Annotated in this window: 50 protein-coding genes, 1 tRNA gene and 1 pseudogene (2 of these 52 cut by a window edge); 27 read left to right on the top strand and 25 right to left on the bottom strand. The window is 64.3% G+C overall.

Going from position 1 to position 57,343, the window contains the following annotated elements; translation table 11 throughout:
• From GRI68_RS00570 to GRI68_RS00555, 4 genes are all read right to left on the bottom strand, one after another.
• Positions 1-738 carry the 5' portion of an alpha-E domain-containing protein gene (locus GRI68_RS00570; protein ID WP_160615209.1) on the bottom strand. It extends 207 nt beyond the left edge of the window, so the window shows 738 of its 945 coding nt (coding positions 1-738); the start codon lies at positions 736-738; the stop codon falls past the left edge of the window.
• 12 nt (positions 739-750) lie between these two features.
• Complete coding sequence (locus GRI68_RS00565) at positions 751-2,175, bottom strand: circularly permuted type 2 ATP-grasp protein (RefSeq protein ID WP_160615208.1); 1,425 nt, start codon at positions 2,173-2,175, stop codon at positions 751-753.
• On the bottom strand, positions 2,172-2,972 hold the full coding sequence (locus tag GRI68_RS00560) for an esterase/lipase family protein (RefSeq protein WP_160615207.1): 801 nt from the start codon (positions 2,970-2,972) through the stop codon (positions 2,172-2,174). The genes GRI68_RS00565 and GRI68_RS00560 overlap by 4 nt, the downstream gene beginning before the upstream one ends.
• Positions 2,973-3,074: 102 nt before the next feature.
• A complete protein-coding gene (locus tag GRI68_RS00555; protein ID WP_160615206.1) occupies positions 3,075-3,620 on the bottom strand; it encodes a DUF3617 domain-containing protein in 546 nt (181 codons plus the stop codon).
• A 98-nt stretch (positions 3,621-3,718) separates the two neighbouring features.
• Here GRI68_RS00555 and uvrB point away from each other — a divergent pair, with 98 nt between their 5' ends.
• From uvrB to GRI68_RS00530, 5 genes are read left to right on the top strand one after another with little or no spacing between them, the layout of a single operon-like run.
• Complete coding sequence (gene uvrB / locus GRI68_RS00550; protein WP_160615205.1) at positions 3,719-5,893, top strand: excinuclease ABC subunit UvrB; 2,175 nt, start codon at positions 3,719-3,721, stop codon at positions 5,891-5,893.
• Positions 5,890-6,420 (top strand): CIA30 family protein, encoded by a 531-nt coding sequence (locus tag GRI68_RS00545; protein WP_160615204.1) that lies wholly within the window; start codon positions 5,890-5,892, stop codon positions 6,418-6,420. Before uvrB ends, GRI68_RS00545 begins: the two co-directional genes overlap by 4 nt.
• Before the next feature lie 48 nt (positions 6,421-6,468).
• On the top strand, positions 6,469-7,983 hold the full coding sequence (locus GRI68_RS00540) for a S10 family peptidase (RefSeq protein ID WP_160615203.1): 1,515 nt from the start codon (positions 6,469-6,471) through the stop codon (positions 7,981-7,983).
• An 11-nt stretch (positions 7,984-7,994) separates the two neighbouring features.
• Positions 7,995-8,579, top strand: a complete 585-nt coding sequence (locus tag GRI68_RS00535) for a hypothetical protein (RefSeq protein ID WP_160615202.1) — start codon at positions 7,995-7,997, stop codon at positions 8,577-8,579.
• Positions 8,580-8,620: 41 nt separating this feature from the next.
• Positions 8,621-9,187, top strand: a complete 567-nt coding sequence (locus GRI68_RS00530) for a hypothetical protein (protein WP_160615201.1) — start codon at positions 8,621-8,623, stop codon at positions 9,185-9,187.
• A 41-nt stretch (positions 9,188-9,228) separates the two neighbouring features.
• Here the strand turns inward: GRI68_RS00530 and GRI68_RS00525 are convergent, their stop codons facing one another.
• The 6 genes from GRI68_RS00525 to tsaD all read right to left on the bottom strand — a co-directional run bounded on the left by GRI68_RS00525 (position 9,229) and on the right by tsaD (position 15,958).
• Positions 9,229-9,849, bottom strand: coding sequence for a hypothetical protein (locus GRI68_RS00525; protein WP_160615200.1), 621 nt, complete (start codon positions 9,847-9,849; stop codon positions 9,229-9,231).
• A gap of 93 nt (positions 9,850-9,942) precedes the next feature.
• A complete protein-coding gene (locus GRI68_RS00520) occupies positions 9,943-10,668 on the bottom strand; it encodes an OmpA family protein (RefSeq protein ID WP_160615199.1) in 726 nt (241 codons plus the stop codon).
• A gap of 53 nt (positions 10,669-10,721) precedes the next feature.
• Positions 10,722-12,338: a vWA domain-containing protein gene (locus tag GRI68_RS00515; RefSeq protein ID WP_160615198.1), complete on the bottom strand. Its 1,617-nt coding sequence runs from the start codon at positions 12,336-12,338 to the stop codon at positions 10,722-10,724.
• A gap of 88 nt (positions 12,339-12,426) precedes the next feature.
• Positions 12,427-13,944: a lipopolysaccharide biosynthesis protein gene (locus GRI68_RS00510; protein ID WP_234028671.1), complete on the bottom strand. Its 1,518-nt coding sequence runs from the start codon at positions 13,942-13,944 to the stop codon at positions 12,427-12,429.
• A complete protein-coding gene (locus GRI68_RS00505) occupies positions 13,941-14,927 on the bottom strand; it encodes an NAD(P)H-dependent glycerol-3-phosphate dehydrogenase (protein ID WP_160615197.1) in 987 nt (328 codons plus the stop codon). The genes GRI68_RS00510 and GRI68_RS00505 overlap by 4 nt, the downstream gene beginning before the upstream one ends.
• On the bottom strand, positions 14,924-15,958 hold the full coding sequence (gene tsaD / locus GRI68_RS00500; RefSeq protein WP_160615196.1) for a tRNA (adenosine(37)-N6)-threonylcarbamoyltransferase complex transferase subunit TsaD: 1,035 nt from the start codon (positions 15,956-15,958) through the stop codon (positions 14,924-14,926). Before tsaD ends, GRI68_RS00505 begins: the two co-directional genes overlap by 4 nt.
• 46 nt (positions 15,959-16,004) lie before the next feature.
• On the opposite strand from tsaD, the gene hemC reads away from it, so the two are divergent.
• The 3 genes from hemC to GRI68_RS00485 all read left to right on the top strand — a co-directional run bounded on the left by hemC (position 16,005) and on the right by GRI68_RS00485 (position 18,650).
• Complete coding sequence (gene hemC / locus GRI68_RS00495) at positions 16,005-16,943, top strand: hydroxymethylbilane synthase (RefSeq protein WP_160615195.1); 939 nt, start codon at positions 16,005-16,007, stop codon at positions 16,941-16,943.
• A complete protein-coding gene (locus GRI68_RS00490; RefSeq protein WP_160615194.1) occupies positions 16,940-17,623 on the top strand; it encodes a uroporphyrinogen-III synthase in 684 nt (227 codons plus the stop codon). Before hemC ends, GRI68_RS00490 begins: the two co-directional genes overlap by 4 nt.
• 76 nt (positions 17,624-17,699) lie before the next feature.
• Entirely contained in the window at positions 17,700-18,650 is a 951-nt protein-coding gene (locus tag GRI68_RS00485) for a hypothetical protein (RefSeq protein WP_160615193.1), read from the top strand.
• Positions 18,651-18,662: 12 nt separating this feature from the next.
• Here GRI68_RS00485 and GRI68_RS00480 read toward each other — a convergent pair whose 3' ends face one another.
• Positions 18,663-19,877 (bottom strand): UbiH/UbiF/VisC/COQ6 family ubiquinone biosynthesis hydroxylase, encoded by a 1,215-nt coding sequence (locus tag GRI68_RS00480; RefSeq protein WP_160615192.1) that lies wholly within the window; start codon positions 19,875-19,877, stop codon positions 18,663-18,665.
• Positions 19,874-21,583 carry an alkaline phosphatase family protein gene (locus GRI68_RS00475; protein ID WP_234028670.1) on the bottom strand — a complete coding sequence of 570 codons (1,710 nt, stop codon included), beginning with the start codon at positions 21,581-21,583 and terminating at the stop codon, positions 19,874-19,876. Before GRI68_RS00475 ends, GRI68_RS00480 begins: the two co-directional genes overlap by 4 nt.
• 122 nt (positions 21,584-21,705) lie before the next feature.
• Between GRI68_RS00475 and GRI68_RS00470 the strand changes: the two genes are divergently transcribed.
• Complete coding sequence (locus tag GRI68_RS00470) at positions 21,706-23,787, top strand: protein-disulfide reductase DsbD family protein (RefSeq protein WP_325063728.1); 2,082 nt, start codon at positions 21,706-21,708, stop codon at positions 23,785-23,787.
• A gap of 56 nt (positions 23,788-23,843) precedes the next feature.
• Entirely contained in the window at positions 23,844-24,215 is a 372-nt protein-coding gene (locus tag GRI68_RS00465) for a response regulator (protein WP_160615190.1), read from the top strand.
• Positions 24,216-24,222: 7 nt separating this feature from the next.
• Here GRI68_RS00465 and GRI68_RS00460 read toward each other — a convergent pair whose 3' ends face one another.
• Together GRI68_RS00460 and GRI68_RS00455 are read right to left on the bottom strand one after the other, a co-directional pair.
• Complete coding sequence (locus GRI68_RS00460) at positions 24,223-25,344, bottom strand: beta-ketoacyl-ACP synthase III (RefSeq protein ID WP_160615189.1); 1,122 nt, start codon at positions 25,342-25,344, stop codon at positions 24,223-24,225.
• 19 nt (positions 25,345-25,363) lie between these two features.
• Positions 25,364-26,536 (bottom strand): acyl-CoA dehydrogenase family protein, encoded by a 1,173-nt coding sequence (locus GRI68_RS00455; RefSeq protein WP_160615188.1) that lies wholly within the window; start codon positions 26,534-26,536, stop codon positions 25,364-25,366.
• A gap of 90 nt (positions 26,537-26,626) precedes the next feature.
• Here GRI68_RS00455 and GRI68_RS00450 point away from each other — a divergent pair, with 90 nt between their 5' ends.
• Together GRI68_RS00450 and GRI68_RS13930 are read left to right on the top strand one after the other, a co-directional pair.
• Positions 26,627-27,814 carry a sensor histidine kinase gene (locus GRI68_RS00450; protein WP_325063727.1) on the top strand — a complete coding sequence of 396 codons (1,188 nt, stop codon included), beginning with the start codon at positions 26,627-26,629 and terminating at the stop codon, positions 27,812-27,814.
• Between the two features lie 100 nt (positions 27,815-27,914).
• The gene (locus tag GRI68_RS13930; RefSeq protein ID WP_160615187.1) at positions 27,915-28,580 is read left to right on the top strand and encodes a winged helix-turn-helix transcriptional regulator; all 666 of its coding nucleotides are present in this window, start codon (positions 27,915-27,917) and stop codon (positions 28,578-28,580) included.
• Between the two features lie 60 nt (positions 28,581-28,640).
• Here the strand turns inward: GRI68_RS13930 and GRI68_RS00440 are convergent, their stop codons facing one another.
• Positions 28,641-31,454: a TonB-dependent receptor domain-containing protein gene (locus tag GRI68_RS00440; RefSeq protein WP_160615186.1), complete on the bottom strand. Its 2,814-nt coding sequence runs from the start codon at positions 31,452-31,454 to the stop codon at positions 28,641-28,643.
• A gap of 112 nt (positions 31,455-31,566) precedes the next feature.
• A complete protein-coding gene (locus GRI68_RS00435) occupies positions 31,567-33,117 on the bottom strand; it encodes a hypothetical protein (protein ID WP_160615185.1) in 1,551 nt (516 codons plus the stop codon).
• Positions 33,118-33,412: 295 nt separating this feature from the next.
• Between GRI68_RS00435 and GRI68_RS00430 the strand changes: the two genes are divergently transcribed.
• The 7 genes from GRI68_RS00430 (at position 33,413) to phoB (ending at position 40,853) form a co-directional block, all read left to right on the top strand.
• Positions 33,413-34,801, top strand: coding sequence for an OprO/OprP family phosphate-selective porin (locus GRI68_RS00430; protein ID WP_160615184.1), 1,389 nt, complete (start codon positions 33,413-33,415; stop codon positions 34,799-34,801).
• A 122-nt stretch (positions 34,802-34,923) separates the two neighbouring features.
• A complete protein-coding gene (locus GRI68_RS00425) occupies positions 34,924-35,964 on the top strand; it encodes a substrate-binding domain-containing protein (protein ID WP_160615183.1) in 1,041 nt (346 codons plus the stop codon).
• A gap of 17 nt (positions 35,965-35,981) precedes the next feature.
• A complete protein-coding gene (gene pstC / locus GRI68_RS00420; protein ID WP_160615182.1) occupies positions 35,982-37,367 on the top strand; it encodes a phosphate ABC transporter permease subunit PstC in 1,386 nt (461 codons plus the stop codon).
• The gene (gene pstA, locus GRI68_RS00415; protein WP_160615181.1) at positions 37,360-38,622 is read left to right on the top strand and encodes a phosphate ABC transporter permease PstA; all 1,263 of its coding nucleotides are present in this window, start codon (positions 37,360-37,362) and stop codon (positions 38,620-38,622) included. Before pstC ends, pstA begins: the two co-directional genes overlap by 8 nt.
• Entirely contained in the window at positions 38,616-39,428 is an 813-nt protein-coding gene (gene pstB / locus GRI68_RS00410; RefSeq protein ID WP_160615180.1) for a phosphate ABC transporter ATP-binding protein PstB, read from the top strand. The genes pstA and pstB overlap by 7 nt, the downstream gene beginning before the upstream one ends.
• A 1-nt stretch (position 39,429) precedes the next feature.
• Entirely contained in the window at positions 39,430-40,140 is a 711-nt protein-coding gene (phoU, locus tag GRI68_RS00405) for a phosphate signaling complex protein PhoU (RefSeq protein WP_160615179.1), read from the top strand.
• Positions 40,141-40,163: 23 nt separating this feature from the next.
• The gene (phoB, locus tag GRI68_RS00400; RefSeq protein WP_160615178.1) at positions 40,164-40,853 is read left to right on the top strand and encodes a phosphate regulon transcriptional regulator PhoB; all 690 of its coding nucleotides are present in this window, start codon (positions 40,164-40,166) and stop codon (positions 40,851-40,853) included.
• A 50-nt stretch (positions 40,854-40,903) separates the two neighbouring features.
• Here phoB and acs read toward each other — a convergent pair whose 3' ends face one another.
• Both acs and GRI68_RS00390 read right to left on the bottom strand, forming a co-directional pair.
• Positions 40,904-42,805 carry an acetate--CoA ligase gene (gene acs / locus GRI68_RS00395; protein WP_160615177.1) on the bottom strand — a complete coding sequence of 634 codons (1,902 nt, stop codon included), beginning with the start codon at positions 42,803-42,805 and terminating at the stop codon, positions 40,904-40,906.
• 56 nt (positions 42,806-42,861) lie between these two features.
• A complete protein-coding gene (locus GRI68_RS00390; RefSeq protein WP_160615176.1) occupies positions 42,862-43,476 on the bottom strand; it encodes a flavin reductase family protein in 615 nt (204 codons plus the stop codon).
• 253 nt (positions 43,477-43,729) lie between these two features.
• Here GRI68_RS00390 and GRI68_RS00385 point away from each other — a divergent pair.
• Positions 43,730-44,791 (top strand): annotated as a pseudogene (locus GRI68_RS00385) (glutamate synthase-related protein); the annotation flags it as partial.
• A gap of 90 nt (positions 44,792-44,881) precedes the next feature.
• Here GRI68_RS00385 and GRI68_RS00380 read toward each other — a convergent pair.
• From GRI68_RS00380 to GRI68_RS00370, 3 genes are all read right to left on the bottom strand, one after another.
• Complete coding sequence (locus GRI68_RS00380; protein WP_160615175.1) at positions 44,882-45,346, bottom strand: hypothetical protein; 465 nt, start codon at positions 45,344-45,346, stop codon at positions 44,882-44,884.
• Between the two features lie 88 nt (positions 45,347-45,434).
• Positions 45,435-46,151, bottom strand: coding sequence for an IS6 family transposase (locus tag GRI68_RS00375; protein ID WP_160615174.1), 717 nt, complete (start codon positions 46,149-46,151; stop codon positions 45,435-45,437).
• Positions 46,152-46,181: 30 nt separating this feature from the next.
• Positions 46,182-47,303: a site-specific DNA-methyltransferase gene (locus GRI68_RS00370; protein ID WP_160615173.1), complete on the bottom strand. Its 1,122-nt coding sequence runs from the start codon at positions 47,301-47,303 to the stop codon at positions 46,182-46,184.
• 192 nt (positions 47,304-47,495) lie between these two features.
• On the opposite strand from GRI68_RS00370, the gene GRI68_RS00365 reads away from it, so the two are divergent.
• Genes GRI68_RS00365 through GRI68_RS00355 form a run of 3 tightly spaced genes read left to right on the top strand, consistent with a single transcriptional unit; the run spans position 47,496 to position 49,695 of the window.
• Positions 47,496-47,720: a DUF3489 domain-containing protein gene (locus GRI68_RS00365; RefSeq protein ID WP_160615172.1), complete on the top strand. Its 225-nt coding sequence runs from the start codon at positions 47,496-47,498 to the stop codon at positions 47,718-47,720.
• Positions 47,717-48,121 (top strand): DUF2924 domain-containing protein, encoded by a 405-nt coding sequence (locus GRI68_RS00360; protein ID WP_160615171.1) that lies wholly within the window; start codon positions 47,717-47,719, stop codon positions 48,119-48,121. The genes GRI68_RS00365 and GRI68_RS00360 overlap by 4 nt, the downstream gene beginning before the upstream one ends.
• Entirely contained in the window at positions 48,121-49,695 is a 1,575-nt protein-coding gene (locus tag GRI68_RS00355) for a recombinase family protein (protein WP_160615170.1), read from the top strand. Before GRI68_RS00360 ends, GRI68_RS00355 begins: the two co-directional genes overlap by 1 nt.
• Positions 49,696-50,098: 403 nt before the next feature.
• On the opposite strand, the gene GRI68_RS00350 is transcribed toward GRI68_RS00355, so the two are convergent.
• Positions 50,099-50,189: transfer RNA gene (locus GRI68_RS00350), tRNA-Ser, on the bottom strand.
• Between the two features lie 78 nt (positions 50,190-50,267).
• Between GRI68_RS00350 and GRI68_RS00345 the strand changes: the two genes are divergently transcribed.
• From GRI68_RS00345 to GRI68_RS00330, 4 genes are read left to right on the top strand one after another with little or no spacing between them, the layout of a single operon-like run.
• A complete protein-coding gene (locus GRI68_RS00345) occupies positions 50,268-50,675 on the top strand; it encodes a metallopeptidase family protein (protein WP_160615169.1) in 408 nt (135 codons plus the stop codon).
• A gap of 56 nt (positions 50,676-50,731) precedes the next feature.
• Positions 50,732-52,438, top strand: a complete 1,707-nt coding sequence (locus GRI68_RS00340; RefSeq protein ID WP_160615168.1) for a mechanosensitive ion channel family protein — start codon at positions 50,732-50,734, stop codon at positions 52,436-52,438.
• Positions 52,439-52,475: 37 nt separating this feature from the next.
• On the top strand, positions 52,476-53,561 hold the full coding sequence (locus GRI68_RS00335) for a peptidylprolyl isomerase (protein ID WP_160615167.1): 1,086 nt from the start codon (positions 52,476-52,478) through the stop codon (positions 53,559-53,561).
• Complete coding sequence (locus tag GRI68_RS00330) at positions 53,554-53,868, top strand: DUF1905 domain-containing protein (RefSeq protein ID WP_160615166.1); 315 nt, start codon at positions 53,554-53,556, stop codon at positions 53,866-53,868. Before GRI68_RS00335 ends, GRI68_RS00330 begins: the two co-directional genes overlap by 8 nt.
• 13 nt (positions 53,869-53,881) lie before the next feature.
• Here the strand turns inward: GRI68_RS00330 and GRI68_RS00325 are convergent, their stop codons facing one another.
• The 3 genes from GRI68_RS00325 to GRI68_RS00315 form a co-directional block, all read right to left on the bottom strand.
• Entirely contained in the window at positions 53,882-55,987 is a 2,106-nt protein-coding gene (locus tag GRI68_RS00325; RefSeq protein WP_160615165.1) for a RelA/SpoT family protein, read from the bottom strand.
• A gap of 184 nt (positions 55,988-56,171) precedes the next feature.
• Complete coding sequence (locus tag GRI68_RS00320; protein WP_160615164.1) at positions 56,172-57,173, bottom strand: hypothetical protein; 1,002 nt, start codon at positions 57,171-57,173, stop codon at positions 56,172-56,174.
• A gap of 82 nt (positions 57,174-57,255) precedes the next feature.
• Positions 57,256-57,343, bottom strand: partial view of a M1 family metallopeptidase gene (locus GRI68_RS00315; RefSeq protein WP_199799680.1) — the final stretch only. 1,817 nt of this gene lie beyond the right edge of the window; the window shows 88 of its 1,905 coding nt (coding positions 1,818-1,905); the start codon falls outside the window, past its right edge; it ends in the stop codon at positions 57,256-57,258.

Below are 57,343 nucleotides of genomic sequence, written 5' to 3'. Positions count from 1 at the left end.
CTTGGCGTAGCTGAAGGCGAGACTGCGCGGGAAACGCCGGTCGAGGATAAGGAAATCGGCCAGGCTCTTGGCTTCCACCCCGACATGGTTGAGCCAGCGATAGGCCCTGTCCCCGCCGACCGAACGCAAGACATTCTCCCACTGCGCGCTGTCGAGACTGCCGCCGACATGCGCCAACGTGGGCAGCAGCAGGTAATACTTCACGTCGAGGATGCGCGCGGTGTTGTCGGCGCGTTCGATGAAGCTACCGATGCGCGCAAAATTGAACACGTCGGTGCGCAGCATCGACCCTTCCATCGCCCCGCGCACCAGCGTCGCCTCGCGCCGGATCGCGGCGATCACATCGCCCAATTGCGTCTGCGGGACCGGGCTGGCCAGCAGGTCGCGCACTTCCATCCAGCTCTCGTTGACCGTTTCCCACAATTCGCGGCTGATGACGTTGCGGACCGCACGGGCATTGGTCCGCACATTGCCGATCTGGGCCAGCACGCTCGCCGGATTGTTCTTTTCGCGGAGGATGAAATTCCACACCTGGATGCCGGTGTAGGTGCCGTGATTGGCCTCGTAATTCTCGCGCATCCCGGCGGTGGTGATGACTGAGCGCCATTCTTCCTGGCTGGTGAACTCGTCACGCGTCATCGCCATGCGGAAGCCCGCCTCGAGCAGGCGCGCGGTATTTTCCGCCCGCTCGAGATAGCGGAACATCCAGAAGATCGCGTTGGCGGTCCGGCCTAGCATGATTGGCGTGCCCTAATCATCGAGCACCCATGTGTCCTTGGTACCGCCGCCTTGCGACGAATTAACCACCAGGCTGCCCTTCTTGAGCGCCACGCGGGTCAGGCCGCCTGGCACGAGATCAATCTTGTCCGGCGAGACCAGCACGTAGGGGCGCAGATCGACATGGCGGGGAGCCAGCCCCTGCTTCGTCAGGATCGGGCAGGTCGACAGCGAAAGCGTCGGCTGGGCGATGTAGTTGTGCGGGTTCGCGGTGAGCTTGGCGCGGAAGTCGCGCAACTCCTTCTTCGACGCGGTCGGCCCGATCAGCATGCCGTAGCCGCCCGATCCGTGCACTTCCTTCACCACCAGCTCGGCGAGATTGTCGAGCACGTATTTGAGACTGTCTTCCTCCGAGCAGCGCCAGGTCTCGACATTCTTCAACAGCGGCTTCTGGCCGGTGTAGAATTCGACGATTTCGGGCATGTAGCTGTAGATCGCCTTGTCGTCGGCGATCCCGGTGCCCGGCGCATTCGCGATGGTCAGCCGACCGGCGCGATAGACATCCATGATGCCCGCCACCCCCAGCATCGAATCCGAATTGAACGTGAGCGGGTCGAGGAATTCGTCGTCGACCCGGCGGTAGAGCACGTCGATCGAGCGCCAACCGCGGGTCGTGCGCATTGCGATCCGCCCGTCGACCACGCGCAAATCGCTGCCCTCGACGAGTTCGGCGCCCATCTGGTCGGCGAGGAAGGCGTGTTCGTAAAACGCCGAATTGTAGATCCCCGGCGTCAGCACACCGATCACCGGACGGCGATCCAGGCCCGACGGCGCACAGGCGGCGAGGCTCTTGGCCAGGCGGCGCGGATAGTCCGATACCGACCGCACACCGACGCGGGTGAACAGCTCGGGGAACATCGCCATCATCGTTTCGCGATTTTCGAGCATGTAGGACACGCCTGACGGGGTGCGGGCATTGTCTTCGAGCACGAAGAATTCATCGGGCCCCGTGCGCACCAGATCTGTGCCGACGATATGGGTGTATATCCCGCCAGGCGGCGTGAAGCCGACCATTTCGGGCAGGAACGCCTCGTTGTCGCGGATCAGGCGTTGCGGCAGGATCCCGGCGCGCACGATCTCCTGCTTGTGATACATGTCGTGCATGAAGGCATTGAGCGCGCGGACGCGTTGATCGATGCCCTTCTCAAGCTTGCGCCACTCACGCCCGGCGATGATCCGCGGCACCATATCGAACGGGATCAGCCGCTCCTCGGCTGCATCCTCGCCATAGACGTTGAAGGTGATCCCGGTCTTGCGGAAGAGCGTTTCGGCTTCCTTGGCCTTTTTGCGCAACCAGCTGGCATCCTGCTGCCAGAACCATTTGTCGTAATCCGCATAGGGTTCGCGCACATCGCCATCGGGCTCGCGCATCTCGTCGAAATGGATGTTTTCGCTCATGCCGGGCCGGCCCCGGCGGGATCGCCATCAAGTTCGGCGGCAATCGCTTCGATCGAATCCGTTTCGTAGCAGAAGCCCATATGCGAGCAGCGCAGCGCCACTTCGCGATCGCGCTCCTCGGGCTGGCCGCGCGCACAACTGGCATGGATGATGCCGTCCTTCGGGCTCCATAGCGCAACCGTTTCGACCGGCGGCTTGGCGTGGACATCGGCCTCGATCGGCGGGTTGGAAACTGAATGGCCGGTCACCAGCGGATAGATCCGCCAAAGATTGTTGTTGCGCGGATCGCCGGAGAACGGCGAACCCAGCGTGATCACCTTGGCAACCTTGTCAGGGTGTCGCTTGGCCAGCTCGCGGGCGTAGATTCCGCCCAGGCTCCAGCCAACCAGATAGATCGGCTCGTTCTTCTTGGCGTGAACCCGCTCGAGCCGCCGTTCGAGCTTGTCGAACAATTCGGGCGACGGTCCGAAATTGTAGCCCATGCCCCACCGCTTCACCCGGTGTCCGGCACGCTCAAGCTGCTGCGCCATATAGCGCATCCGCCAGGGATGCGCGCCGAAGCCGGGGATCAGCATCACCCGCTTGGGCGTGGCTGCGGGCTTGATATCGGGTTCCGAACGCGCGCGTTTGATCGGCTCGAGCAAATAGTTGAACTCTGACAGGAAGCGCCGCAGCGGCGGCTTGCGCAGTTTGCTGACGTCGTAAGGTTCGCGCGCCAGCTCGATCCGGCGCGATGCCTCGTCCGCGAAAGCGCGCAGCTTCGATGAGCCACTATCTTCGGTTTGTGCCGCCGCCATTCGCGCCGTTTCGATGCCCCGTCTTTTTATGCTTCTGTCATTCGAACGCCGGGGCGCGCTTTAGTTTCCAATTAAACCGTCAGCGCGTTTCTGGCGATCTTCCTAGCCCGGGCAGTCGCCGATGCGCTCCTGCTTCATCTTGGTCGTCATCAGCACCTTCTGGCCGCCCGGCCCGGTCGCTTCCACTTTCATCGTCATGTCCGACGAAGTCTTGGTGCCGACGCCCGTGATTTCCATGCGCGCCTTGCCTTCACCGGCCTTTTCGCAAAGCATCACCGCGTCGATTTTGCCACCGTCGGCCTCGAACTTGTCGAACGAGCAATCGTCGTTCTGCTGACCCTCGCGGATCATGTCCTCGAAACCCTTTTCGGCATCTTCGTCGCTAAGGCAGAACTCTCTCGTCTCCTTGCCTTTGCCGCTCTGCTGCTTGATCAATTCCTGCATCTCGGGCGGCGCATCAGGCATTTCGAATTCGACGAGTTCGATTTCGGCGCGGTACTGGCCGGGCTCGGGCTTGATCATTTCGTCGGCGGACTTCCTGGCCGCCTCTTCCATGCTGACCTTGCCGTCCCCATCGGTGTCGGCATCGGAGCTGCCACAGGCCGCGAGGGCAAGGCAGGCCGTGGCCATGATCAGTTCGCGACGCATCTATTTTCTCCCTATTCGATTCGCCCGCGAAGCTAGCAGGCAGAGCGCAATCCTCAAGCGCGTTGCAGCCGCGCAAGATGTTCCCCATATGTGCGCGCATGGCCGAACTGGTAATCAGACGCGGGTTGGAAGAACCGGACACGACCGGCGCTTTCGTCCCCCACAAGCCCGCCCGTCCCGAGAAATCGATGCCGGGCAAGAAGTTCGAGCTCGTCTCGGACTATACCCCCGCAGGCGACCAGCCGACCGCGATCGCCGAACTGGTCGGGGGCATCCGGGGCGACGAGAAGAGCCAGGTGCTCCTCGGCGTCACGGGTTCGGGCAAGACCTTCACCATGGCCAAGGTGATCGAGGAAACCCAGCGCCCCGCGCTGATCCTCGCGCCCAACAAGATTCTCGCCGCGCAGCTCTATGGCGAGTTCAAGAGCTTCTTCCCCAACAACGCGGTCGAGTATTTCGTCAGCTACTACGACTACTACCAGCCCGAAGCCTACGTGCCGCGGTCGGACACCTATATCGAGAAGGAAAGCTCGGTGAACGAGGCGATCGACCGGATGCGCCATTCGGCCACGCGCGCGCTGCTCGAACGCGACGACGTGATCATCGTCGCCTCGGTCTCGTGCCTCTACGGCATCGGTTCGGTCGAAACCTATTCGGCGATGATCTTCGACATCAAGACAGGCGAGACGGTCGACCAGCGCGAGCTGATCCGCAAGCTCGTCGCGCTGCAATACAAGCGCAACGATGCCGCCTTTGCGCGCGGCAATTTCCGGGTGCGCGGCGACAATCTGGAAATCTTCCCCTCGCATTATGAGGACATGGCCTGGCGGATCAGCTTCTTCGGTGACGATATCGAGGAAATCAGCGAATTCGATCCGCTCACCGGCAAGAAGGGGCAAAGCCTCGACAAGGTGCGGATCTACGCTAATTCGCACTACGTCACGCCCGGTCCGACGATGAAGCAGGCAAGCGAGGCGATCCGCTTCGAACTTGCCGAGCGATTGAAGGAGCTGGAAGCCGAGGGCAAACTGCTCGAGCACCAGCGGCTGGAGCAGCGGACCAATTTCGACCTCGAAATGATCGCAGCGACCGGCTCCTGCGCGGGGATCGAGAACTATTCGCGCTTCCTCACCGGGCGCCTGCCCGGCGAACCGCCGCCCACCCTGTTCGAATATCTGCCCGAAAACGCGCTGCTGTTCGTCGATGAAAGCCACCAGACCGTGCCGCAGGTCGGCGCGATGGCGCGCGGAGACCATCGTCGCAAGCTGACGCTGGCCGAATATGGCTTCCGCCTGCCCAGCTGTATCGACAACCGCCCGCTGCGCTTCAACGAATGGGACGCGATGCGCCCGCAGACGGTCGCCGTCTCGGCCACGCCCGGCTCGTGGGAGATGGAGGAAACCGGCGGCGTGTTCGCCGAGCAGGTGATCCGTCCCACCGGCCTGATCGATCCGCCAGTCGATATCCGCCCCGTCGAGGATCAGGTGCAGGATTGTATCGAGGAGTGCAAGAAAACCGCCGCCAATGGCTATCGCACGCTCGTCACTACGCTGACCAAGCGGATGGCCGAAGACCTGACCGAGTTCATGCACGAAGCGGGAGTCAGGGTCCGCTACATGCACTCCGACGTCGAGACGCTCGAACGGATCGAGCTGATCCGCGACCTGCGGCTGGGCGTGTACGACGTGCTTGTGGGCATCAACCTGCTGCGCGAAGGGCTCGACATTCCCGAATGCGGGCTGGTCGCGATTTTGGATGCGGACAAGGAAGGCTTCCTGCGCTCCGAAACCTCGCTCATCCAGACCATCGGCCGCGCCGCGCGCAACGTCGATGGCCGCGTGATCCTCTATGCCGACCGGATCACCGGATCGATGGAACGCGCGATGGCGGAGACCGACCGCCGGCGCGAGAAACAGCGCGCCTACAATGAGGAACACGGGATCACCCCGCAGACCATCAAGCGCGCGATCGCCGACATCACGGCCCATGCGACCAAGGAAGAGAACGGCCCCGCCGAAGAGGTCGAGAGCATGGCCGGCCACAATCTGCGCGCCTATATCGAGGACCTCGAAAAGAAGATGCGCGCCGCTGCCGCCGACCTAGAATTCGAGGAAGCCGGCCGCCTCCGCGACGAAATCCGCAAGCTCGAAAACGACGAGCTCGGCCTCGGCGACGGAGAGAAGAAAGCCCCGCGCGTGGGCCGCAGCGATGCGGGCCGCCCGGGCACGCGCAAGACGCGCTATGGCAAGACGCAGAGGAAGTGGAAGCCATGACCCTCGCCCCCATCGAGCCCGGCACGTGCCGCACGCTGGTCGATTTCAGCGACCCGGACGAATTCGCGCGCTGGGAGGTCGTCAATGACGGCGTGATGGGTGGGATTTCCAAAGGCCATATCGAGCAGGGCGACGATGCGCTGGCCTTTACTGGCACCCTCAATACCAACGGCGGCGGGTTCACCTCGCTGCGACGCGAATTGTCCCGAGGCGCGATGGCCGGAGCGCGGACGCTGCGCTTCGTCTATTCGGGCGATGGTCGGACCTATGAGGCCACCTTGCGCTCCAATGCCAGGGAGCGCGGACGGCGCATCGCCTATCGCGCGCCCCTGACGACCGAAGAGAGCGAAGGCGACTGGTCCGTCGCCGTGATCGACCTTGCCGATCTGGAAACCTCGCTGTTCGGGAAGGACGTCGACGCACCTGCCTTCGCCACAGAAGAAGCTCACAGCATCGGCCTCATCATTGCCGATGGAATAGATGGCGATTTCGTGATGCGGCTCCAGCGGATTGAAGCCTGCGCCTGACGCTTCCCGCGCATTTACCCGGCCGCGATCGGCTGGCATAGCACCGGCATGACCTTTCGCACCCTCAGTCACCTTGCTGGCGCGATGGCGCTGGCCATCGCCCTCCCCACTGCCGCTACCGCACAGGACACGGCAGACACCGGAAAATCGGCAGCCCCCGCGAAGCTCGATCCGCAGGTTCGCACCCGCGACCTGACCGGCACATTCGGCGGGCAGCGGATCGGTTACACCGCGACGATGGCGGAAACCGTACTGACCGATGACGAGGGCAAGCCCGAAGCGGTGATCGTCACCACCAGCTACGTGAAGAACCCGCGCGACACATCTCGTCCCGTGTTCTTCATCTACAATGGTGGGCCGGGTTCCGGCTCGGTCTGGTTGCAGATGGGGGCGTTCGGGCCGAAGCGGGTCGCGATTCCTTCAGACGCGACGGACGATGGCGCGCCGCCCTACCCGATCCTCGACAATCCGGACTCGCTGCTCGACGTCGCGGACCTCGTCTTCATCGATCCGCCGGGCACGGGCTTCAGCTACCTGACCGAAAACACCGATCCAGAGGACTATTACGGGCTCGAGCAGGACGCGCGCGCGGTCGCCACGGTGATCCGCCGCTGGATCAACGACAATAACCGGTGGAACAGCCCCAAATATCTCGGCGGCGAAAGCTACGGCACGACCCGCACCGCGATGGTGGTGCGCGAGCTGGAGGGGGCGACCTACAATGACGTAGGTCTCAACGGGCTGATCCTGATCTCGACCATCCTCGATTTCGCCGCGCGCGAGCCGACGCCGGGCAACGAAATGGCCTATGTGATGGCGCTGCCCAACATGGCGACCGCTGCTTACTACCACGGCAAGGCTCAGGCCCCGTCGGTGGAGGCGATTGCCGAACAAGCGCGCCGCTTCGCGATCGGGCCTTACGCCACGGCGCTGATGGAGGGGCAGGACCTGCCTGCCGCCGAGCGTGCGAGCGTGCGCGCCGAGCTTTCCCGGCTGACCGGCCTGTCCGAAACCTTCCTCGACAATGCCGAGCTGCGGGTAACCGACCAGCGCTTCTACAAGGAACTGCTCCGCGACCGGGGGCTGACTATCGGACGGCTCGACAGCCGCTACACCGGCCGCGACTACGACAATGCGGGCGAGTACCCGGACAACGACCCCAGCTTCTACGGCATCGACGCGGGCTACACCGCCGCGATCAATGCCTGGTCGCGCGGTACCCTCGGCTTCGAGACGGATCGCGAATACCAGGCGATCGGCAGCGATCCGGGCCGCAGCTGGGACTGGTCGCTGTCGGGACGCGGACGCGGTGCCTATCTCAACGTCGCGCCCTTCATCGGGCAGGCGATGCGCCAGAACTCCCAGCTGCGCACCTTCGTGGGCCAAGGCTACTACGATTTCGCCACGCCCTTCTTCGGCGCGGAATATTCGCTCAAGCGCATCGGCATCCCGCAGGAGCGGGTCGAATTCCATTATTACGATGCGGGCCACATGATGTATATTCGTGACGAGGACCGGACGAAGCTCTCCGCCGATATCCGTGCCTTCATCCGCAACCGCTGACGGAGATTATGATGCGCAGCGCCATTCTAGCCACGGCCATGCTGGCCCTCACCGCATGCTCGGGCAATGAACCGGCGGATGATGGCGAGCGGGCAAATCTCGTCGAGGCGCAGCCGGCCTTCGATCCGGGCGTCGACAGCGAAAGCGAGCGTGGCGAGGACGGGCGGCGCTGGTCCTACAAGACCGCATCGCAATCCGCACTCTACGGTCCGCCCGACGAAAACGGCATGCTGACCCTGCGCTGCGATAGCAGGGGCGACGACGACGAGACGGCCGAGGAGAGCGGCAAGACGGTGCTGTTCAACTGGATCACGCCCGGCGCGGTGGCGGGCGAGGAACGCGTGCTCGAACTGCGCTCCGGCGGCGCGACCGAGCGCGCCGAGGTTACCGGCATCGAAAGCGATCTGGGCGGAGGTGCGATGTGGCAGGCGCGGCTCGACCCTGAGGCAACGCAGGCGGGCCTGCTGCTCGAAACCGAATACCCGATCAGCCTGAGGCTCGACGATGGAGCGGAGTATTCCCTGCGTGTGCCCGCGACCGAGCAGTTGCGCCAGGTGATCCGCGATTGTCGCGCACCGGGGAAAGCCGGGGAGTGACACTTTCCTCGCATGGGCCGAGCGCCTAATCCGCCTGCCAGATGAAGCGCTCGCTCCTTTCCGTCCTGCTGGTGCCGCTGGCCGCGTGTTCGAATTCCGCGCCGGACGAAACCGATGCCGCCTACGCCGCGCGCGTGCCGATGGAAACCCGCGTGCCTTCGCCGAGGCCTGCGCCGCCCGCACCCGAACAGCCCGACGATGCGGAGTGGCGCGAAGGCGCAAACGGGATCGTCACCTTCGGTGTCGAAGGATCGACCCCGCTCCTGTCGCTGGCCTGCGAAGACGGCGCGCTGGGCGCCAAGCGGATCGCGATCACACGCCATTTCCCCGCGCCCGATGGCACGGGCGCTCTGCTGGCGCTGGTCGGCAATCTGCGGCTGCGCATCCCGGTCGATGCCGAGCCGCCCGCACGCTGGATCGGGAGTCTCGATGCGCATGACGAACGCTGGCGCATCCTCGACGATCGATTCACGGCGACGCTGCCCGGTGGCGGAATGCTGCGACTACCCGCGAGCCCCCTGACCCGCGCTTTGCGCACCGAGTGCCGCGCACGTGCTGAAACGCCCGGAGATATGTCCGAGAGCGTGACGCCCGTTCCCGAAACCTGATTGCCGCCCTCCGCAGGGAGGCAGGGAGGAAGGCGAACCAGTCAGAGCTTGCCGAATTTCGCTTCGTAAGCCGCGCGATCGCCGGTTTCGAGCAGCTTCGCCTGCTCGACCCAATTGTCGCGCCGGATGCGCCCCTGGAAGCGCGGTTCGAGCTGCGCGTCGATGCGGTCGACATCCTCTTCGGTCCACGCCGCGACCTGCGCGATCGAGGTGACGCCAAGCTCGGCGAGGCGGGTCCGGAGTTTCGGGCCCACGCCCTTGATCGTCTTGAGCGCGTCGGGATCCGCCGGGGTCGCCGTCGCCGCTGCGGGCACCGGTTCGGGCGCGACGGGAGGCGCATCCGCAGTCTGGGGCGTGGTCGCCGCGGCGGCGGCCGAGGCTTCCACCTTGTCCTCGGCATTGTCGGTTTCGACCTTGTCCTCGCCACCTGCGGCAGAGACGGCCACTCCGGCCCCGGCGAGCGAATCCATCGCGGCGGCTGGCGGCGCGTCGATCAGGGCCTGGTTGCGATTGGCCGGCGCTGCACCTTCGTCGAGCACATCGGGAGAGACATGCCGTTCGCGCTCGGGCTTCTTGCGCCCGAACAGCCACCAGGCGACGAACAGCCCCAGCAACACCGCGAGCACCAGTGCCAGCCAATGCGTTTGAATGAGTTCAGCCATCGGATGTATTCCTGTTCCAGAGTGCGAAGCCCGCGCCGAAACCGATCGCATAGGCAATCAGCGCGAGGATCATGATTTCGACGATCAAAGGCATCAGCCGGCTCCCGGCGCATCGACTGCCGTGGGCACCAGCGGCGCCTTTTGCAGCAGCTTGAATTCGATCCGGCGATTGGCCGGATCGGCGGGGTCCAGCCCTTCCATGGGCTTTGTCGAGCCCATCCCTTCGATCACGAAATCGTCTGCGGGGATGCCGCGCTGCGCCAGTGCCTGGCGGACGCGTTCGGCGCGCTGTTCGGACAGGGCGCGATTGGCCACCGGATCGCCATTGTCGTCGGTATGGCCGATAATCGCGATGAGGCCGCCGACGCAGGGCCGCAAGGCCTCGGCCACTTCATCGAGCAGGGCCGCGCTGGTGGGATCGAGCCTTGCGCTCGCCTCGTCGAAACGGATCGAGCGCGACTTGAGGATCGCCGCAATCCGGCGTTCGCAAAAGAGCGGGTCTTCGGCTGCAGCCCGATCGATCTGGAGCCGCTCCTCGCGCGCCCAGTGCACGCCGCCGACACCGGGCAACATGTCGATCTTGCGCGCGATGTCGAGCCGCTCGTCCGGCATGAGCGATCGGCCGCCGGACAATTCGGGGTGACGCGAATAATTACCGTTGCGCGTGTGGAATTCGACCGCGATCCGCTTCTTGGCGAGCGCATCGGCCTCGCTTTCCATCTGCGCGATGAAATCCGGCGAAAGCGCAGCATGGCTGGCAGCGGCAATGCCCAGCACGGCGAGTGCACCGGCGGCGACGAAGAGCGGGCGGGAATCCATCGCCTGTTGCGATAGCCGCCCAGCCCGTTCGCCTCAATGCCCTCGATAAAGGCTTATTCGGTTGCGGTGCTGGCTTCGACCAGCTTTACGAATTCGGCGCGGTAATAATCGTTCTGTGGACCGACCAGGGATGCGATCCGATCGGGACCGAAATCGCCGAGCAGATCGTCGCCGCGCAGATATTGCCCGAACGCGGCAACTCCGGCCACGAACGCGAAATCGCCGCGCAAAGGCTTGGCCGCCGCCAACATCGAAGCCGGCACCGCGCGTTCGACCAGCGTGGACTCATCGCCATCGGGCAGTTTGTAGCGCAGCTTGATATAGGCCATTTCGCTGCCCGAACCCGATGCGGACGGGGCGCGATTGCCGTCATAGCGTCGCTCGGCGATCCAGCCATCCTTGTCGGCAGGCACGATCTCGTAGAGCGCGGTAACCTGGTGGCTGGCCCCGATTTCGCCGGCATCGACCTTGTCGTTTTCGAAGTCCTGCTCGCGCAGGGCGCGGTTCTCATACCCGATCAGGCGATATTGCTTGACGTATTTCGGATTGAATTCGATCTGGATCTTCACGTCCTTGGCGATCGTGAACAGGGTCGAGCTCATCTCCTCGCCCAGCACCTTGCGGGCCTCGAGCGCGCTGTCGATGTAGGAGTAGTTGCCGTTCCCCTTGTTGGCGACCTGCTCCATCACCGCCTCGTTGTAATTGCCGGTGCCGAAACCGAGCACCGAAAGCGTCACGCCCGTGTCGCGTTCCTTTTCGATGCGCTCGATCAGCGAATCGCCAGTGATGCCGACATTGAAATCGCCATCGGTGCCGATGATCACGCGATTGACCCCGCCCTCGATGAAATTGTCGCGCGCGATCTGGTAGGCGAGCTGGAGTCCGGCCCCTCCTGCGGTGGAACCGCCGGCCGAGAGCATGTCCAAGGCGCGCTTGATCTCACCCGCGTCGTTGGTCGGCTGGAGCACCAACCCTGCCGCGCCCGCATAGACGACGATCGAGACGAGATCCTCCTCGCCGAGATTGTCGACCAGGCCTTTGAGCGCAGTCTGGAGCAATGGTAGCTTGTCCGGCGAGCCCATAGAGCCCGAGACATCGAGCAGGAAGACCAGATTGGCCGCCGGGCGCTCCTCACGCGGAATGTCATACCCCTGCAGGCCGATCCGCAGCAGGCGGGTGTCGCGGTTCCATGGCGTCACACCCACATCGGTCGCGACCGAGAAAGGGGTCGAGCGGTCCTGTGGCTTCCCGTAATCGTAACGGAAGTAATTGATGAATTCTTCGGTCCGTACCGCCGCTTCGGGCGGACGCTGACCGTCGCGCAGGAAACGCCGCATATTGGCGTAGGCGCCGGTATCGACATCGACCGAGAACGTGGAGACCGGCTCGTCTGCCACGCGCTTCACCGGCGATACTTCCTTCCCGTCATATTGCTCGCGGCCCGGATCGGTTGGCACGATCACCGGCGGTACGCTCGTCGCCAGAGTCGTCGGAGCGGCCATCCGCGCTGGAGGGGGCGGTGGTGGCGGAGGTGGCGGGGGAGAAGGAGCCACTTCTCCGCTGTCGCTTGTACTGGCTCCGGTCGTGTCGATCGTATCGCCACTGGTCGCGCATCCGGCCAGCAAGGCAACCGCCACCCCGGTCATCGCGTATTTCGCCAATCTCGTCATCAGTCCCGCTCCTCTTTCCGTCGTTCTCCCGCAACGGACGCGAAGCTCGACGGACTCCGGTGAACCGGTTCTGAATGTCGGCGAGACGTTATTCGCCCTCGATCTGAGGCGCGATGTTCTTGCGGAAGAGCATGCGGTCATCCTCGGTGAAGCCACGTTTCCATACCACCCAGGCATAGACGCCGAGCACCGCCGGAATTCCGAACACCAATTGCGTCCACTCGGGCAATTGCATGAAGATCCAGCCCACCAGCACTGCGGGTGCGGCGGCGTAAACCAAAGCCCAGCGGAAATTGTTCACCGAATGGCCGAGAATGCGCGAGAGGACATAGCCCTTGGCGAGCGAGGCGAAGACCAGCGCAATGAACAGCGCGCAAGCCGCCGCCGCTGCCAGCACCCCGTCGGGCATGTCATATTGCCGCCCGATCACCATGAAGGTGATCGTCAGCGCGGCCTGCAACCCGATCGTCGTCACCGACAGCCACAGATTGCGAACCCGCGCGACATAGACCAGCGCGGCCTCCGAAGTGACGGCCAGTGCCGCGGCGACTTCGGCCGCCAGCAGGAAAGCGAGCGCGCCGGTGCCGAAGGGGAAATCGTTGCCGACCAGCCGCATCAGCGAGTCCCCGGCAAGGCCGAGCGTGAGCGCGATCCCCGCCTGCGCGGCGACGATCCAGAATGCGACCTGGCGGATCTGCTTGGCGATCCGGCCCCAATCCTTGTCCTTCACCGCCTTGGTGATGACCGGGCCGAGCACCGGATCGAAGCTCTGCTTCAGCTTCTGCGGCAGCGAGGCGATCTGCTGCGCGACATAGTAGATGCCCACCGCCGAGGGAGCCGCGAACAGGCCGAGGATGAACAGGTCGAGCCGCCTTGTGCCCCATTCGATCGCATCGGCCCCGGCCAGCGGCAGGCCCCGGATCACGATCAGCCCCATGACGCGCGGGCTCGGGTCCCACCCGCGCGGAAGGCCATAGGTCTTGAGGAAAGCGACCAATGCCACGATCAGCGCGGCATAGACGCTGGCGAGGAAGGACAGCATTAGCCCCTCGTCGCGGATGTAGTAGAACAGGACGAAAGCCGCGATCGAGAGTACCCAGGGCTCTACCACCGCACGCGATCGTACGGTGGTGGCGATATCGAATTTGTAGGCCTGCGCGGCGAGCAGGATCTCGGTCAGCGCGACCGCAGGAATCGCCAGCACCACCAGCCGATCGACCTGGCTGTAATCGCCGGACGGGAACATCGGCCCGGGCACCAGCCACAGGAAGCCTGCGAATATCGACGAGACGATCAGGCTCAGCAGCAGTCCGTCATAAACCACGTTTGCGTCCGGCCCTTCGCCATTGGTGAGCCGCGCGGCGAGCCCGCGCTTTTCGCCCATCGTAGCGAGCATCGCGGCGAACTCGGCCAGCACCAGCGCGGAGGCGAAGCGGCCCAGTTCCTCCGCACCGTACATCCGGCCGGCGATGAAGAGGAACGGGATACGCGCGACGAGACGCAGCACGAAGCCGAAGAAATTGGTTCGCCCGCCCTTGGCGAGCGCGGTCATTTCGTCGCGCCCTTCCGCCTCTTCGGGCGGATGTTCAGGGGGGAGACCGCTCATTCTTCCACTTCGGCCTTGAGCGGGCGAGCGAGAATATCGGACACGACTTCGCGCGCCGGGGCCTCGCCCGACAGAATACGGACGACGGCGTGGACGATCGGCATGTCGATGCCGTCACGCTCCGCCAGTTCGTGGAGCACAGGGGCGGTGTGGCTGCCTTCGGCCACCGAATTCTTGCCCGAGAGCGCTTCGGCCGCGCTCATTCCCTCGCCAAGCGCCTTGCCGAGCGAGTAATTACGGCTGGAGGTAGAGGAGCAGGTCAGCACCAGATCGCCCAGCCCGCACAATCCGGCCAGCGTATCGCGATCGGCCCCGCGCGCTACGCCGAAACGCATCATTTCGGCATAGCCGCGCGCGATCAGCGCGGCGCGGGCGTTCTGGCCCAGCGCCAGCCCGTCGACCACGCCGCAAGCGATCGCGAGCACGTTCTTGACCGCGCCGCCGATCTCCGCGCCGACGACATCGTCGGAATAATACGGCCGGAAATGCGGTCGCGCGACGGTCTGCTTGAGGCGGTCCCATTGTGCGCGCCCGCCGGCACAGGCGAGCGTAACCGCGGTGGGCAAGCCGTCGGCGACTTCATGCGCGAAAGTCGGCCCGGAAAGAACCGCCAGTTCGCTCTGTGGCGCGGCTTCGGAAGCGACATCGGCCATCAACCGGCCCGAGCCGCGCTCGATCCCTTTCGAGCATAGCAGCAGGTCGCGCGGGGAATGTCCGAGGCCAGCAAGCACCGTGCCGAGATGCTGCGCCGGCGTGACCACCAGCACGGTATCGAGTGTGGCGACATCGGCGATATCGGTGGTTGCGCGGATCGTTTTGTGAAGGTCCGCAGACGGCAGATATAGCGAATTGGTGCGCGCGGTGTTGATCTCGTCGACCAGTTCCGCCTCGCGCGCCCACAGCACGACATCGCTGCCATCGCTCGCCATTGCCTGCGCCAGGGCCGTGCCCCACGCGCCTGCGCCGATTACGCCGATCGTCATGCCTTCACCCCTGCTCCCCTGGCCGCTTCAGCCTCCGGATCGAGCGGCCAGCGCGGGCGCGCCGCCACGTCGAGCGGATCGGACTGGCCGAGCGGCAACCGCTCGATTCCCGCCCATGCGATCATTGCAGCGTTGTCGGTACACAGCGGCAAGGGCGGAGCGACGAACCGCATACCGTTTTCTTCCGCCAGCGTTTCGAGCGCGCCGCGCACCGCCTTGTTGGCCGCGACGCCCCCGGCCACGACCAGCGCGGGCGGCGTGTCGATCTTGCCCAGCGCATGCCTGGTGCGATCGATCAGGCAGTCGATCGCCGCCTGCTGGAAGCTCGCGGCGATGTCGGCATCGGCATAGTCGCCGCTTTCCTTGGCGCGCAGCACCGCGCTCTTGAGCCCGGCGAAGCTGAAATGCGGTTCCTTGCTGCCCACCAGCGGGCGCGGCAGCGGGACGGCGTTCGCATCGCCTTCGCGCGCGAGCTTTTCCACTGCCGGGCCGCCCGGATAGCCGAGGCCGAGCAGCTTGGCGGTCTTGTCGAAGGCTTCCCCCAGCGCGTCGTCGATGGTGGTCCCGAGACGGCGATATTCGCCGACGCCCTCGACCAGGAGCAATTGGCAGTGCCCGCCCGACACGAGCAGCAGGAGGTAGGGATAGCCTAGATCCGGATCGGCCAGACGGGGGCTCAGCGCGTGGCCTTCGAGGTGGTTGATCGCGAGCAATGGCTTGCCGCTCGCCATCGCCAGCGCTTTGGCGCTCACCAATCCGACCATCACGCCACCGATCAGCCCCGGACCGGCGGTTGCGGCGATCGCGTCGCAATCGTCGAGCGTGAGATCGGCTTCCTCGAGCACCGCCGCGATCAGCGGGGCCAGCCGTTCGGCGTGCGCGCGCGCGGCGATCTCGGGCACGACGCCACCATAGGGCGCGTGTTCGGCCTCCTGCGAAGCGATCCGCTGCGCGAGGATACGACGTTCGCCGTCCACCAAGGCGGCGGCGGTTTCGTCGCAACTGCTTTCTATCCCGAGAACCAGCGGCATCGAGACTTTCCCTGACGGCTTTTCGCATTTAGCACAAGCATCGCCCATGACCGCTTCCACCGAACAACCCTTTCGTCTCGGAACGAGACGCTCGCCCCTCGCCCTCGTGCAGGCCAATGCCGCCCGCGATGCCCTGATCGCTGCCCACGGGTGGGACCCGGACGCGGTCGAGCTGGTCGAAGTCGTCGCGAGCGGAGACCGGATCAAGGATCGCCCGCTGGCCGAGATCGGCGGCAAGGCGCTGTGGACCAAGGAGCTCGACGCGCAATTGCTGGCTGGCGAGATCGACGCCGCCGTCCATTCGGCCAAGGATGTCGAGACCCTGCGCCCCGACGCGATCCATATCGCCGCCACGCTCGAACGTGCCGATGTGCGCGACGTGCTGGTGGGCGTTTCGACCATCGCCGCGCTGCCGCAAGGCGCGCGGATCGGGACCAGCGCGCCGCGCCGCGCGGCGCAGATGCTGCATGCGCGCCCCGATTGCTCGGTCGTCACCTTTCGCGGCAATGTCGCAACCCGTCTCGCGCGGCTGGCGGCGGGCGAAGCGGATGCCACTTTGCTCGCGGCAGCCGGGCTCGCGCGGCTCGGCGAAACGCATGTCGGCACGCCGCTGGCGAGCGAGGATTTCCTGCCCGCCCCGGCGCAGGGCATCATCGCGATCGAATGCCGCCGTGACGACGAACGCGCGCGCACCGCGCTCGCCGCGATCGACCACCGCGCGACGCACGAACAATTGCTGGCCGAGCGCGCCTTCCTCGAAGGGCTGGGCGGATCGTGTTCGAGCCCGATCGCCGTGCTGACCACAAGGGACGGCGATGCTTGGCATATGCGCGCCGCGATCTTCTCTCCCGACGGCGCTTTGCGACGCGATGGCGAAACGCAGTTTTCCGCCGATGACCTCGAGCCTGTCCGAGCGATGGCGCGCAGCCTGCTGAACGACGCGCCCGAGGCAATCGCCGCGCATTTCGATGGCCCTCCCGTATGACCCCGCTCGCGATCATCCGCCCGCAGCCCGCTGCCGCGCGCACCGCATCGCTGGCGCAGGAAACGGGGTTCGACGCGCACCCCCATCCGATGTTCGAACTGGGTGCGCTCGATTGGCAGGTTCCCGCGGGGCCGTTCGATGCCGTGCTGATATCGAGTGCCAATGCCTTGCGTTTCGGCGGTGACCAACTGGCCGGCCTGGTCGACCTGCCTGCTTATGTCGTCGGCGAACGCACCGCCCGGCAGGCGCGCGCGGCGGGCTTCGACGTAGTGGCCGAAGCGCCCGACGGGATCGCTTCGCTGGTCGAACGCTTCGCGTCCGGGCACACCAATATCCTGCGCCTCGTCGGCGCCGATCATATCGCGGTCGAGCCGCCCGAGGGCGTTCACCTACAAGCGGTCGCACTCTACGAAAGCCGTGCCCTACCGATGCCCGAGGACCTGGCCGAATTGCTGTGCGGCCCTTCGACCGTACTGCTGCATTCGGCCCGCGCGGCCGAGCATTTTGTGGAGCAATGCACTGCGATGGGTCTGGCTCGGCTCAATATCGCGCTGGCATGCCTTTCCCCCCGCATTGCCGAGGCGGCGGGTCGCGGGTGGCGCGCGATGGCAGTGCCCGACGAAACCGGGGACGCCGCTTTGCTGGAATGTGCGCGCCCTCTATGTCAGAGTCTGGGTTAGGTCAGAGTTTGGGCTAGATCAAAGTCCGGGCTCTTTCAAAGTCCGGGCAGGGTCCGACGAATAAAAGGAAAGCCGTTTGGCCGACGAAGTGTTCAATCGAATGAAGTCCCCCTCCGATGGCGGCGCACGGAAAACGAGCGCGCCAAAGAAAGGCCTGGGATGGCCGACGATCGCCGGTATCACGGCAGGTGCGTTCGTGGTCGGCATCCTGCTGATGATGTATCTGGTCAGCGGCGGCTATGTGGATATCCAGCGCTTCGGCGAGACCGAGCAACCGCAGCAGGTCGCAGGCACGCTGCCGGAGGAAGATGCCAAGGCCTCGCCCACGCCCACTCCGACCGAAACCGTAGAATCCTCGACTCCTGAGGAAAAGGTGGCCCAGGCTGTGGCGGCACCGATGGAACAGCGGCTCGCCGGCCTCGAAAGCCGGTTGAACGATCTCGACCTGAGGGCCCAGGCCGCGCGCGGCAATGCCGGACGCGCCGAAGGGCTGTTGGTGGCGTTTGCCACGCGCCGCGCGCTCGAACGCGGGGCCGATCTCGGCTACCTGCGCGACCAGTTGCGGCTGCGCTTCGAAGATGCCCAACCCAATGCCGTTGCCGCGGTGTTCGCGGTGGCCGACGATCCGGTGACGCTCGACGATCTGATCCGCCGGCTCGATGCGCTCGCGCCCCGGCTCGGCGACACCAGCGACCGGACGAGTGGATGGCGGCGCGTTCGCAACGAGTTCGCCTCCCTGTTCACGATCCGCCGCGCCGAAACGGCCAGCCCGCGCCCCGAACTGCGGATCGAACGCGCCCAGCAATTCCTTCAGGTCGGACGCATCGAGCCTGCGATCGAGGAAGTCTCGGCCCTGCCGAACGCCGATGCCGCGACCGACTGGCTGGCCGATGCTCGCCGTTTCCTGGCGGCCCAGCGCGCGCTCGAACGGCTTGAAATGGCCGCGATCCTCGAACCGCGCGCATTGCAGGATTCGCAAGGTCAACGGATCGACCAGCGCAGCGCCGCGAGCGAACCCGAGGACTGAGCGCCCTCGCGATCAGTCGCGCAGCAGTTCAGGCGTGTCGCCCGAGACTCCGCGTGCTTCGTCCATGAACCAGCGCTTCAATTCGGGCAGGCGCTGGACCGCGCCCATGCCGAACCGACGGATCGCCGAAGCGGCCTTGCCCGGAACGCCGAACAGGCGCGTGAGCCCGTCGGTCGCGAGGCTGACCGAGAATGCATCGAGCGAACGCCAGCGTTCGTAGCGCGCGAGCAATTGCTCGTCGCCCGGTTCGAGCCCGAGCCGCATGCCGTCCGAAATGACTTCGACCAGCGCGGCCGCATCGCGCAGGCCGAGATTGAGCCCCTGCCCCGCAATCGGGTGAATACCATGCGCGGCGTCGCCGATCAGCGTGAGCCGCGTGTCGGTAATCTGCGCGCCGTGCTGGAACCCCAGCGGCCACGCGGCACGCTCGGTGATTTCCTCGACCTTGCCGAAAATGCCGTGCATCCGCTTTTCGACTTCGGCTTCGAATGCACGCTTGCCGAGCTTGCGCACGCCGGGCGCGTCCTTCTCGTCCACGGTCCACACCAGCGCACTGCGGTGGCGGCCCTGCTCGTCGTCGAGCAGCGGGAGCAGCGCGAATGGCCCGGCGGGATAGAAGATTTCCCACGCGACCCCGCCATGCGGCTTCTCATGCGCGAGCACGGTGACGACCCCGGCGTGATCGTATTGCCAATGCGCGATGGGTAGCCCCGCCTCTTCGCGCGTGGGCGAGCGGCGACCTTCGGCGGCAACCATCAGCGATGCGGTCAATTCTCGCCCGTCGGCCAAGGTCACGCTGGCGCCAAACGCGTCGCGATGGCGGTCCACCACCTCGGCACCCGAATGCCAGTCGATCAGATCTTCCTCGCGCGCGGCATCGAACAGCGCGATCCTCAGATCGCGGTTGGCGTACATCCGCCCGAGCGTGCCTTCATGCGGTTCGGGCCGGAAATCGATCCGCCCGGGCTTCATTCCGTCGGTGACTGCGATGCTCTCGATCGGGCAGCCGAGCGGTTCGAGCCGTTCGGCAAGGCCGATATTGACGAACATGTTCCAGCTCGCCGTACTGATCGCGCTGGCGCGACCGTCGACACCTTCGGCTGTCAATTCCTCGGCCGTTGCGCGATCGACCACGTGGCTCGATATGCCCTTGCGCGCCGCAGCCAGCGCACACGTCATGCCGACGAGCCCGCCGCCGATGATGAGAAGGTCCTTGCGATCGCTCATTCGCCGTCGATCCCGCAGGTGTTGCCTTCACCCGGGTCGAGATCGAGGCAGCGTCCGTCGAATGCCCCACCGGGCACTTCGAGCCCGATCAGCGCAGAGAGCGTGGGTGCGATATCGACCGTTTCGACCGGCATGGGCTGCTCGAAACCGGCCCTGCCCGGACGATAAAACAGCAGCGGCACGCGGCGATCGTAGTCCCAAACCGAGCCATGCGTGGCGATATAGCCCTCGCTCGGCTCTATTACGCCCGAGACACCGCGCTTCAGCAGGATCGAAACGTCGCCCGACCGGCCCTTGCGCCAAGAAGCGCGGGCACGCTGGCGGATCGTCCAGTCCTGCACATTGACGTCGGGCATCGGCGTCGCCTGCATCTCGTCTTCGGTGAACACCGCTTCGATCTGCGGATGCTCGAGCAGAATTTCCTTGAGCGCCTTCAGCGCGCGCTTGCGATCGTCCCCCACAATGCGCGGATCGAGCGTAAACTCGCTGGCATAGGCGTAGCTCACGCGATCGGGGAACGTGATGCCGGCACGCTGGCGGATCTCGCCTTCGAGCATCTGCACGACTTCGCCCGGATCGAACCGCGCGGCACCCGGATCGGCCTGTTCATCGAGCCGCTCGGGTGCGTCCTGACCGCCATGGTCGGCGCTGAGCGCGACGACATAATCCACCCCGCGCGCGTCGAGATTGTCGAGGAAGGACGCGAGCATCCTGTCGAGCTCGCTCATCTGGAGGCACATTTCGAGGCCGTTATTGCCATACGCATGCCCGACATAGTCGGTCGCAGAGAGGCTGATCGCGAGAATATCGGTCGTCGCGCCCTGGCCGAGCTGGTAGTGATCGAGCTGTTCGAGCGCGACCGCCAGCGTCGCCCGGTCGGCACGCGGGCTGCGGCGCCAATCCCCTTCATTGCCCGGACGGACCGCCAGTTTTCCATCGCCGAAACCGATCGGCCCGGCGGTAAAGCGGCGCTCCACCCGGCGGCAGAAATCGGGAATGGTCGCGCCCATCACCGGGCCATCGCCATCGGCGATCTCCTTCGCGAAACGCGCATTGAGCGCATCGACCTTGGGATCGCCATCGCGATCGGCATGGGTGACATAGGCCTCGCCGTCCCACCACCATGATGCCGTGGTATCGGTGCCTCCGAGCATCATCGTTGCGCGGTCCTTGCTCGAGACCGCGACCGAACGAGTCGCCGGATCGGCATCGCGCATCCATTCGCCCAGCGTCGGGACGAGCAAATTGCGTGCAGACACCACCGGCTTGCGGCGCGAGCTGGCCGGATCGGTCGAATCCTCGGCGCAATAGACGACCTTGTCGGGCCGGTCGCTCGAGGTGTCGATCCAGTTGTTGGCTACGATCCCGGAGCGTGCTGGGCGCGCGCCGGTCAGCAGCGTCGAATGGCCGGGGCAGGTCTCGGTCGCGGCGTGTCCCTGGAAGGCCGAGGGGAACACGACCCCTTCGCTCAGCCGCGCGAGTCCGCCGGTGAAATGCGAGCGATATTGCGCGAACAGATCGGCCGAGAATTGGTCGACCGCGATCATCACCACCAGATCCGGAGTCTCGTTCTGCTCGAGTGCGCGCGTATCGACAGTGCGCGCCGGCGCGATCGACACAGGCGGCGCTTCGGCCGTCGCCTGTGCGCAGGCGCCGAGCGGCAGCGCGATCGTGGCAAGGGCGGCAAGGGAGACGAGACGACGCATATTCATCCTTCGCGTATTGAGTCTTCGCAATTGCAAGCGGGGGCGCAGGCGTCCATGGAACCGCCAAGGGGCGAGCGCAAGGGTGCGCGCGCCATTCCTCCTGGCTGACGATTGTTGCAGGCGTGCTGCGTTACCTTTTCCGTCTCCTGATCCTGCTGACGCTCGCGGCGAGCGCCCCTGCCGCCGCGCAATTCGCCAGCGGTCCAGCGAGCGACACGCCCAGGATCGCGGCCAGTCTCGTCGCCGAAGGGCCGGTCGCTCCCGGCGGCACGATCACGCTGGCATTCGACTTCCGCCCGACCGCAGGCTGGCACGGCTACTGGACCAATCCGGGCGATGCGGGTCTCGGCATGCGGCTCGCATGGGATTTGCCGCCGGGGTGGACGGTGTCCGAACCGCGTTACCCGGTGCCCGGCACGTTGCTGATCAGCGGCCTGATGAACCATGTCTACGAAGCGCCCTATGGCGTGCTGGTGACGCTGACCGCGCCTAGCAATGCGCAAGTGCGGCGTACGGTGCCAATCGCGGTCGATGCGAACTGGCTCGCCTGTTCGGATCGCCTGTGTGTTCCCGAAGAGGCTGTCCTGAAAGCTTCGGTGCTGGTCGTGAACGACGGGACCTGGGACCCCGATCCGGAGACGACCAAACGCTTCGACGCCTGGCGACAGGCGCTCCCCGCCCCGCTCGACAGCCCGGCGCATTTCGACGCGCGCGGCCAGACCTTGCGCGTCTCGATCCCGCTGCCGGATGGCGTCGCGCTGGCCGAGCCGCATCTCTTCATAGCGCAAAAAGGCGTGATCGACCCTGCGGCTCCGCAACGCGCATTGCGGCAGGACGGGGCACTGGTGTTCGAACTGCAGCGCAAGACGAGTGCGCCGCCCTTGCCAACACGCTTCGACGCGGTGTTGCGGCTGGATGAGGACGGCAACGGCCTCTCGCTGAGCGCCGAGCCGGGAGCGGTGGCCGAGGGCGGCACCCCGCTCGACGGTGCGACGGAATCGCCGGGGCTGGTGTGGCTGCTGGTCAGCGCGGTGCTGGGCGGTATGCTGCTCAATATCCTGCCCTGCGTGTTCCCGATCCTCAGCCTGAAGGCGCTGGCACTGCTGCGCCATGGCACAGACGAAGCCACCGCGCGGCGCGAGGGGCTGGCCTATACCGCAGGCACCACGATCGCTGCCGCCGCGCTGGGCGCGCTGTTGCTGATCCTGCGCGCGGGCGGAGAGCAGGTCGGCTGGGCATTCCAATTGCAGGAGCCGGTGGTGATCGTCATGCTCGCCCTGCTGGCGGTCGCTGTGACGGCGAACCTTGCGGGCCTCTATGAATTCGTCCTCACCGGCCTTGGCGCGCGGGGCAGCAAGGCTGGGCAGGCCCGCGGCGCTTTCGCCACAGGGCTGCTGGCAAGCTTCGTCGCCACGCCCTGCACCGGACCGTTCATGGCGGCGGCTTTGGGCGCGGCCTTGCTCCTGCCGACCGTGCAGGCGCTCGCGCTGTTTGCGATGCTCGGGATCGGGCTCGGTCTGCCGTTCCTGCTGCTCGGCTTTATCCCTCCGCTGCGCCGCGCTCTCCCCCGTCCGGGACCGTGGATGGCGCGCTTCCGCCAGTGGATGGCGCTGCCAATGGGCCTGACCGCGCTGGCGCTGTTCTGGCTCGCCTACCGGATGGGGGGCTGGACGCTGCTGATCGGCACCAGCGTGTTCGCGGCAGTGCTACTGGGCCTGGTGGTGCAGATAGGCACGAGCCAGATGCGCGGGCGCAAGGCTACGGGCTATGCGCTGGCCGGCGCGGTGCTCATCGTGATGGCCGTGATCGCGACCCCGCGCCTGGTTGGCGAAACGACGACGCGCGAAAGCATGCTCGACGCGCAGCCCTTCAGCGAGAAAGCGCTGGCCGATGCCCGAGCCGCGGGTCGCCCGGTGTTCGTCTGGATGACCGCCGACTGGTGCGTGACCTGCAAGGTCAACGAAGCCCGCGCGATCGAAACAGAGGCGGTGCGGGCGGCCTTTGCCGACGGGAATGTCGTCGTCCTGCGCGGCGACTGGACCCGCCGCGACCCCGCTATCACCCGCTATCTCACCGCGCGCGGAAGCGCGGGCGTGCCGCTCTACGTGTGGTATAAGTCCGGCGAAAAAGGGGAAAATTTGCCGCAACTGCTTTCCTCCGATACACTTATCCACAGGGCCATGGGCACGGAACCGAGTCGCTAAACGCGCATTGTTTTCGCATCCGGCTTCGACAGTGATGGGGGAACAGGGGAGTAGCGATGACCGAACAGACGACACAGCCGCGCATCTTAATCATGGAAGACGATTACATCGTCGGTCTCGACATGGTCGAGCAGGCCAAGGTGCTCGGCCTTGTGGTCGATGGGCCGCATCCGACGGTTTCCGAAGGCACGGCGGCGGCCAATACGGCCAAGCCCGATCTCGCCATCCTCGATATCGAATTGAAGGACGGCAAGGTCTTCCCGCTGGCAGAGCAGCTGGTCGAGGACGGCGTACCGATTATCTTCCATTCGGGCCATGTCGGGGACATCGATCTCGAGACACGCTTTCCGTCCGCGCATATCTGCGCGAAGCCGTGCCCGCCCAATGTGATCCTCGATATCCTCGCGGAGAACCGCAAGGCGGCATGAGCGCCCGTCAGGTCTTCCGGATGAAGACCGAACCAACCGAATAGCCTGCCCCGAACGAGCAGATCAGCGCGGTGTCGCCCGCCGCCAGATCGTCATTGTGCTTGTGGAAGGCGATGATCGAGCCTGCGCTCGACGTATTGGCATAGGTATCGAGCACGGTCGGGCTTTCATCGTCGCTCGCTTCGTGCCCCAGCACGCGCTGCGCGATCAGTCGGTTCATCCCGGCATTGGCCTGGTGCAGCCACAGCCGCCGCAGCCCGTGGGGATCGATGCCGAGCTTGTCGGCTTCCTCCAGGATCATGGCCGACACCATCGGCACCACTTCCTTGAACACCTTGCGCCCTTCCTGGACGAACAATTTGTCCGGCGCGTCGCGCGTGTCGGGATGGGCGCGATTGAGGAAGCCACCATTGTTGCGGATATTGTTCGAGAACACCGTCTTCAACTTGGTGCCGAGGATGTCCCAATGGCCTTGCGGAGCGATATCCTTGGCCTCGACCAGCACTGCCGTCGCCACATCGCCGAAGATGAAATGTGAATCGCGATCGCGCCAGTTGAGGTGGCCGCTGGTGATTTCGGGGCTGACCACCAGCACCGATTTCGCATTGCCGCTGCGTATATAGTCGGCGGCGGTCTGGATGCCGAAGGTGGCCGACGAACACGCGACATTCATGTCGAAAGCAAACCCGTCGATCCCGAGCGCGTTTTGGATCTCGATCGCAATCGCCGGATAGGGTCGCTGCATATTGGATGCGGCACACAACACGGCATCGACATCCTCGGGCTTGCGGCCCGCACGTTCGAGCGCCTGTCGTGCCGCCTTCACCCCGATCTCGGCCATCATCGACAATTCGTCGTTGCCGCGGTCGTCCCAGCGCGGCGCCATGATTTCGGGATCGAGCACCGGCTCCTTGGCCATCACATAGCGCGATTTGATCCCGCTCGCCTTCTCGATGAACCCGGTCGAGCTTTCTTCCAGCGCTTCCACCTCGCCCGCGGCGATCGAGTCGGTATGTCGCTCGTTATGCAGCTTGGCGTAGGCGTTGTAACTCTCGACCAGTTCCTCGTTCGAGATGCTCTCGGGCGGGGTAAAAAGGCCGGTGGCGGAAATCACTGGGGAGGCTGTCATGGCCAATCTCCTAGCGCGGTCAATAGGATCGCGGAAGGCCCAGCACGTGTTCGGAAAGGTAGCTCAGGATCGCATTGGTGCTGATCGGGGCGACCGTATAGAGCCGCGCCTCGCGGAACTTTCGCTCGACATCGTATTCCTCGGCAAAGCCGAAGCCCCCATGCGTCTGGACGCACATATCCGCTGCCGCCCAACTCGCTTCGGACGCGAGCAGCTTGGCCATATTGGCCTGCTCACCACCCTTTTTGCCAGCGCCCTCGCCCGAATCGTATCCGCGCGCAGCCTGCCGCACCATCAATTCGGCAGCGCGCATCTGCGCGTAGCAGCGTGCAATCGGGAACTGGACGCCCTGGTTCTGCCCGATCGGCCGGTCGAACACTTCGCGCGCCCCTGCATACTCCGCAGCCTTGCGGATGAACCATTTGGCGTCGCCGATGCACTCGGCCCCGATCAGGATGCGCTCGGCATTCATGCCCGACAGGATATAGCGGAAGCCCTCGCCTTCCTCGCCCACCAGAGCGCTGGCGGGGATTTCCATATCGTCGAAGAACACCTCGGTGGTCGAGTGGTTCATCATCGTGCGGATCGGTTTGATCGTCATGCCGTTGCTGAGCGCTTCGCGCATATCGACGAGGAACAGCGACAGGCCGTGTGTTTTCTTTTCCGCTTCGGCGCGCGGTGTCGTGCGCGCAAGCAGCATCATCAGGTCCGAATGCTCGGCCCGGCTGGTCCAGATCTTCTGACCGTTGACGATGTAGCGATCCCCGTCGCGCACCGCGCGGGTGCGAAGCGACAGAGTGTCCGTCCCGCTGGTCGGTTCGCTGACGCCGAACGCCTGGAGCCGCAGCTTGCCGCTTGCGATCTCCGGAAGATAGCGCGCCTTCTGCTCGTCCGAACCGTGGCGCAGCAGCGTATTCATCACATACATTTGCGCATGTGCCGCCGCTCCGTTTGCGCCGGCCGCCTGGATTTCTTCCATGATGACGGCGGCTTCTTCAAGGCTCAGCCCGCTGCCGCCGAATTCCTCGGGGATCAGCGCGGCCAGGAAGCCCGCGCTGGTCAGCGCATCGACAAACTCGCCGGGATAGGCGCGCTTGCGATCCTTCTCGCGCCAGTATTCGGCAGGAAACTCCGCGCACAGTGCACGCACGCCTTCGCGCAGCTCGGGGAAATCGTCATCGGCAGATGTCATTTTCGTGGACTGCGCGAGTGGCTCGCGCTTGTCCAGCGTGCGCGTGCTGCCTAAGCTGCGCGCGACCAACCGGGGGGATTCGCAAACACCGTGCTGCCATGGGACCGCATCTGGCCCGGAGCCGCTGCCGCAGCGGTGGGGATTATCGCCATATTGCTGGCAGGTGGAGGGATCGAACTCGCGGTCGCTGTCGGCGTGCTGTGGCTCGCCTCACTGTTCCTGGTCCAGCCGAACGAGGTGCAGGATCGGCCCTTCCATGATCCCGACGCGATCGACCAGGGCACGATGGATTCGCTGATCGAGCCGCTCACCACCCCGCTGATGCTGGTCGAGAACATGCGTGTGACCCGCGCCAATCAAGCGGCGCGCGAAACGCTGGGCGGCCACATCGTAGGTCAGGATGCGCGCGTCGCATTGCGGCACCCGGAAGCGATTGCGCTGTTGCAGGATAGCGAGAGCGGGAGCGTGCAGATCCAGGGGCTCGTCCGCCCGCGCAGCGTGTGGGAAGTGATCAAGCGGCCCTATAACGGGCGCTATACCGTCGTCGAACTGGTCAACCGATCGAGCGAGGCCGATCTCAGCCGCGCGCATACCGATTTCGTCGCCAATGCGAGTCACGAGCTGCGCACTCCGCTCGCCTCGATCATCGGCTATGTCGAGACGCTCGCCGATCCCGAGGACGAGCCACCGAAGAAGCAGCGCGGCAAGTTCCTCGACACCGTCCTGTCCGAAGCCAACCGGATGCAGGCGCTGGTCGAGGACCTGATGAGCCTGAGCCGGGTCGAAGCGAACAAGCATGAGCGTCCGGCGACTCCGCTCGATCTCAATTCGCTGGTCGAACGCGCCGCGCGCGACGGAGCAGGCCCGAAGCGGGTCGACCGCCTCGTGTTCCAGTTCGCGCGCCCGTTCACGGTGCTCGGCGACTCGCAGCAACTCGAACAGGTGGTGCGCAACCTCGTCGACAACGCACTAAAATATGGCAGCCCGGGCGAACCGGTCACCGTCGCGCTGGCGCCGACAGCGCGCGAGGGCGTGTTGCTGACGATCGAGGATCGCGGACCGGGCATCGCTCCCGAACATATCCCCCACCTTACCCGCCGCTTTTACCGCACCGATCCGGGGCGTAGCCGCGCAGGGGGCGGCACCGGGCTGGGACTGGCGATCGTCAAGCACATCGTCGAGCGCCACCTTGGCCGGCTCGAGATCGACAGCGTGCTGGGGCGCGGCACGAAGGTTGCGATCCGTATGCCCGAACTGGTGGTCGACGAAGTAGAGTAGCTCGAGAGCGCAGGCAGCGCATTTTCGCGCGGTTTCGTCACAAACCCGTAACGCAGCTTTGGCAGCCACGACACCTGCTTGCAGGGAAAGTGTCGCAAACGTGCCGACCGTCGATTTACTGGTGACCTCGCCGCCCGGCTTCGCCGCACAGGACGTCGCGCCCGATGGCTTCGAGTTGCGGCTCGGCCGGCTCGATCGCGCTGTGCCGGGCGACGGCCCGGTCTGGATCGCGCTCGATTGGGAGCTCGAGGGAGAAACCGGCCTTGATCGCTGCAAGGCCCTGCGCGCCGATCCGCGGTATGTCCGCGCCCATATCGTCATGCTGCTGCCCGAAAATTCGCTCGACGATGCCCGCGCCGCACTGGCAGCTGGAGCGAACGACGCCATGCTTGCCCCGCTCGATCCGGACAAGCTGCGCGAACAGATGGAAAAGCTGCTCCCCCAACAGGCGCAATCCGCCCATGGCGGGCGTTTGCAATACGGTCCGCTGCTGGTCGATTGTGACGCGATCCAGGCGCGCTGGAACGGCACGCTGCTCCAGCTGCCGCTGAACGAGTTCCGCCTGCTCTATTTCCTTGGCTGCAACGCCAACCGGGTGTTGTCGCGCAACGAATTGATCGCGGGCCTCGGCAAGGACGACCAGCCGATCGACGAACGCACGGTCGACGTCTGGGTCGCGCGCCTGCGCCGGGCCTTGGCACAGGCCGGTGCCGAAGGCGTCGTGCGCACCGTCCGCCCGCTCGGCTACGTCCTCGACCTCGATTGATTGAAAAGGGGCGCGGCGCCCCCCGGTGCCGCGCCCCTCTCTCTCGCGCGCGGTGCGCGCTCAGAACTCGATTTTCGCTCCGAGCGAGAAGCGCGTCCCCTTGTCGTAGCTGTTGATCTCGATCCGGTTCTCTCCGAGCTCCTGATACTCGAAATTGTCGCGCCCGGTGATGTTGCGGACCTCGAATTCGAGATCGATGCTCGATCCGAACAGAGCCACTTCCTGACGCGCCACGAAATCGAGCGTGAGGCCCGGATCCTCGATCACGTCGGGCCGCTGGAAGCCGCGGCTGGTAACGCGCTCGCTCGCATAGGCGAGCAGCACGCTGAATTGGGACAGGCTCTCGCTGTCCTCGAAGCTCAGCTGGACGTTGGCGAGGTGATCGGACTGCCCCACCATCCGGTCGCCATCGTCGAACACGACCGAGGCATCGATCGCGCCGCCCGGCGGGAGGAAGGTCTGGTCGCCGCTTTCGACGCCGATATCGGACTGGGTGTAGGTGTAATTTCCGCGCAGCACGAACTGGCGTGTGGCGAACATACCGCCCAGGCCGAACAGATCGATCGTGTATTGCAGGTCGAGCTCGGCCCCGTAAAGCTGGGCTTCGGGCGCATTGGCATAGGAGGTGATAAGCCCGCCACCTGCGCTAGACGTGATGAAGGCTTCGATCGGATTGTCGATCTTCTTGTAGAAGCCGGCCAGGGTGATCTTGTCGCCTGCGGCCATGTAGTATTCGGCCCGAGCCTCGGCGTTGAACAGTTCGCTGTCGGTCAGGAACGGGTTGCCGCGATAGGTGCGGTTCGATTCGGGATCGAAATAGGTCTGCTCGACGAGTTCGCGGAATTGCGGGCGGGCGATCGTCTTCGACGCGGCCACGCGCAGCTGCAAGTCGTCGCTCGGGCTCCAGGTGATGGTCGCGCCAGGGAGGAAGTAATCGTTGTCGAGCTTGGTCGAGGTCGCTCCGGTGATCGGCGTGTTGAACACGCTCTGGTCAAGCTCGACCGTCTGCTTGGCCGTTTCATAACGCACCCCGGCCTCCACGCTGATCGTATCGATCGGCGACCAGGTGGCGATGCCATAGCCCGCGAAGATATCGAGTCCCGCATCGAATTTGGGAAACGGGCTCGCTTCGTCGAGGCGGATGTCGAACAGCGCAAGGCTCGCCCCGTTGATAATGTCGCCCGGCCGGCGCAGGCCGACGATCGGGATCAGCTGCGGGTCGGGCGTGAAGGTATAGCTGTCACCCGTGTCCGGATCGACCAGCTCGATCGGAGAGACTTCCGCGCGCGGCAGGAATTCGCGACGCGTCGAGACGCGGTCGGTGCTCGAAAAAGCCAAGCCAGCCGTCAGCGTGAGAGCATCGGTAACCGGCGCGCTCGTGTCGAGCCCGCCATACCAGAGTTTCTCGGTCAGATCGTCGAACGAGACACGGGTCAGCCCGGTGTCGGACGCGCGGTTGAGATAGACCGCGAAATTCTCGCCGATGCTGTCGACGGTATCGGGCGTCGAGTCCGGCACATTGGTGCGGGTGTAGGAGAAGGTCGCGTTGAACGGTGCCTCGCGATCGGTCTGGGCGAAGCCGAGGCGCGCATCGATGTCGATCACGTCGAAGTCGAACTCGCCGACAAGCTGGCTGTCGATCAGCTGGCGTTCGAACCAGGCGGTGTTCTGGTTCTGGAAATCGAACCCGGTCGCGCCCTTGTCGAACTGGGTGCCCTGCTCCAGCCGCGCGGTCTTGAGCGTGTCGCGGATATAGAGGTTGGTCCAGCGGATCGTGTGTTCGCCGATGTCGAGCCCAAAGCTCAGCATCCCGTTCACTAGCACGTTGTTGTCGGTGATGAAGGTGGTGAAATCGTCGGTCAGCTCGGTGAGGTCGGTATTGGCGGCCTGCGAGCGGACATTGCGATTGCGCCAGCTGTTGGAAATGTTGGCTGTCGCGATCACGCCGAGATAATTGCCCCCGCCGATCTCGAAGCTGGTGCCCGCGGTCACGCCGAACGACCAGTTTGCCGGCAGCTCGTCCATGCGCTGCAGGGTGACGAGGTTGGTCGGAAACAGCTGGGCCGCGATCGCTTCCTGCGTTTCGATCGACGTGTTGTCGATCCGCTCGCCGCTGTCGAGAAAGGCCTGGAGGTTGGAGGGAATGTCGCGATTGCCGCTGTCGAAGCCGAACTTGTCCCAGTCGGAGCCGTAATAGGTCAGCCCGTTGGAGAAATTGGTCTCGGTGTCGATCCCGCCGCTGGCGCTGATCGCGAGGAAGCTCTCGTCCGGCACGGCGCGGGTGGTCAGGTTGATCACGCCGCCGCCGAATTCGCCTGGGAAATTGGCCGAATAGGTCTTCTGCACCAAGGTCGACGCGATCACGCTGGTGGGAAAGATATCGAGCGGGACAACACGGCTGAGCGGCTCGGGGCTCGGCAGCGGAAGGCCGTTGAGCAGCGCCAGCGAATAACGGTCGCCGAGGCCGCGCACGAAGACGCGTCCGTCGCCGACCTGGCTCAGTCCCGTTACGCGGGTCAGCGCGGAAGCGACGTCGCCATCACCGGTGCGCGCAATATCGTCCGCCGTGAGCACCGAGAGTACCTGGCCCGAATCGCGCGAGAGGTCGACCGTGCGGCGCCCCGTGATGACGACGCGATTGCCGCCGGGGATCGAGACGTCCGCATCTTGTGCATCGTCTTGCGTATCGGGCTCGTCTGCGGTCGGGTCGACCTGCTGCGCGCCCTCGACAGCGGCGTCTTCGGTGGAGGGGTCGTCGCCCGGCGGAACGCCCTGCGTATCCTGCGCATGCGCGAGGGAAGGAAAGGAAAGCGCGGTGCCTAGCAGGAGAATCCCTGCAAGCCGTCCACTGCGGGACTTCGGGCCGGTCGACATATGGGGTGCCCCCTGAGACATTGAATGCGTTCGGCGAGGGATGGATGTCCTCGCAAAAAAGGACGGAAGGCGCGCGAAGGTTCGATCCCGTTCGCGCGCCTTCCGCTTATGGTCAGTAGACCGGCAGGCGGGTGCAGAACCCGTTGCTGCTGCCGAAATCGGCGATCGACGAGTTGCAGGTCCAGTTGCGGTACCAGGTGTCGGAGGCCGAGGTGACGGCGCCGATATTGGCGGTCGCATCGAACCAGTTCGAAAGCGTCGAGGCATCGAACACGGCCACGCCGTTCTCGTTGCTGCCGTTGATGAAGGCGGCGAGCGTCAGAGTGAAGTTGGCGACGTTGGCGGTCGAGTCCGCATCGAACTGCGCTTTCACCTGAGCGTCGGTGGCGCCCGAAGTTCCGCGGAACGGCTGACCGGCATTGCAGTCGCCGACCAGCGAGAGGAAGTCCGGATCGGCGTTGATCGTGACCGTCTCGTCGATGCGGATGCAGGTCTTGTCGTCGGTGTCGAGCACGCCATTGGCGAGCACGAGCTTGGCTCCGCCACGCGCGCGGACCACCTGCGAGGAAGAGGAGCTGCGCTGGATGAAGGTGAAGTCCGACACCCGCAGGCGGGTCTGCGGGATCGCCGCGGTCGAATAGTCGCCATCGGGGCTGTCGAGCTCGATGAGGTTATCGCCACCCGCGCTGCGCTGCACGCCAAGGACGTACTGCATGTCGGCTTGGGCGCCGGTGTCGACATCGACCGTGTCGTCGTCGGCACCGATCGCGGCGACATACTTCATCCGGACCGTGCCACCGAAGAACTCCATCCCGTCATCCGACGAGTTGAAGGTCATGATGTGGTTGAACGTGGTGCCCGAACCGACACCGCCGGTGGTGAGCGACTGGAGTTCCTTGCCCGGTGCAAGGCTGAAGCCCGAATAACGGATCTGCACATAGCTCAGCGAGCCCGAGCTGTCCGCCGAGTTGCTGCCGCCGAACAGGGTCAGCGTGTTGGTGCCTTCGAGCTCCTGCTCGCACTGCGGGTTGTTGTTCGGAGCCGCAGTGGTGTTGAAGCCGCCGAGATAGCAGTCGGAAACCGGCGCACGGCCAAGCAGCACGACACCGCCCCACTGGCCGGTCGAATCGTCGGTGCTGAGACCCAGCACGTTGTCGCGGCTGGTGAAGACGATCGGGCGATCGACAGTGCCGTTGGCGATCAGCTGGTTGCCGCGATTGGCCACCAGGAAGGACCGGCCCGTGGCGCCATAGACGGTCACGCCCGGCTGGATCGTCAGTTCGACGGTCGAACCGGTGCTGGAGAAGCCCTGGTCAGCGCCGATATCGACGCGGCCCGGCAGTTCGTAGAGCAGGCCGGGGACGTAGGTGAGCGTGTCGTCGGCATCGATCAGCGAAGGCAGCTCGCAGCGACGATATTCGCCGGTCGGGCCGGAGATCGTGCCGCGATCGGTCAGGCCACCGGTCGAGTTGATGGTCGGGCAGCCGGCGGCGGGAGTCACCAGAGTACCCGAAGTCGGGGTCGGCGTCGGCGCAGGCGCAGGATTGTCGATATCGACATTGATATCGCCCGACGTGCCGGGCGAAACGATCTGGTCGGCCTCGCAGCCGGTCAGCGCGAGCGCGCTGGCGCCCAGGAGAAGTACACGGTTGGTAATGGTCACGGCTGGAAGCCCCCTCGATCTTGGATAGCGAGTGCATGGAACGCGAATCGTTGCGTCGCTAGGAGGGAACTAGGCGTCGTATTTGACGGTTTCTTTGCAGAATCCACAGTGAAATCATGCACTTGATGCGTCACGTATGTGACAGATACGTGACGGTGGAAGCGGCCCCGCGAAACAGGTGTCGCAGCGTTTTCACATATGCATCAACGCCTTGGGATTTGGCGCATGTCATAAAAGTGAAATGCTGCGGTCGTATCCGGGCCACGCCTGCGACACATCGGAGACGGGACTTTTCATGAATCGCCTTCTTTGCTCCACCGCCGCGATCATCGCGGTGGCGGCTACTTCCGCACCCGCCTCCGCGCAGGATATGAACGACGCTGCTGCCGAACTGGCGCAGATGCGCGTCCAGCTGGCCGCGATGAACACGCGCATCGCCGAACTCGAAGCGCGCCTGGCAGCCGAACAGGCCGACATAGGCGAGGCGATAGCGGATGCCCGCGCCCCAGCAGCGGATGCCGAAGCTGCGGCTGAAACCGTGCGCGCCGCCATGCCGACCGACGAATCCGGCAGGGCCGCCGTAGTCAAGTCCGCGCCCGCAACCCGCGGCGACGGCGGCTGGAGCTTCAAGCCCTTCGGCCGCCTGCAATACGATGCCGGAGCCACCAGCGTCCCCGACGCCACGGGACGCAGCGATGGTTGGGGCAACGAATTGCGCCGCGCCCGGCTTGGCGTGACGGGCGATATGCCGGACGGGTTCGCCTACAAGATCGAGGTCGATTTCGCCGGGAACGAGGTCGAGATCACCGATGCGATCGTGGCCTACGGCACCGGCGATCTCGAAATCACGCTCGGCCAGCACAACAACTTCCAGTCGCTCGAAGAACTCACATCGAGCCGGTTCCTCTCCCTACTCGAACGCGCGGCCTTCACCGATGCTTTCGGCTTCGAGCGCCGGGTGGGCGTTTCTGCCCAGTACAAGGGGGATCTCATGCTCGTGCAAGGCGGGGTGTTCACCGATAATATCGGCGATCTCTCGAACAGGAACTGGAGTGTCGACGGTCGCATCGTGGCGATGCCCCGATTGGGCACCACCCGGCTCCATTTCGGCGGATCGGCGCATTATGCCGAATACGAAGCGGGCACGGTCCTGCGCTATCGCCAGCGTCCGCAAGTCCACTTCACGCCAGAGCGTTTCGTCGACACTGGCGGGATGAGCGCGCAGAGCGAAACCGGCTTCGGACTCGAAGCGGCAGCGATCGCCGGGCGCTTCCATGCCGCCAGCGAAGCATTCTGGCAGACGGTCGATCGCCCCGGCGCTTTGTCCGATCCGACCTTTTTCGGCGGCTATGCCGAAGCGGGCCTGTTCCTGACCGGCGATACGCGCGGCTACAAGGGCGGCAAGTTCGACCGGGTAAAGCCCACCAGCCCGGTTGGCGAAGGCGGGATCGGCGCGGTCCAGATCGTGCTGCGCTACGATTACCTCGATCTCGATTCGGGCGCGATTCTCGGTGGTCGCCAGACGGGATATCTCGCCTCGCTGATCTGGACGCCGACCGATTACACCCGCCTGATGCTCGATTACGGGCGGATCGAATTCGACGGTGCCGCCTATGCAGGGCCCGCGGGTTCGACCTCCTATGGCGCCGATGTGGTCGGCGTGCGCGGGCAGGTCGATTTCTGATCGGCAGCACGCTAGGGACGCGGCAACGCGATTCCCTTCGATCGATGTAACTTGATTGTCACGAAACTGTCACCCAGTCGGCGCAATGGGCCGGCATAATTGGATCAGCAAAGGGGATTCCCATGAATAAGTTTGCCAAGATCGCGCTTGCCTCGGCCGCGACGATCGCCCTCGCCGCCTGCGGCAGCGAAACTTCGGACACCCGCGACACCGTACGCGGCGCCGGCTCGTCGACCGTCTATCCGTTCGCCAAGCTCGTCGCCGAGGAATTCGTGCGCGACAATCCCGATTTCGGCTCGCCGATCATCGAATCGATCGGGTCGGGCGCGGGCATCGCCGAATTCTGCAAGGGCATCGGGCCTTCAACGATCGACTTCGCCAACGCCTCGCGCCGGATGAAGAAGAGCGAATACGACAAATGCGCCGCCAATGGCGTCGATGATATCGTCGAGATCCAGGTCGGCCTCGACGGGATCGCCTTCGCATCGGCGGAGGGAGGCATCACGATGAACCTGACGCCCGAAATCGTCTATCGGGCACTGGCCGCCGAACCCTATGGCGAGGAACAGACTGCCAAGCTGTGGTCGGATGTCGATTCGTCGCTGCCGAGCAAGCCGATCCTCGTCTACGGCCCTCCGGCGACGTCGGGCACGCGCGACGCACTGAAGGAACTCGTCCTTGAAAAGGGTTGCGACGCCAATGCCGATATGGAAGCGGTGAAGGAAGCCGACGAAGATCGCCATGATCAGATCTGCACCGAGATCCGTGCGGACAGCGCCTATGTCTCTCAGGGCGAGCAGGACAATCTGATCGTCCAGAAGATCACCGGCAATCCCGATGCTGTCGGAATCTTCGGCTATTCCTATCTTGAGGAAAACGCCAACCGCGTGCAGGGCCTGCCCATGAACGGCGTCGATCCGACCTACGAGAACATCTCGAGCTTCGACTATCCGGGCGCACGCCCGCTATTCGTCTACGTGAAGAAAGCCCATCTCGACGCGATTCCTGGTCTCAAGGAGTATCTCGCCGAGTGGACCAAGATGTGGTCGAAGGACGGCCCGCTTGCCAAGGTCGGACTCGTGGCCTCCCCGGCTGACGTAATGACCAAGAGCAACGCCGCCGCGACCGAGTTCACCTCGCTCGACCCGGCCGATCTGAAGTAAGGACAAAGCTCAGCGCAATGTCGCCTGCCATTCTGTTTCTCCTGGCCCTCGGACTGGGTCTAGCCGGATGGCTCGCGGCACGCGCGCGGGCCTATTCGCTGCGCGCCGCCTCGGACACGGGGCGGCTCGCGGCGCTGCCGCAATATCACGGCTGGTACGTCGCCCTGTGGGTGGTGGTGCCGGTCGTCATCTTTGCCGCGATCTGGAGCTTTGCCGCACCGCAGATCGTGGTCAATTCGGTGCTCGCGCACCCGGCGGCCGATGCGTTGCCGGAATTCGGCTTCAAGCGCGCGCAAATCCTTTCCGAAGCGCGCGCCGTGGCCGTCGGCGCAGCGCAGGGCGTGTTCGATCCGCTCGCCCGCCCGCTGGTCGAGCCGTTCCGCGAGGCAATCGGCCGGACCAACATCATCGGCCTGGTGGTGGCTTTGCTCGTCGGTTTCGCCGGAGGGGCCTTCGCATTCCTGCGCGTGAAGCCCGATTTCCGCGCCCGTACCAAGGTCGAGCGCGCCCTCCTCGGCCTGCTGTTGCTGGCCTCGCTGGTGGCGATCCTGACCACGCTGGGCATCCTTGGCAGCCTGATTTTCGAGACCGTGCGCTTCTTCGGCATGGTCGATCCGATCAGCTTCCTGTTCGGAACCCATTGGTCGCCCGATCCGATGGCCAACGCCGCCAATCCCGACCCCACCCGTTACGGCGCAATTCCGCTGTTCTGGGGCACGATCTTCATCGGCGCGATCATCGCCATGGTGGTCGCCATTCCGCTCGGCCTGATGAGCGCGATCTATCTCACCCAATACGCGCCATCCAAGCTGCGCGCCTGGATCAAGCCCGCGCTCGAAATCCTCGCCGGGGTTCCGACCGTGGTCTACGGCTATTTCGCCGCGCTGACGATCGCGCCCGCGATCCGCGACATGGCGATGACGCTGGGCGTGACCAACGCCTCGAGTGAGAGCGCGCTGGCCGCCGGTCTCGTCATGGGCGTGATGATCATTCCGTTCGTGTCCTCGATGGCGGACGACAGCATCGCCGCCGTGCCGGCCGCGATGCGCGACGGCAGCCTCGCCATGGGCGCAACCGAATCCGAAACGATCAAGCGCGTGCTGATCCCGGCCGCCTTGCCCGGCATCGTGGCCGGCGTGATGCTCGCTATCAGCCGCGCGATCGGCGAGACGATGATCGTCGTCATGGCCGCCTCGACCGCGGCCAACCTCACCGCCAACCCGCTTGAGGCGATGACCACGGTGACGGTGCAGATCGTCGCCCTGCTGACCGGCGAAGGCAGTTTCGACCATCCGGCCACGCTCGCCGCGTTCGCGCTGGGATTCGTGTTGTTCCTCGTTACCCTTGCGCTCAATTTCATCGCCCTGCGCGTCGTCAAGAAGTACCGCGAAGCTTATGAGTGACGCTGCCATGCCCCCGATCGCTCCCACCCGCACACCCGAATTCGAAGCGCGGCTGAAGAAGCGCTACGCGAAGGAAAAGCGCTTCAAGCAGGCCGGTCTCGGCGCGATCCTGTTTTCGGTCGTCGTGCTGCTGTTCCTGCTGGCGACGATGACCCTGAACGGTCTCGGCGGTTTCCAGCGTGCCGAACTCGAAGTGCCGATCGATTTCACCCAGGCCGGGCTCGTCGCCGATCCCGCCCAGCTCGACGACGGGCATGCCCAGCAGGCGCTCGAACAGCAGGGTCTGAACGACGTGGTCGCCTATTTCGCGCAGGAATCGCTGGGCGAGGAAGGCGCAAATCAACTTGGCGCGCAGGCCTGGCGCGAAGTCGCCAACGCGATCGCCGACGATCCCGACATTCTCTCGCGCAGCGAGACTTTCTGGCTGCCGTCGAGCGACGATCTCGCGCGCGGTCTCGACGGCAATGGCCCGCAGGACATGCAAGTTCTCGCGACGCAGCTTGCCGATGCGGGGAAGCTCGAAAAGAAGTTCGATGGCGGCTTCCTCACCCGGTCGGACGCCAGCGACCCGCAGGAAGTGGGCATCTGGGGGGCGCTCAAGGGCTCGATCCTGACGATGATCATCACCCTGGCACTGGCCTTCCCGATCGGCGTTCTGGCGGCGCTCTATCTCGAAGAATTCGCGCCGAAGAACCGCTGGACCGACGTGATCGAGGTGTCGATCAACAACCTCGCCGCGGTCCCCTCGATCATCTTCGGCCTGCTGGGCCTGGCCGTATTCCTGGCGATCTTCCCCAATTACCGTTCGGCCCCGCTGATCGGCGGGATGACGCTCGCGCTTATGACGATGCCGGTCATCGTGATTGCCGGACGCAATGCGATCAAGGCGGTGCCGCCATCGATCCGCGACGGCGCGCTCGCGATCGGCGCTTCGCCGATGCAGGTGGTGTTCCACCATGTCCTGCCGTTGGCCCTGCCCGGCATCCTGACCGGCACGATCATCGGCATGGCGCGCGCGTTGGGCGAGACCGCGCCGCTGCTGCTGATCGGGATGCGCGCTTTCGTCGCCACCCCGCCCGACGGGTTCACCTCGCCCGCCACCGTCCTGCCGGTCCAGATCTTCCTCTGGTCGGATGAAATCGACCGCGGTTTCGTCGAGCGCACCAGCGCCGCGATTATCGTGCTATTGCTGTTCCTGCTGGTGATGAACGCCCTGGCGATCTACCTGCGCAACCGGTTCGAGAAAAAATGGTAACCCAATCGATCACCCCCGAAGAAATCGACGAAGACGTGATGGCGACGGGCACGCCCAAGATGGAGGCGCGCGGCGTCTCGGTCTATTACGGTGACAAGAAGGCGATCGACGACGTCTCGATCGACATTCCCACCGAATATGTGACCGCGTTCATCGGCCCCTCGGGCTGCGGCAAGTCGACCTTCTTGCGCTCGCTCAACCGGATGAACGACACGATCCCCTCGGCCCGCGTCGAAGGCACGATCAAGCTCGATGGCGAGGACATTCACGATCCCAAGCTGGACGTGGTGCAACTGCGCGCGCGGGTCGGGATGGTGTTCCAGAAGCCCAACCCGTTCCCCAAGTCGATCTACGAAAACATCGCCTACGGACCCAAGATCCATGGCCTCGCCGAAGGCAAGGACGCGCTCGACGAGATCGTCGAACGCTCGCTCAAGCGCGCCGGCCTGTGGGAAGAGGTCAAGGACCGGCTCGATGATTCGGGCACCGCGCTTTCGGGCGGCCAGCAGCAACGCCTGTGCATCGCCCGCGCCATCGCGGTCGATCCCGAAGTGATCCTGATGGACGAGCCGTGCTCGGCGCTCGATCCGATCGCCACGGCGCGGATCGAGGAACTGATTCACGATCTTCGCGGCCGGTATGCTATCGTCATCGTTACGCACTCGATGCAGCAGGCCGCGCGCGTTTCGCAGCGGACCGCGTTCTTCCATCTGGGCAAGATGGTCGAGTTCGGCTCCACCTCGGATATCTTTACGAACCCGAAGGAAGAGCGCACGAAGGACTATATCACCGGAAGGTACGGTTAAGATGGCGATGGAACACACAGTCAAGGCGTTCGATGAGGACATCACGCGCTTGCGCGGGCTGATCGCCGAGATGGGCGGTCTGTCGCAGCTTTCGGTCGCCGAAGCGATCCAGGCGCTCGAAACGGGCGACCAGGAGCTGGCCCAGGGCGTGATCGACCGCGACAAGCAGATCGACGCGCTGGAAGGCGAAGTCGACAAGCTCGCCGTGCGGGTGATTGCACTGCGCGCACCGATGGCGGACGATCTGCGCGAAGTGATCGCGGCGCTCAAGGTTGCCGGCGTGGTCGAACGGATGGGCGACTATGCCAAGAATATCTCGCGCCGGATCGGCAAGATCCAGGGCCGCGAGAAATTCGAACCGCTGACGTTGATCCCGGCCATGGGTGCAGTCGCGGTGGAAATGGTCCACGACGTGCTCGATGCCTTCGCCGCGCGCGATGCCGAGCGCGCCAAGGAAATCATCGCCCGCGACGCCAAGGTCGATGCCTTTTACGACAGCATCTTCCGCAACCTCGTGACCCACATGGTCGAAAGCCCGGCCACGGTCAGCACGGCGGCGCAATTGCTGTTCGTCGCGCGCAATATCGAGCGCATCGCCGACCATGCCTGCAACGTTGCCGAACAGGTCTACTTTGCCGCCACCGGCGATTACCTCGCCGACGAGGATGAAGGTGCCAGCGATGCGGAAAGCAAGCTCGATACCGATGGCTGAGCCACTCATACGGGATTAGCGCCATGGCCAATCCGAACATCCTGATCGTCGAAGACGATCCATCGCTGCTCGAACTGCTGAGCTACCGGTTCGAGAAGGCCGGGTACAATGTCCGCACTACGCCCGATGGCGACGAGGCGCTGTTGCTGGCGCGCGAGGACGTGCCCGATCTGATCCTGCTCGACTGGATGATCGAGGGCACCAGCGGGATCGAAGTCTGCCGCCGTCTGCGGCGCGACGCCGATACCGCCCAAGTGCCGATCATCATGCTGACCGCGCGCGGCGCGGAGGATGACAAGATCCGCGGTCTCGATACGGGGGCCGACGATTACATTTCCAAGCCGTTCAGCCCGCGCGAGCTGCTTGCCCGCGCCACGGCCGTGCTGCGCCGGGTCCGCCCGGTGCTGGCCGGCGAAACGCTCAATGTTGGCAGTATCGAGCTCGATCCGGTGCAGCACCGGGTCACCCGCAAGGGCGAGCAGTTGAAACTCGGCCCGACCGAGTTTCGGCTGCTGCGGCATCTGATGGAGAGCCCGGGCCGGGTGTTCAGCCGCGGGCAATTGCTCGATGCCGTCTGGGGCACCGCAAGCGAGATCGAGGAACGCACGGTCGACGTCCATATCCGCCGCCTGCGCAAGGCGATCGAGATCGAGGACGAGCCCGATCCGGTGCGCACCGTCCGCTCGGCCGGCTACGCGATCGAAGCCGTCTAGGCCGATAGGCCCGCTGCCGCCGCGCAGCGACAACGGGCGCGATTTGCGTCCTAGACCAGCGCGTTTCTTTTCAGGTCCTCGACCACAGCCGGATCGGCCAAGGTCGAGGTATCGCCGACCTGGTCGGGCTGGCCCTCTGCAATCTTGCGCAGGATGCGCCGCATGATCTTGCCCGAGCGGGTCTTGGGCAGCGCGGGGGCGAATTGCAGCGCGTCGGGCGTGGCGATCGGGCCGATCTCCTTTCGCACCCATTGGCGCAATTCCTCGCGCAGCCCATCGCTATCGGCTTCGCCCGCATTTAGCGTGACATAGGCATAGATGCCCTGCCCCTTGAGTTCGTGCGGCATGCCCACGACCGCGGCCTCGGCGACCTTGGGATGCGCCACCAGCGCGCTCTCGACCTCGGCAGTGCCCATGCGGTGGCCGGACACGTTGATGACGTCGTCGACCCGGCCGGTGATCCAGTAATATCCATCCTCGTCGCGGCGACAGCCATCGCCGGTGAAATACTTGCCGGGGTAGGTCGAGAAATAGGTCTGGAAGAAGCGCTCGTGATCGCCATAGACGGTGCGCATCTGGCCCGGCCAGCTGGCCGTAATGCACAGATTGCCCTCGGCCGCGCCTTCCAGCACCTTGCCCTCGCTGTCGACCAGTTGGGGGTGGACGCCGGGCAGCGGTCTGGTCGCCGAGCCGGGCTTGGTCTCCACCGCGCCGGGAACGGGCGCGATCAGCACGCCGCCGGTTTCGGTCTGCCACCAGGTATCGACCACCGGACAGCGTCCTTCGCCTACCACGTTGCTATACCAGTTCCAGGCTTCGGGATTGATCGGCTCGCCGACCGTGCCGAGCAGCCGGAGCTGGGAGCGGTCATGCTTCGTCACCCAGTCGTCGCCTTCGCGCATCAGCGCACGGATCGCGGTCGGTGCGGTGTAGAAGATCGTTACGCCGAGCCGTTTCGACGTTTCCCAGAACCGGCCCGGATCGGGATAATTGGGCACGCCGTCGAACATCACCGTGGTTGCGCCGTTCGAAAGCGGGCCGGACACGACATAGCTGTGTCCGGTGATCCAGCCGACATCGGCGGTGCACCAGAAGAGATCGTCCTCGACCTTGCCGCCATCTTCGGGGCCGAACAGCATATCGTAGGTCATGGTGACCCACAGCAGATAGCCGCCGGTGGTGTGCAGCACGCCCTTGGGCTTTCCGGTGGAACCCGAGGTGTAGAGGATGAACAACGGGTCTTCCGCCGCCATCGGCTCGGGCGGGCAATCGGCATCGACCGTGTCGCGCACGTCGTGCCACCAGATGTCGCGACCCTCGACCACCGGAATTTCGTCGCCGGTGCGCCGCACGAGGATCACCGAATGCACGTCGGGACAATGCTCGAGTGCCGTGTCGGCATTGGCTTTCAGTGGGATGTGTTTGCCGCCGCGCGAGCCGCTGTCGGCGGTCACCAGCACGGTGCTTTCGCAATCGGTGATCCGTCCCGACAGGCTGTCGGGCGAAAAGCCCCCGAACACGACCGAATGGATCGCGCCGATCCGCGCACACGCCAGCATCGCGTAAGCGGCTTCGGGGATCATCGGCATGTAGATGGTGACCCGGTCGCCCTTTTTCACGCCGCGCGATTTCAAGACGTTGGCGAAGCGGCAGACCTCTTCGTGCAGGGTGCGATAGCTGACCTCGTAGCCCTCACCCGGCTCGTCGCCTTCGAAGACGATCGCAGCCTGGTCGCCGCGCGTGTCGAGATGCCGGTCGATGCAATTGGCGCTGAGGTTCAGAGTGCCATCGGCAAACCAGCGGATATGGAAATCGTCCTCATCGAAAGACCAGTCTCCCGCCGTGGTCGGCGGGTCGATCCAGTCGAGACGCTTGTGCGCCTCTTCCAGCCAGAAGCCGTCATCGTCGGCGGCCAGACGATCGTGGAAGTCCTTCAGTTTGGACGGGGTCATGCGGGTTCTCCTCTCCCCGCCACGATGCGCGCACGCATTGCGTGGCGCAACCCGGTTCAGGTGGAGTGTGCGATCCGATCGAGCAAGGCGCGCTGCGCGTCGCCCGCTTCGGTCAGCCGCCAGCCATCGGCGGTTTCCTCGATCAATCCGGCGGTGACGAGCGCGGCATGATCCTGCGCATCGATCTCGCCGCCCTCGCTTGGCATCAGCCGTCCGTAACGGCCCGAATGATATACCAGCGGCTCGGCGGAACTGCGCGCGAAATCGATCACTTCGCCAAGGAAGATCGCGTGGTCGCCGCCTTCGTATTCGTAGCGCGCACGGCAGCCGAAGCGGGCCGCGCAACCTTCGATCAACGGCGCGCCCTCAGGGCCGTCGTCGACCGTGAGGCCGGCGAATTTGTCGGCACCGGTGCGGGCGAAACGGTTGGACATGTCTTCCTGGTCGGCTGCCAGGATATGCACCGCCCAGGCCGTGGCATCGCGAAAGGCGGGCAGCGAGCGCGATGACAGCGCGAGGCTCCACAATACCATCGGCGGATCGAGCGATACCGAGTTGAAGCTGTTGGCGGTCAGCCCGACAGGCGCGCCATCGCCATCGCGCGCGGTTACGATCGTAACCCCGGTCACGAAGCTGCCGAGCGCATTGCGGAAGGCGGTTTTGTCGAGCACCGCCGCTACTGCTAGGCGGACCGGCGCGTCAGGGCAATGATTTGTGGCCCGCTCCGGCGCGGGAAAGCGCGTCTCCGAAGGTCGTACCTCCAATCATACGCGCGACGCGTCTGACCGCTGTTCTGTGCCGGAATCAAGCGCTTCATTTGCATGTACTTTACAAGCCGTTTCAGCGCGCCAGGCGTTTGCGCAAATCTGATAAAAGGAAAGGGGATGCTGTTTCGCGGGCTGTTTGTAGAGAATGGGCTGGAGAGAAATCGGCGATTTCTATCACGACACCGGCGAAGGCGGGCTCTCGCCCTACCACCTCAAGCATGGCGGGGACGTGGTGTGGGAGATCGGTTCGGGCTATTTCGGGGCGCGGGACGATAACGGCAATTTCCATCCGGAGAGCTTCCGCGACAAGGCACAACACGATTCCGTCAAGATGACCGAAATCAAGCTGAGCCAGGGCGCCAAGCCCGGCCATGGCGGGTTGCTACCGGCAGCCAAGGTCACCGAAGAAATCGCCAATACTCGCCAGGTCCCTGCCCACGAGGATTGCCTGTCACCGCCGGGCCATTCGGCCTTCTCGACCCCGCGTGAAACGCTCGAATTCGCGGCCAAGATGCGCGATCTTTCGGGCGGCAAGCCGGTCGGCATCAAGCTGTGCGTCGGCATGCCGCACGAAGTGTTCGCGATCTGCAAGGCGATGCTCGATAGCGGCATCTATCTCGACTTCATCGTCGTCGATGGCGGCGGTGGCTGGACCGGCGCGGCCCCGCTCGAACTTTCCGACCATGTCGGCCTGCCGCTGCGGATCGCGCTGTATTACGTCAATAATGCGCTGATCGGCACCGGGCTGAAAGGCAAGATCAAGCTCGCAGCATCGGAGAAGGTATTCTCCGGCTCCTCGATCGCAATGAACGCCGCGCTCGGCGCCAACTGGTGCAACGCGGCGCGCGCGTTCATGTTCTCGCTTGGCTGTGTCCAGTCGCTGCGCTGCCACACCGGTACCTGCCCCACCGGCGTCGCGACCAGCTCGCCCGCCCGCCAGCGCGGGTTGGTAATCCCGGAAAAGGCCCAGCGCGTGGCCAATTTCCAGTCGAAGACGCTCGACAGCCTGCACGATATCGTGGTCGCCTGCGGCATCGATACGCCCGACGATTTCACGCCGCGCCATCTGCGGCAGTGGAAGAACAATGCCGAAATGATCCCTTGGTCGCAGATCGTCCACGAAGTCGAAATGGGCAAGCTGCTGGACGAACCGGAAGACACCGCTTTTGCCGAATACTGGCGGATGGCCGATCCCGATACGTTCAAGCCGGTGGCATGATCGCGCTGGATGCATCGGCTTCCCCATCGCCTGCGCCTTCGGTCTCTCCGAGTCAGTCCAGCGAGACGTCATGGCACTGGCTGACCGAACTTACCCACTACCTCGATCCATCCCCATTTCTGGGGTACAGACATCAAGCGCGTCCTGAATCGCCGCATGCGAGTAGGTCACGCCGCCAACCGAGAGGACCTTCATCCCCTTGACCATGCCGGCCGCGAAGGCGGGCCAATCCCACAACACATCGATCACCTTCGCGTTCGCGCCCATTTTGAGGCCGAGCGAATAGGAAGAGTCGAAATAGGAATGGCGGCTCTGGTCGTCGGCGACCCAACCGGACGGCCGCTCCTTCCAGACGAGCGAGTAACCCCCGTTTTCGATGCCTGCGTAGGGTGCGCGCGGTGCGATGCCATCGACACGCGAGGCGAAGAAGCTCTCCCAATCATGCGCGTGAAGGTCGCTCAGCGCTTTGTCGGGCCCCACCTGCGCCTGATCACCGCAATCGAGCGCGCATGCCCACTCCCATCCTTCGGGGAGGCGCAACGACGGTTCGATCATGATTTCGTCGATCGGGGTTCCCGCCGGTGCTGTCAGTCTAATCGCAACTTGTCTCCGATCGGCGCAGCATTCCCTTACCCGGCACTTCTCAGGCCATGAGGTTTTGCCACTCAGCCAGTGCGGCTGAACGGCGGGTCTTGTAGGTCTCTCTGTCGATCAAGTGGCGTTCGGAATTGAAGTGATTGTGGACGTTGGCATGGACGGAAGCGAACTTCTGTAGGGTTCGCATTTGCCGGAACCTGAGCATGACCCGCTCTCTTCGCCGAAATGGCAGGTGACTGTTCTCCGCGCGGTTGTTCGCCCAACGTCCCACCTCTTGCTTGTCAGCATTGCCGAGTTCGCTCATCGCAGAGCGATAGGAGCGAAGACCATCGGTGGTGATCTCGGCAGGAGAGCCGTGCCGCTTCAGAACCTTCTTCATGAACCGCAGCGCTGCCTTCTTGTCGCGGGTCTTCGTGACGTAGCTCTCGAGGATCTCGCCTTCCTGGTCGACCGCACGCCAGAGGTAATGCATCTCGCCATTGATCTTCACGTAGACCTCATCGAGGTGCCACTTCCACTGGCGAAAGCCGCGCATTCTGCTCACCCGCAGTCTGCGGATGTCGCCGGCGAACATCGGGCCGAACCTGTTCCACCAATGGCGCACGGTCTCGTGGCAGATGTCGATCCCGCGCTCGGCGAGAAGGTCTTCGACGTTCCGCAAACTGAGCGGAAAACGGACGTACATCATCACCACGAGGCGGATCACCTCGGGCGACGAGTTGAAATACCGGAACGGGCTGGCTGGCTTCTTCTTGCGCGGCATCTCACCGCCCTACCCTCGGCGCCTCAACCGTCAATCAGGTGCGTTTGCTCTGACAGTGCCGTCTGCAACCATGGCGACCGGCTTCACCGTCGGGTGGAGCGCGAGGTCCTCTCGCCTCGATCCGCGCATCGAGTTGACGCTCGGGTAATCCCATACATTTGTCCGGTTGCGGCCGTGCTTGCCCAGCTCAACGCAGTTCGTATGCGCCGCCTCGCCGACGCGGTAGACGAAGATCATCTCGTGCTTGGACGGGTAGAGCGAGCCCATGCCAGCGTTGCTTTTGTTCCACACGCAGATGTTGAGAAGGGTATCGTAGACATCGCTAACCGATGCGGTGACATCATCCATATGGCGCCAGTCCATGCAGACGAAGTGGACGGCACCATCGCGTGATACCTTGGCGCAGGCGCCCAAAGAGTCAGCGAGGAAGGTGCGGAATTCGTTTTCGGTCATCTCGCCTGACGCCATGGCGAACTCGCGGTGACGGCCCTTCGCATTGGCGTGGCCATTGATCTTCACATTGTAGGGCGGATCGAGGAACGCGCAGTCGACCTTCTCGCCCTCGCCTATCAGGCGCTGCAAAAAAGCCGCATCCCGGCCATCGCCGCAGGCCACCCGGTGTTCGCCAAGCTGCCAGATATCGCCCGCCTGGACACGCGGGTGTTCGGGCACCGGCGGAATGACTTCGTCGTCGGGATCGTCGCTTTCGGCAAGAACGACGTCGATCTCGCCGGCGGAAAAGCCGGTGAGGGACAGATCAAGATCGATTTCAGGGATGGATAGATCGGCAAGCTCGAGTTTGAGGATCTCGGTGTCCCAGCCCGCATTGAGCGCGATCTTGTTATCGGCAAGCCGCAGTGCCTTCTTTTGAACTTCGGACAGACCTGTGAGCTCGATGACCGGAACCTGCTGGAGCCCCATCTCCTTCGATGCGCGAAGACGTCCGTGGCCGGCGATCAGATTGCCTTGCGGATCGGCCAGGATCGGATTGGTAAAGCCGAACGCGCGGATCGACTGCACGATCTGCTCGATCTGACGCTTGGAATGCGTCCGGGCATTTCGCGGATCGGGCGTGAGCGCGCCGAGCGGCTTGTAGCTGACGGTCAGCTGGCGGCGGGCAGAGGCGCCTGCCTTCGGATCGGATGTGTCCATATGGGGAAAATAGCACTCACGAGCCTTCTCCAAAAGGCCGCGGCCAGTTTGGCCCTGTGGAAGTCGGGGATGAATCTCAAACCACTGGACTAGCTGGCGAAGCTGAGCATTGGTGACCCAGCGCCCGGCGAGCCGGGCTCGCTCCGGTAGCAGCGGCAATTTTTGCCGCTCGCACAGACCTGGAGAACTTCAATGACCAACGTGACGGCAAAACCGCCGACCAAGCTCGACAAACTCGAGAAGCTGCTCATCCGCAATAATGGCGCGAGCGTCGAAGAGATGATGAAGGCGACCGGCTGGCAGCAGCATTCGGTACGCGGGGCCATGGCCGGCGCGCTCAAGAAGAAGCGCGGCCTTGTGATCACGTCCGAGAAGCACGACGGCGTGCGTCGCTACAACGCGAGTGCGCCCGCATGAGCGCCGATCTGGAACAGCTGATGGGCGAGCTGGAGCAGTTGGATATCGATGGGCTGCGATTGATCTGGAAGGAGCGCTATGGCGCACCTCCAACCCTGCGCTCGGAGCCGATCATGCGCATGCTGCTAAGCTGGCGTATCCAAGCCGAGGCCCTTGGCGGTCTTGATGACAAGTCGCGCAAGGCATTGGCGCGCAGCGGACCGGTCGAGGCCGAGGGCAAGCATCTGGGTATCGGCGCCACGCTGAGGCGCAACTGGAGGGGCCGCGAGGTCGTCGTCGCGGTCGAGGAGGACGGCTTCCGCTGGGGCGACCGGCTGTTTCCCAGCCTCTCGGCCGCTGCCACCGCGATTGCCGGAAGCCGCTGGAACGGTCCGCGTTTCTTCGGCCTGCGAAGCAGCTGATGGCAGAGAAAGCGAAGCAGCTGCGCTGCGCGATCTACACGCGCAAAAGCTCCGAGGAAGGCCTCGACCAGTCGTTCAACAGTCTCGATGCCCAGCGCGCCGCAAGCGAGGCCTATGTGCTGAGCCAAGCGAGCGAGGGTTGGCTATTGCTGCCCGACCATTACGATGATGGCGGCTTTTCTGGCGGGACCATGGAAAGGCCCGGCCTGAAGACTCTCCTGGCCGATATCGAGCTTGGCAAGGTCGATGTGGTCGTGGTCTACAAGATCGACCGCCTGACCCGGTCGCTTGCGGACTTCGCACGGATCGTCGAGATTTTCGAAGGTGCCGATTGCAGCTTCGTCTCGGTGACCCAGTCGTTCAACACCACCGGCTCGATGGGCAAGCTCATACTTAACGTGCTCCTGTCATTCGCCCAGTTCGAACGCGAGGTCACCGGCGAACGCATCCGCGACAAGATTGCCGCATCCAAGAAGCGCGGGATGTGGATGGGGGGTATACCGCCGCTCGGTTATGACATTCCGGCAGAAGGCAGCCGCAAGCTTCAGATAAATCCGGCAGAGGCGCGTCTGGTCAGGCAGATCTTCGAGCGCTATCTCGCGCTGGGTTCGGTGCATGCGTTGCAGCGCGAACTCACCAGACAGGGTAAGGTCTCGAAGAGCTGGACCACGCGAAAAGGCAAGGCGATGGGCGGCCTGCCTTACAACCGCGGAGCGCTGTTCCATCTACTGCGCAACCATATCTATCTCGGCAAAATCGTCCACAAGGACGAAGTCTACGAAGGCGAGCATGATGCCATCGTCGACGAGGTTCTATTCGAGCAGGTACAGCGTCACCTCAACGGGAATGCCAGGCGGCACCGGGCAACGTCGAACAAACGCATGGTCAAGGCGCCGCTCACCGGAAAGCTGTTCGATGCCGCCGGGGAGCCGATGAGCCCGACATTCTCGCGCGGCAAGGCGGGACGCAGCTATCGCTATTACGTGTCGGCCTCGTTGCAGCAAGGCAGCAGTAAAACCGATGATGACGCCGTCCGCCGGCTTCCCGCTCCGGCGCTTGAGCAAGTGGTCGGCGAGGCTTGCGCGCGGTGGGTGCCGGAGCACAAGCAACCGGTCGCCGCCGCAAACTCCGTCCGGATTGCAGAACAAGGTCTGCTGATCGAACTGCGCGACGTTACCGTAGCGCAGGTCGCAGCGCGGCTATCGGACGAGGAGCGATTGGTTCACAGCACCCGGCGCGAATGCACTATCCTTTTGCCGCTGGCCCTGCCGATCCGCGGCGGGCGTAGGCGGATCGAGCCCACCGGCAAACACGTCGCGCGCCCCGACCCGGTACTGATCGCTGCTCTGCGTAAGGCGCATTCCATGCTTGAGCTAGAGCGCGGCAGTCCAACGATCGCGGCAGCTCCGGTATCGCAATATGATCGTAAGGTTCTGCGGCTTGCCTTTCTCGCGTCGGACATTCAGCGCGCTATCCTCGAAGGGAAGCAGCCGCGCGGGCTTACTCTCGAGCGCCTCAAGAAAATGACCATCCCGCTGTCCTGGTCCAAGCAGCATGAAGCGTTGGGATTTTAAGCGACCACCGCTCCCTGTTCTGGCGATTAACAGGCCTGTTATCGTCGATAAGCCACCCTGTTATGTCGAATTAATACCCTGTTATGGCGAATAACAGGGAAACGTCATATTCGTTGCCGTAACCTCCTGCTATTGCGTGATTTTCTCTAGCGCGATTCGTCTTACAACGCGTGAATCCGCCTGTTCTGGCCCTGAAATTTATGTTTTTCCCTGTTTCTTCCCTGAAATGCAGGGAAACCGCACCGATCCTCTTCGGTGCAGAGACCCCGCGCCAAAATGGTGCCTGATATCGGCGAAGAGACCGTCTGAATGATCTCGCTATGACGGAACTGGCCGCGCAACCCAGCCTGTTCTGCGGCTTTGCGCCTCGCCCCTGATAACAGAGACAAGTGCTGGGGGTGGGTGGCGGAGCAGGAGGGATTCGAACCCTCGATACGGGGTTGCCGTATACACACTTTCCAGGCGTGCGCCTTCGACCACTCGGCCACTGCTCCGCGTCGCCCATGCGGCGGGAGGCGTGCCATTAGCGGCGCTCCGTTGAAGGCGCAAGGCATGCGCTCTACATCGACGCGATGGATAGACGCACGATCGGCACGGCCTGCTCCAACAAGGAGATGGAAGCGATGGGGCGCGGCGTGATTGCGCAGCTTCCCGAACAGTTCCGCGAGCACCTAGGCGATATCGTGTTAAGAGTGGAAGATCTGGCCGACGACGCCACGTTGCGCGAGGTCGAACTGACGCATCCCTACGAGCTGACCGGCATCTACGAAGGCATCCCGCTGGGCGAAAAATCGATCGATTCGCCGCAGCACATGCCCGACCGCATCCGCCTGTTCCGCCTCCCCATCCTCGCCGAATGGGCCGAACGCGGAAACGAGACGCTCGAACATCTGGTCGCGCATGTCGTCATTCACGAGATCGGCCATCATTTCGGGCTCAGCGACGACGATATGCACGCGCTGGAAGACCAGGTCCGCTGACCCGGCGCGAAACTTCCCCGCCCCTTCATGCATTGGGACGCAAGAAGGGGAAATCGATGTCGCATTGTCTGAAGCTGCTTTTTGCCGCTCTGCTCGCCTGTCTGGCGCTGCCTGCTGCCGCCCAATCCGGAAGGGATGTTGCGCAAGGGTCCGAAGCCTATGTGTACGAGGTCGACAGCCTGCAGAACGGCGCAGGCGCGCCCGGCGCACCGCTCGATCTGGAAACCCCGATGGGCCTGCTGGAGAGTTTCATGGCCGCCGGGCGGGCCGACGACTGGGCGCGGGCCGCGGCGGGGATCGATTTCACCGATGTCGAAACCCAAGTCGACGGCGTCTCGCGGGAACGCGTCGCCGCCGAACTCTACGATCTGCTGAACCGCTCTGTCTCGTTCAGCACAAGCGCGCTGCCCGATCGCCCCGACGCGGTCGATACGCAGACCAGCAGCAAGGATCCGATGGCCGGGGTCGCGCGACGCTCGATCACGCTCGGGCGGCTCGAACTGCCCGGGCGCAGTGTGCCGATCCGCATTGCCCGCGTGCGCGCGCCGGGTGGAGAGCCGCTCTGGGTCTTCAGTCGCCAGACCGCTGCCAACGTGCCGGCGCTCTACGATCGCTTCGGTCCGACCAAGTTCGAGAAGTCGCTCCCCCCTGCGCTGCGCCAGCAGGCGTTCTGGACGCTCGCCTGGTGGGAAGTGATCGCGCTGCCCCTGATCCTGATCGCCGCCGCCCTCGCCGCCGCCTTGACCTATCTGGCCGTGCGCCGGGTGCGAAAAAAGTTCGCCGAAGACGGATTGTGGGAGACGGTCCTCCAGGCGCTGCACCTTCCCGTCACCTTATTGGCATTTGCGGGAACGTTCGCCATCGTGCGGGCGACCTTCTTCCGCCTCTCGGGTCCCGTGAAGGACCTGCTCGACCCGCTGCAATTGCTGCTCGTGATTGCTGCGGTGGTGGGTATCCTCCTCTCGATCCTGGGTCGGATTTTCGACTTCGCGACCGAGAAGCGCACCAGGGAACTCGAAGCACCCGGCAATAACGAGGACCGCGCCTTTTATACCAAGCTGAGCGCCATCCGGCGGATCGTGACGGCCGTGCTGATGCTCGCGGCGGTGGGTTTCCTGCTGGTGGCGAGCGATCTCAATTCCACGCTTGGTTTCTCGATCATCGCCTCGGCCGGGGTGATCGGTCTGGTGCTGGTTTTCGCAGCGCGACAAGTCCTCGGCGACATGATGGCCAGCGTCCAGATCGCCTTCGCCCAGACCGCCAAGATCGGCGACGCCGTCTATTTCAATGACCAGTGGTGCTATGTCGAAAAGATCGGCTTCACCCATTTGCGGCTGCGCACCTGGGACGAGAAGCGCGTCATCGCACCGGTGGCCGACTTCGTCGGTTCGTGCTTCGAAAACTGGACCAAGCGCGATCCCAGCCTGATGATGCATGTCGAACTCGAACTGGACAATCGCGCCGATGTCGAGGCGTTGCGGGGGCCGTTTCGCAGCTTCGTCGAAAACGACGAGGACGTGATCGATCCAGATGATGCGAGCGTGCAAGTGGTCGGTCAAAGCGCGAAAGCGATGGTCGTCCGCTTCATGGCCCGCGCCGAGGACCCCAAATGCGGATGGACAATGCATTGCCGCCTGCGCGAGCACATGCTGAAGGAAGCCGCGAGGCTCGACGCGGCATCGGATCGTGAACCCGCCCCCGCCTTCCTCGCCCGCGAGCGCGAAGTGAGGATGGACATGACCGCCGAGGAGGACGCTGCCTGACGCTTGCCTTTCGCGCGACCGGTGGCAGGGTGCAGTGATGACCAAGCACCTCCTTGCCGCCGCCGCGCTGATCGCGCTTGCCTCCCCCTCGTTCGCGCAGGACGAGGAGCAGACCGCGCCCTCTCCGAACGAAATCATCGCCGCCGCGCCTTCCAGCGCCTGGATCGCGATCGATCCGGAAGATCTGGTGGTGATGCGCCTCGCGCCCGATCGCGACGGCAACGACCGCACGGTGGTGATGCAGCTGATGCCAGCGCCCTTCAGCCAGGGCTGGATCGAGAACATCCGCACCCTCGCCCGCGCGAAATACTGGGACGGCAGCATGGTGCTGCGGGTGCAGGACAATTACGTCGTCCAGTGGGGCCAGCCCGATCCGGAAATGGGTGTGGAGCCGAAGCCAGTGCCAGCGGGGCTGAATGTGGTGCCGGAGAGCGATTTTGTCGCGACAGGCCTTCTTTCGATTCCTGATCCGCGAGGCCGACCGCGGTTTAACTACACATTGGGAGCAATCATGATGCGCCTTGCGATGACAGCGGCGGATGGTGGCATCCAATTGCCGGAAGAGTTCGCCGATTACGATCCCGATGAGGACGAATTGCCTAAGCTTCCCGGTCCACAGATCGGTGACCAATACGCCTCATTTGCGAGTATCTGGAACGGTTGGCCAATCGCGGGCGCATTAGGTGGCGAAGAGAATTCGTTCTGGCCCATCCACTGCTACGGCATGGTCGGCGTGGGGCGGAACATGTCGCCCGATACCGGAGACGGATCGCAGCTCTATACCGTGATCGGCCATGCCCCGCGCCATCTCGATCGCAATATCGCGCTGGTCGGTCGGATTATCAGCGGGATCGAGCATCTCTCCAGCCTGCCGCGCGGCAAGGGTCCGCTCGGCTTTTACGAAGACGCGGAAAAGCGCGTGCCGATCGAATGGGTGCGCGTCGCCAGCGACCTGCCCGAGGGCGAGCGCCCGGCCTTCGAATATTTCGACACTGCGACCGAAGACTTCGCGCGTTACGCAGACGCTCGCGCCAATCGCCGTGACCCGTTCTTCAACGTCCCCGCCGGGGGTGCCGATGTCTGCAACATCCCGGTGCCGGTGCGCGCGGTTGCCGGTGACTGACACCATCGCCCACACCGCGCCCCTGCGGCGCTGGCAGGGCGATCGCGGAACCTATCACATGCTCACGATCGACGGCGACTGCGCCGACGCGATCGCAATGCACGAGCGGCTGCACCGGCTGGAGTTCGGCGCGCGCCGAGGTTTCGGATCGGTCAAATGCATGGCGCGGATCGGCGAGACCGAGTGGAAAACCTCGGTCTTCCCATCCAAATCGGGAGACTGGTGGCTGTTGGTCGGCAAGAAGGTAATGCGATCAGAGGACCTGGCCGTCGACGATCCAGTCGCTGTGACACTCAACCTTCTGTGACGCCTGCCTGGGCCTAGAGTCGCTCCACCTGCGCCACGGCATCGCTGGCGCGCAGTGCCGACATGATCCGCGTCAGATGCGCCAGATCCTGCACTTCGATATCGACCGTGTAGCTGCCGAACGGATGCTCGCGCTCGATCAACTCCATGCGGCGGATATTGGCGGTGTTACGGGCCAGGACGCCGGTGATATCGGCCAGCGTGCCGGGGCGGTTGTAGACTTCCATACACAGGCGCACCGGCGCGCCGGACGAATATTCGCCCCATGACAGGTCGAGCCAGTCTTCATCGATTCCCTCGGCCAATTCATCGCAATCGATCCGGTGGACGATCACCGGCCCTTTCCTGCTGTCGCCGCCCTTCTCGAGCAGGCCGACAATCCGCTCGCCCGGTACGGGATGGCAGCAAGGCCCGAGCTTGAAAGGGCGGCCTGGCGTCAGCCCCTTGATCGAGATCGCCCCGTCGCGCACCGGGCCCGCCGGACGATTGGGCAGGTCGGCGGTCGATCCGGGGATCAACGCTTCCATCACCTCGCGATCGTCGAGCCGCGCGGTGCCGATCGCAGCCATCAGCTCCTCCTCGTCGCGCAACTGGAGCCGCTCGACCGCTTCCTTGATCGCCTTGCGCCCGATCTTGGCGGGCATGCCTGCGACGATATCCTCGAACAGCTGGCGGCCCACTTCGGCATGCTCGGCCCGCTCCTTGGCCCGCAGCCCGCGCCGGATGGCCGAACGCGCCTTGCCGGTGACGACATGCCCCAGCCACGACAATTGCGGCTCGGAGGATTGGGCGCGGATGATCTCGACCACGTCACCATTGTTGAGCACCGTGCGCAGCGGTACGTGCCGCCCGTTGATCTTCGCGCCGACGGTCTGGTCGCCCAGATCGGTGTGGACGGCATAGGCAAAGTCGACCGGGGTTGCGCCCTTGGGCAACTGGAACAGCGCGCCCTTGGGCGTGAAGGCGAATATCCGGTCCTGGTATATCGCCAGCTTGGTGTGTTCGAGCAGTTCTTCAGGATCGTGGCTCGCATCGACGATCTCGATCAGGTCGCGCAGCCAGCCGACCTGCCCGTCGGCGTGATCATGCTGCTTGTAGGCCCAGTGCGACGCGAGGCCGAACTGGTTCATACGGTGCATCTCGGTAGTCCGGATCTGCACCTCCACCCGCATCGAATTCTCGTAGATCAGCGAGGTGTGCAGGCTGCGATAGCCGTTGTTCTTGGGCGTGGAGATGTAGTCCTTGAACTTGCCCGGAATGAACTGCCACACGGTGTGGAGCACCCCCATGGCACGGTAGCAATCCTCGACGCTGTCGGTCACCACGCGGAACGCGAAGATGTCGGTCACCTTCTCGAACGGCAGGTGGCGCTCGGCCATTTTTTTCCAGATCGAATAGGGCTGCTTCTCGCGCCCATTGACCTCGACCCTCAGCCCCGCTTCGGCCAGTGCCTGCTTGATCGCCAGCGCGATCGCATCGACCTGGCCGCTTGCCTCGCTGCGGATTTCGGCAAGCCGCGCCGTAATCGTGGCATAGGCCTCGGGCTCTAGCTGTTCGAATGCCAGCGCCTGCATCTCGCGCATATATTCGTACATGCCGACCCGCTCGGCCAGCGGAGCGTAGATATCCATCGTCTCGCGCGCGATGCGGCGGCGCTTTTCCGGGTTTTTGATGTAGTGGAGCGTGCGCATGTTGTGCAGCCGGTCGCCCAGCTTCACGAGCAGCACGCGAATATCCTCGCTCATCGCGAGCAGGAACTTGCGCAGGTTTTCCGCCGCGCGCTCGTTCTCGGGCATCTGCTCGATCTTCGAAAGCTTGGTCACGCCGTCGACCAGCCGCGCGACCTGCGGCCCGAACGTGTTCTCGATATCCTCGATCGTGACGAGTGTATCCTCGACCGTATCGTGCAGCAGCGCGGTAACGATGGTTTCCTGGTCGAGCTTGAGGTCGGTCATCAACCCCGCGACTTCGACCGGATGGCTGAAATACGGATCGCCGCTCGCGCGCTTTTGCGTACCGTGCTTCTGCACGGTGTAGACATAGGCGCGATTGAGCATTGCCTCATCGGCATCGGGGTCATATTCCTTGACCCGTTCAACTAGTTCGTACTGGCGCAGCATCGTTTTTGAATGTGTGGTGCGGCGGACTATTGCGCAAGCGCGAAATGCCGATCGGCATCGCTGCCGACCGGCATCCACCGCGCCAAAAGGAGCGCGCAGTGATCAATCGGCGATCAGGATGACGGGTATTCTCATCGCGCTCGCAGACCGTTGCGGGAACGGTGTGCCCGACGAGTCTGCCGAATTATACGGACGAAACCTGACCCTCGCTCTGGGCGAGCTCGCGGAGGAAGCCCGCGCTGTCTTCGAGCCGCATCGCCACGCGCAGCACATCGCGGCTCCCGCCGAACAAGGTGGGGATCGAGACGGGGCTCGAAAGCTCGAGGCAAACATTCGGCGCCGAGAGGATCGCAGTGTCGAGCGTGTCCTTGCGCTTCCTCAGATCGGCGTCGAAGGAGGGCGCCACACGCGCGATGGCGTCACGCGGGATTACCGCATCGACCATCGCGCCAGAGCGAACCCGCAGCGTCGCGTCGTCGAGCAGGACCGGCTTGATCCGGAAGCTCTTCATCAATGCGATGAGCCACAACACCCCGCCCACGCTCACGGCGAGCAGGATCCAGGCCACCAGCGGATTCCACATCATCACGAAGAAATGGACCAGCGCCAGTTCGCAGACCTGCAAGGCGAGCAGCGTGGCGATCATCGGATTGAGGTAGCGATGGTAGGAAAACGCGAGCGCGCCATGGGGCACATCTGGCGGTGCGTTCCAGCGGAACAGCGCAAGATGCATCATGCCGAGTTCGGTCACGATGAGATGCGCAAGCCGGTGCGGCACGACTTGGCCCAGCGCCGCTTCGGCCGATCGTTCGCGGCGATAGAACGAAATGGCCCTAATGCCGCTCCAGGCGAAATAGGCGACGACCGTGAGCCCCAGGGCAGCAAGCAGCGGCGGCATCGCAAATATGGCAGCGCGCACCGGGGCGGCGGCTCCCAGCAAGATGACGACGCTCGCCGCCGCGAATGCCCCCAGCAAGGCGCGCACTCCCGGGCGCTTTTCAGGAGCCTTCGCAATCGTGCTCAAGGCGAGGCTATCGGCAACGATCCAGGCAAACAGCAGCGCACCGATCGTAGCGTTGGCGGCCGCCCAGTCGCTGAAGGTCAGCGCCCGTGCAATTCCAATCGCGAAAACCGGGAGAAGGATCGTGGCGAAGCGGCGAGCAGCCGGGGCGAGAGCGATGGCCATGGCGCCGTTCTAGCCCAACCGCGCGAAACTCGCCAATGTCGCCGCGCGCACAGATGGTGCGCGCGGCGCAATATTGCTTCGATCAGCCTTCCTTGCCGATGAGCGCATCGATACCCCCGCGGGTTACGGCGTGATAGCCCGGGCGCGTCTTCTTGTAGGTGTGGCGTGCG

Source organism: Alteriqipengyuania halimionae (assembly GCF_009827575.1).
GTDB classification, from domain to species: Bacteria; Pseudomonadota; Alphaproteobacteria; order Sphingomonadales; family Sphingomonadaceae; genus Alteriqipengyuania_A; species Alteriqipengyuania_A halimionae.
Note: the sequence above shows the minus strand (reverse complement) of the source record. Positions and strands in the feature narration are given on the sequence as shown.

Bases quoted from the DNA above. Each gene is read 5' to 3' on its own strand.
- GRI68_RS00565 (WP_160615208.1), bottom strand. From the start codon at position 2,175: ATGAGCGAAAACATCCATTTCGACGAGATGCGCGAGCCCGATGGCGAT.
- GRI68_RS00560 (WP_160615207.1), bottom strand. From the start codon at position 2,972: ATGGCGGCGGCACAAACCGAAGATAGTGGCTCATCGAAGCTGCGCGCT.
- GRI68_RS00555 (WP_160615206.1), bottom strand. From the start codon at position 3,620: ATGCGTCGCGAACTGATCATGGCCACGGCCTGCCTTGCCCTCGCGGCC.
- uvrB (WP_160615205.1), top strand. From the start codon at position 3,719: ATGGCCGAACTGGTAATCAGACGCGGGTTGGAAGAACCGGACACGACC.
- GRI68_RS00545 (WP_160615204.1), top strand. From the start codon at position 5,890: ATGACCCTCGCCCCCATCGAGCCCGGCACGTGCCGCACGCTGGTCGAT.
- GRI68_RS00540 (WP_160615203.1), top strand. From the start codon at position 6,469: ATGACCTTTCGCACCCTCAGTCACCTTGCTGGCGCGATGGCGCTGGCC.
- GRI68_RS00535 (WP_160615202.1), top strand. From the start codon at position 7,995: ATGCGCAGCGCCATTCTAGCCACGGCCATGCTGGCCCTCACCGCATGC.
- GRI68_RS00530 (WP_160615201.1), top strand. From the start codon at position 8,621: ATGAAGCGCTCGCTCCTTTCCGTCCTGCTGGTGCCGCTGGCCGCGTGT.
- GRI68_RS00525 (WP_160615200.1), bottom strand. From the start codon at position 9,849: ATGGCTGAACTCATTCAAACGCATTGGCTGGCACTGGTGCTCGCGGTG.
- GRI68_RS00520 (WP_160615199.1), bottom strand. From the start codon at position 10,668: ATGGATTCCCGCCCGCTCTTCGTCGCCGCCGGTGCACTCGCCGTGCTG.
- GRI68_RS00515 (WP_160615198.1), bottom strand. From the start codon at position 12,338: ATGACGAGATTGGCGAAATACGCGATGACCGGGGTGGCGGTTGCCTTG.
- GRI68_RS00510 (WP_234028671.1), bottom strand. From the start codon at position 13,944: ATGAGCGGTCTCCCCCCTGAACATCCGCCCGAAGAGGCGGAAGGGCGC.
- GRI68_RS00505 (WP_160615197.1), bottom strand. From the start codon at position 14,927: ATGACGATCGGCGTAATCGGCGCAGGCGCGTGGGGCACGGCCCTGGCG.
- tsaD (WP_160615196.1), bottom strand. From the start codon at position 15,958: ATGCCGCTGGTTCTCGGGATAGAAAGCAGTTGCGACGAAACCGCCGCC.
- hemC (WP_160615195.1), top strand. From the start codon at position 16,005: ATGACCGCTTCCACCGAACAACCCTTTCGTCTCGGAACGAGACGCTCG.
- GRI68_RS00490 (WP_160615194.1), top strand. From the start codon at position 16,940: ATGACCCCGCTCGCGATCATCCGCCCGCAGCCCGCTGCCGCGCGCACC.
- GRI68_RS00480 (WP_160615192.1), bottom strand. From the start codon at position 19,877: ATGAGCGATCGCAAGGACCTTCTCATCATCGGCGGCGGGCTCGTCGGC.
- GRI68_RS00475 (WP_234028670.1), bottom strand. From the start codon at position 21,583: ATGCGTCGTCTCGTCTCCCTTGCCGCCCTTGCCACGATCGCGCTGCCG.
- GRI68_RS00465 (WP_160615190.1), top strand. From the start codon at position 23,844: ATGACCGAACAGACGACACAGCCGCGCATCTTAATCATGGAAGACGAT.
- GRI68_RS00460 (WP_160615189.1), bottom strand. From the start codon at position 25,344: ATGACAGCCTCCCCAGTGATTTCCGCCACCGGCCTTTTTACCCCGCCC.
- GRI68_RS00455 (WP_160615188.1), bottom strand. From the start codon at position 26,536: ATGACATCTGCCGATGACGATTTCCCCGAGCTGCGCGAAGGCGTGCGT.
- GRI68_RS00440 (WP_160615186.1), bottom strand. From the start codon at position 31,454: ATGTCGACCGGCCCGAAGTCCCGCAGTGGACGGCTTGCAGGGATTCTC.
- GRI68_RS00430 (WP_160615184.1), top strand. From the start codon at position 33,413: ATGAATCGCCTTCTTTGCTCCACCGCCGCGATCATCGCGGTGGCGGCT.
- GRI68_RS00425 (WP_160615183.1), top strand. From the start codon at position 34,924: ATGAATAAGTTTGCCAAGATCGCGCTTGCCTCGGCCGCGACGATCGCC.
- pstC (WP_160615182.1), top strand. From the start codon at position 35,982: ATGTCGCCTGCCATTCTGTTTCTCCTGGCCCTCGGACTGGGTCTAGCC.
- pstA (WP_160615181.1), top strand. From the start codon at position 37,360: ATGAGTGACGCTGCCATGCCCCCGATCGCTCCCACCCGCACACCCGAA.
- pstB (WP_160615180.1), top strand. From the start codon at position 38,616: ATGGTAACCCAATCGATCACCCCCGAAGAAATCGACGAAGACGTGATG.
- phoU (WP_160615179.1), top strand. From the start codon at position 39,430: ATGGCGATGGAACACACAGTCAAGGCGTTCGATGAGGACATCACGCGC.
- phoB (WP_160615178.1), top strand. From the start codon at position 40,164: ATGGCCAATCCGAACATCCTGATCGTCGAAGACGATCCATCGCTGCTC.
- acs (WP_160615177.1), bottom strand. From the start codon at position 42,805: ATGACCCCGTCCAAACTGAAGGACTTCCACGATCGTCTGGCCGCCGAC.
- GRI68_RS00380 (WP_160615175.1), bottom strand. From the start codon at position 45,346: ATGATCGAACCGTCGTTGCGCCTCCCCGAAGGATGGGAGTGGGCATGC.
- GRI68_RS00375 (WP_160615174.1), bottom strand. From the start codon at position 46,151: ATGCCGCGCAAGAAGAAGCCAGCCAGCCCGTTCCGGTATTTCAACTCG.
- GRI68_RS00370 (WP_160615173.1), bottom strand. From the start codon at position 47,303: ATGGACACATCCGATCCGAAGGCAGGCGCCTCTGCCCGCCGCCAGCTG.
- GRI68_RS00365 (WP_160615172.1), top strand. From the start codon at position 47,496: ATGACCAACGTGACGGCAAAACCGCCGACCAAGCTCGACAAACTCGAG.
- GRI68_RS00360 (WP_160615171.1), top strand. From the start codon at position 47,717: ATGAGCGCCGATCTGGAACAGCTGATGGGCGAGCTGGAGCAGTTGGAT.
- GRI68_RS00355 (WP_160615170.1), top strand. From the start codon at position 48,121: ATGGCAGAGAAAGCGAAGCAGCTGCGCTGCGCGATCTACACGCGCAAA.
- GRI68_RS00345 (WP_160615169.1), top strand. From the start codon at position 50,268: ATGGATAGACGCACGATCGGCACGGCCTGCTCCAACAAGGAGATGGAA.
- GRI68_RS00340 (WP_160615168.1), top strand. From the start codon at position 50,732: ATGTCGCATTGTCTGAAGCTGCTTTTTGCCGCTCTGCTCGCCTGTCTG.
- GRI68_RS00335 (WP_160615167.1), top strand. From the start codon at position 52,476: ATGACCAAGCACCTCCTTGCCGCCGCCGCGCTGATCGCGCTTGCCTCC.
- GRI68_RS00325 (WP_160615165.1), bottom strand. From the start codon at position 55,987: ATGCTGCGCCAGTACGAACTAGTTGAACGGGTCAAGGAATATGACCCC.
- GRI68_RS00320 (WP_160615164.1), bottom strand. From the start codon at position 57,173: ATGGCCATCGCTCTCGCCCCGGCTGCTCGCCGCTTCGCCACGATCCTT.